This window comes from Variovorax sp. Varisp36, from assembly GCF_047304235.1.
In the GTDB taxonomy this organism is placed as follows: Bacteria; Pseudomonadota; Gammaproteobacteria; order Burkholderiales; family Burkholderiaceae_C; genus Variovorax.
In genome coordinates this window covers 54,528-100,866 of the sequence record NZ_JBGLYU010000016.1, presented here as the reverse complement: position 1 = coordinate 100,866, position 46,339 = coordinate 54,528, and the positions used below count along the sequence as shown (strand labels likewise).

The 46,339-nt window shown below is 67.6% G+C and carries 41 protein-coding genes (1 of these 41 running past the window's edge); 25 read left to right on the top strand and 16 right to left on the bottom strand.

Translation table 11 applies throughout. The annotated features are described in order from the left end of the window. The coding region (locus ACCD11_RS12430) for a murein transglycosylase A (RefSeq protein WP_413314076.1) at positions 1–1,054 on the top strand (1,054 nt) is incomplete at its 5' end. 124 nt (positions 1,055–1,178) lie between these two features. Next, on the top strand, positions 1,179–3,458 hold the full coding sequence (locus ACCD11_RS12425) for a PhoX family protein (RefSeq protein WP_413314075.1): 2,280 nt from the start codon (positions 1,179–1,181) through the stop codon (positions 3,456–3,458). A gap of 123 nt (positions 3,459–3,581) precedes the next feature. On the opposite strand, the gene ACCD11_RS12420 is transcribed toward ACCD11_RS12425, so the two are convergent. Continuing rightward, the gene (locus ACCD11_RS12420; protein ID WP_413314073.1) at positions 3,582–4,049 is read right to left on the bottom strand and encodes an Lrp/AsnC family transcriptional regulator; all 468 of its coding nucleotides are present in this window, start codon (positions 4,047–4,049) and stop codon (positions 3,582–3,584) included. 105 nt (positions 4,050–4,154) lie between these two features. Here ACCD11_RS12420 and mdeB point away from each other — a divergent pair, with 105 nt between their 5' ends. The 10 genes from mdeB to ACCD11_RS12370 all read left to right on the top strand — a co-directional run bounded on the left by mdeB (position 4,155) and on the right by ACCD11_RS12370 (position 15,514). Further along, complete coding sequence (gene mdeB, locus ACCD11_RS12415) at positions 4,155–6,812, top strand: alpha-ketoglutarate dehydrogenase (RefSeq protein ID WP_413314072.1); 2,658 nt, start codon at positions 4,155–4,157, stop codon at positions 6,810–6,812. A 58-nt stretch (positions 6,813–6,870) separates the two neighbouring features. Further along, complete coding sequence (locus ACCD11_RS12410; protein WP_007829150.1) at positions 6,871–7,647, top strand: FadR/GntR family transcriptional regulator; 777 nt, start codon at positions 6,871–6,873, stop codon at positions 7,645–7,647. A gap of 126 nt (positions 7,648–7,773) precedes the next feature. Continuing rightward, entirely contained in the window at positions 7,774–9,108 is a 1,335-nt protein-coding gene (locus tag ACCD11_RS12405; protein ID WP_413314071.1) for an MFS transporter, read from the top strand. 16 nt (positions 9,109–9,124) lie between these two features. Further along, positions 9,125–10,048 (top strand): L-threonate dehydrogenase, encoded by a 924-nt coding sequence (gene ltnD / locus ACCD11_RS12400; RefSeq protein ID WP_007829147.1) that lies wholly within the window; start codon positions 9,125–9,127, stop codon positions 10,046–10,048. Between the two features lie 23 nt (positions 10,049–10,071). Then, positions 10,072–11,085, top strand: coding sequence for a D-erythronate dehydrogenase (gene denD, locus ACCD11_RS12395; protein ID WP_413314069.1), 1,014 nt, complete (start codon positions 10,072–10,074; stop codon positions 11,083–11,085). A gap of 3 nt (positions 11,086–11,088) precedes the next feature. Next, positions 11,089–12,360, top strand: a complete 1,272-nt coding sequence (gene otnK / locus ACCD11_RS12390; RefSeq protein ID WP_413314068.1) for a 3-oxo-tetronate kinase — start codon at positions 11,089–11,091, stop codon at positions 12,358–12,360. Continuing rightward, the gene (locus tag ACCD11_RS12385; RefSeq protein WP_413314066.1) at positions 12,357–13,022 is read left to right on the top strand and encodes an aldolase; all 666 of its coding nucleotides are present in this window, start codon (positions 12,357–12,359) and stop codon (positions 13,020–13,022) included. The genes otnK and ACCD11_RS12385 overlap by 4 nt, the downstream gene beginning before the upstream one ends. Positions 13,023–13,035: 13 nt before the next feature. Further along, positions 13,036–13,854: a 2-oxo-tetronate isomerase gene (gene otnI, locus ACCD11_RS12380; protein WP_413314065.1), complete on the top strand. Its 819-nt coding sequence runs from the start codon at positions 13,036–13,038 to the stop codon at positions 13,852–13,854. Beyond that, positions 13,851–15,047 (top strand): amidohydrolase family protein, encoded by a 1,197-nt coding sequence (locus tag ACCD11_RS12375; protein ID WP_413314064.1) that lies wholly within the window; start codon positions 13,851–13,853, stop codon positions 15,045–15,047. The genes otnI and ACCD11_RS12375 overlap by 4 nt, the downstream gene beginning before the upstream one ends. Next, positions 15,044–15,514 carry a RidA family protein gene (locus ACCD11_RS12370; RefSeq protein WP_413314063.1) on the top strand — a complete coding sequence of 157 codons (471 nt, stop codon included), beginning with the start codon at positions 15,044–15,046 and terminating at the stop codon, positions 15,512–15,514. Before ACCD11_RS12375 ends, ACCD11_RS12370 begins: the two co-directional genes overlap by 4 nt. On the opposite strand, the gene ACCD11_RS12365 is transcribed toward ACCD11_RS12370, so the two are convergent. The 8 genes from ACCD11_RS12365 to ACCD11_RS12330 form a co-directional block, all read right to left on the bottom strand. Further along, a complete protein-coding gene (locus ACCD11_RS12365) occupies positions 15,507–16,172 on the bottom strand; it encodes a TetR family transcriptional regulator C-terminal domain-containing protein (protein WP_007829134.1) in 666 nt (221 codons plus the stop codon). The genes ACCD11_RS12370 and ACCD11_RS12365 overlap by 8 nt on opposite strands. Further along, complete coding sequence (locus ACCD11_RS12360; RefSeq protein WP_413314062.1) at positions 16,169–17,128, bottom strand: PDR/VanB family oxidoreductase; 960 nt, start codon at positions 17,126–17,128, stop codon at positions 16,169–16,171. Before ACCD11_RS12360 ends, ACCD11_RS12365 begins: the two co-directional genes overlap by 4 nt. A 30-nt stretch (positions 17,129–17,158) precedes the next feature. Beyond that, positions 17,159–17,749 (bottom strand): NAD(P)H-dependent oxidoreductase, encoded by a 591-nt coding sequence (locus ACCD11_RS12355; RefSeq protein ID WP_007829130.1) that lies wholly within the window; start codon positions 17,747–17,749, stop codon positions 17,159–17,161. A 155-nt stretch (positions 17,750–17,904) separates the two neighbouring features. Then, positions 17,905–18,930, bottom strand: a complete 1,026-nt coding sequence (locus ACCD11_RS12350; protein ID WP_007829128.1) for an ABC transporter substrate-binding protein — start codon at positions 18,928–18,930, stop codon at positions 17,905–17,907. 56 nt (positions 18,931–18,986) lie between these two features. Beyond that, on the bottom strand, positions 18,987–20,384 hold the full coding sequence (locus tag ACCD11_RS12345; RefSeq protein ID WP_413314061.1) for an FAD-binding oxidoreductase: 1,398 nt from the start codon (positions 20,382–20,384) through the stop codon (positions 18,987–18,989). Between the two features lie 120 nt (positions 20,385–20,504). Then, positions 20,505–21,392, bottom strand: a complete 888-nt coding sequence (locus ACCD11_RS12340) for an ABC transporter permease (protein WP_007829124.1) — start codon at positions 21,390–21,392, stop codon at positions 20,505–20,507. Beyond that, positions 21,370–22,167: an ABC transporter ATP-binding protein gene (locus ACCD11_RS12335; protein ID WP_413314060.1), complete on the bottom strand. Its 798-nt coding sequence runs from the start codon at positions 22,165–22,167 to the stop codon at positions 21,370–21,372. Before ACCD11_RS12335 ends, ACCD11_RS12340 begins: the two co-directional genes overlap by 23 nt. Then, positions 22,164–22,985, bottom strand: coding sequence for a creatininase family protein (locus tag ACCD11_RS12330; protein WP_413314059.1), 822 nt, complete (start codon positions 22,983–22,985; stop codon positions 22,164–22,166). The genes ACCD11_RS12335 and ACCD11_RS12330 overlap by 4 nt, the downstream gene beginning before the upstream one ends. Positions 22,986–23,179: 194 nt before the next feature. On the opposite strand from ACCD11_RS12330, the gene ACCD11_RS12325 reads away from it, so the two are divergent. Genes ACCD11_RS12325 through ACCD11_RS12300 form a run of 6 tightly spaced genes read left to right on the top strand, consistent with a single transcriptional unit; the run spans position 23,180 to position 28,408 of the window. Further along, complete coding sequence (locus ACCD11_RS12325) at positions 23,180–23,695, top strand: hypothetical protein (protein WP_007829115.1); 516 nt, start codon at positions 23,180–23,182, stop codon at positions 23,693–23,695. A 47-nt stretch (positions 23,696–23,742) separates the two neighbouring features. Further along, a complete protein-coding gene (locus ACCD11_RS12320; RefSeq protein ID WP_413314057.1) occupies positions 23,743–24,903 on the top strand; it encodes a c-type cytochrome in 1,161 nt (386 codons plus the stop codon). A 26-nt stretch (positions 24,904–24,929) separates the two neighbouring features. Further along, the gene (gene ctaD, locus ACCD11_RS12315; RefSeq protein ID WP_413314079.1) at positions 24,930–26,696 is read left to right on the top strand and encodes a cytochrome c oxidase subunit I; all 1,767 of its coding nucleotides are present in this window, start codon (positions 24,930–24,932) and stop codon (positions 26,694–26,696) included. A gap of 59 nt (positions 26,697–26,755) precedes the next feature. After that, on the top strand, positions 26,756–27,373 hold the full coding sequence (locus tag ACCD11_RS12310; protein ID WP_413314056.1) for a bb3-type cytochrome oxidase subunit III: 618 nt from the start codon (positions 26,756–26,758) through the stop codon (positions 27,371–27,373). Positions 27,374–27,383: 10 nt separating this feature from the next. Then, positions 27,384–28,085 (top strand): heme-copper oxidase subunit III family protein, encoded by a 702-nt coding sequence (locus ACCD11_RS12305; protein ID WP_413314055.1) that lies wholly within the window; start codon positions 27,384–27,386, stop codon positions 28,083–28,085. 8 nt (positions 28,086–28,093) lie between these two features. Then, positions 28,094–28,408 carry a cytochrome C oxidase subunit IV family protein gene (locus ACCD11_RS12300; protein WP_007829103.1) on the top strand — a complete coding sequence of 105 codons (315 nt, stop codon included), beginning with the start codon at positions 28,094–28,096 and terminating at the stop codon, positions 28,406–28,408. A gap of 24 nt (positions 28,409–28,432) precedes the next feature. Here the strand turns inward: ACCD11_RS12300 and ACCD11_RS12295 are convergent, their stop codons facing one another. The 4 genes from ACCD11_RS12295 to ACCD11_RS12280 all read right to left on the bottom strand — a co-directional run bounded on the left by ACCD11_RS12295 (position 28,433) and on the right by ACCD11_RS12280 (position 32,389). After that, positions 28,433–30,058 (bottom strand): MFS transporter, encoded by a 1,626-nt coding sequence (locus ACCD11_RS12295; RefSeq protein ID WP_007829101.1) that lies wholly within the window; start codon positions 30,056–30,058, stop codon positions 28,433–28,435. Between the two features lie 149 nt (positions 30,059–30,207). Then, on the bottom strand, positions 30,208–30,978 hold the full coding sequence (locus ACCD11_RS12290; RefSeq protein WP_413314054.1) for an amino acid ABC transporter permease: 771 nt from the start codon (positions 30,976–30,978) through the stop codon (positions 30,208–30,210). Between the two features lie 86 nt (positions 30,979–31,064). Then, on the bottom strand, positions 31,065–31,823 hold the full coding sequence (locus ACCD11_RS12285) for a basic amino acid ABC transporter substrate-binding protein (RefSeq protein WP_056592998.1): 759 nt from the start codon (positions 31,821–31,823) through the stop codon (positions 31,065–31,067). 89 nt (positions 31,824–31,912) lie between these two features. Continuing rightward, positions 31,913–32,389: an Lrp/AsnC family transcriptional regulator gene (locus ACCD11_RS12280; RefSeq protein WP_007829095.1), complete on the bottom strand. Its 477-nt coding sequence runs from the start codon at positions 32,387–32,389 to the stop codon at positions 31,913–31,915. 176 nt (positions 32,390–32,565) lie between these two features. Here ACCD11_RS12280 and ACCD11_RS12275 point away from each other — a divergent pair, with 176 nt between their 5' ends. The 5 genes from ACCD11_RS12275 (at position 32,566) to ACCD11_RS12255 (ending at position 42,278) form a co-directional block, all read left to right on the top strand. Continuing rightward, positions 32,566–36,177: an indolepyruvate ferredoxin oxidoreductase family protein gene (locus tag ACCD11_RS12275; protein WP_413314053.1), complete on the top strand. Its 3,612-nt coding sequence runs from the start codon at positions 32,566–32,568 to the stop codon at positions 36,175–36,177. Positions 36,178–36,471: 294 nt separating this feature from the next. After that, positions 36,472–36,807, top strand: coding sequence for a preprotein translocase subunit YajC (gene yajC, locus ACCD11_RS12270; RefSeq protein WP_007829092.1), 336 nt, complete (start codon positions 36,472–36,474; stop codon positions 36,805–36,807). A 79-nt stretch (positions 36,808–36,886) separates the two neighbouring features. Next, entirely contained in the window at positions 36,887–38,770 is a 1,884-nt protein-coding gene (secD, locus tag ACCD11_RS12265; protein ID WP_413314052.1) for a protein translocase subunit SecD, read from the top strand. Positions 38,771–38,788: 18 nt separating this feature from the next. Beyond that, complete coding sequence (gene secF, locus ACCD11_RS12260) at positions 38,789–39,742, top strand: protein translocase subunit SecF (RefSeq protein ID WP_007829090.1); 954 nt, start codon at positions 38,789–38,791, stop codon at positions 39,740–39,742. A gap of 157 nt (positions 39,743–39,899) precedes the next feature. After that, a complete protein-coding gene (locus ACCD11_RS12255; RefSeq protein WP_413314051.1) occupies positions 39,900–42,278 on the top strand; it encodes a DUF1631 family protein in 2,379 nt (792 codons plus the stop codon). A 19-nt stretch (positions 42,279–42,297) separates the two neighbouring features. Here ACCD11_RS12255 and ACCD11_RS12250 read toward each other — a convergent pair whose 3' ends face one another. From ACCD11_RS12250 to ACCD11_RS12240, 3 genes are all read right to left on the bottom strand, one after another. After that, positions 42,298–42,816 carry a DUF494 family protein gene (locus ACCD11_RS12250; protein WP_007829088.1) on the bottom strand — a complete coding sequence of 173 codons (519 nt, stop codon included), beginning with the start codon at positions 42,814–42,816 and terminating at the stop codon, positions 42,298–42,300. Between the two features lie 151 nt (positions 42,817–42,967). Then, on the bottom strand, positions 42,968–44,113 hold the full coding sequence (gene dprA / locus ACCD11_RS12245) for a DNA-processing protein DprA (RefSeq protein WP_413314050.1): 1,146 nt from the start codon (positions 44,111–44,113) through the stop codon (positions 42,968–42,970). Between the two features lie 36 nt (positions 44,114–44,149). After that, positions 44,150–45,367, bottom strand: coding sequence for a LysM peptidoglycan-binding domain-containing protein (locus ACCD11_RS12240; RefSeq protein WP_007829086.1), 1,218 nt, complete (start codon positions 45,365–45,367; stop codon positions 44,150–44,152). 159 nt (positions 45,368–45,526) lie between these two features. Here ACCD11_RS12240 and def point away from each other — a divergent pair, with 159 nt between their 5' ends. Both def and ACCD11_RS12230 read left to right on the top strand, forming a co-directional pair. After that, complete coding sequence (gene def, locus ACCD11_RS12235; RefSeq protein WP_056592978.1) at positions 45,527–46,045, top strand: peptide deformylase; 519 nt, start codon at positions 45,527–45,529, stop codon at positions 46,043–46,045. A gap of 4 nt (positions 46,046–46,049) precedes the next feature. Beyond that, a protein-coding gene (locus ACCD11_RS12230) for a hypothetical protein (RefSeq protein ID WP_413314049.1) crosses the window boundary here: on the top strand, positions 46,050–46,339 show its 5' portion. The gene runs 220 nt beyond the window's last position; only the first 290 of its 510 coding nucleotides appear in the window; its start codon is at positions 46,050–46,052; its stop codon lies off the right edge, out of view.

The following is a 46,339-nucleotide window of genomic DNA, read 5'->3' as shown; positions in this document are numbered from 1 at the left end:
CCCCTCCGCCACCCCGCCGCGCGACCTCGGTCCGCTCACCGGCTCGCTCGCGCATCCCAAGAGCCGCTGGGTGCCGGTCGGCTGGACGGAACTGCCGGGCTTCGGCGAAGACCCGCTGCACGAGGCGTGGATCGCGCTGCTGGCGAACTGCGTGCGACCCAACGCCGCCTTCGCGCCGCTGTGCCGCGACGTGCGCCAGCTGACCATCGCCACGCCCGAAGAGCAGCGCCAGTGGATGACCGAGCGGCTGCAGCCCTACCGCGTCGAGGCGTTGAACGGCCAGACCGAGGGCAAGCTCACCAGCTACTACGAGCCGGTGTACGAAGCCTCGCGCGTGCCCACCGCCACCTTCAACGTGCCGATCTACCAGGCCCCGGACGGCCTGGTGCCGCGCCGCCCGTGGTACACGCGCCAGGAGATCGAGACCCTGCCCGAGGCGCAGGCCGCGCTGCGCGGCCGCGAGATCGCGTGGATGGCCGACCCCATCGACGCGCTGATGCTGCACATCCAGGGCTCGGGGCGCTTGCGCATCACCGAGGCCAACGGCTGGCAGCACACCGTGCGAATGGCCTTCTCGGCCACCAACGAGCAGCCCTACCGCAGCGTGCAGCAATGGCTGATCAGCCAGGGCGTGACCAAGGTCGGCAAATGGCCCGACGACACCAAGGCCTGGGCCGCGCAGAACCCGCAGCGCGTGTCGCAACTGATGTGGAGCAACCCGCGCTACGTGTTCTTCCGTGAAGAGACGATGAGCGAGGTCGACGCCGCCTTCGGCCCGCGCGGCGCGCAAGGCGTGCCGCTCACGGCCGGCCGCTCCATCGCGGTCGACCGCGAGAGCATCCCGTACGGCACGCCGGTGTGGCTGGCGTCCAGCGGGCCGGCGGCGCAGCTGCAGAAACTGGTGGTGGCGCAGGACACCGGCAGCGCCATCCTCGGCGCGGTGCGCGCCGACTACTTCGCGGGCACCGGCGCCGACGCGGGCCGCCTCGCGGCGAGCATGAACCAGCCGCTGCGCCTGTGGGCGCTGTGGCCGAGGCAGTCGCCCGCTCCCTGAGCAGGGCGCGGCACTTGGTGGATCAATTCAACCTGACGGGAAGCTGAGTGTTTCATTGAGCCGTCATACGAAGTGCCTAACTTCACGGGCTGGTTTCCCCAATCCATGAAGAAAGACATTGCGCATGACCGCAAATACCCGCACCGACGATCCTTCGGTCGACCTCGACGACATCGGCACCAACCCCACGTCGAACTCCTCGTTCACCGACCTGATCGCCTCGCGCCTGAGCCGCCGCCGCCTGTTCGGCCTGGGCGTCGGCACCGCCGGCACGGCGCTGCTGCAGGCGTGCGGCGGTGGTGGAGGTGGCGGCACCGCGTTCCCGGTGCTGCCTCCGGCACCCGCTCCCGCCCCGGCGCCTTCGCCAGCGCCCGCACCCGCGCCCGCGCCCGCGCCCGCACCTGCCGCTGCGATGAAGCTCGGCTTCAATCCCGTGGCCAAGAGCCTCGCCGATGTCGTGACCGTGCCCGCAGGCTACACCGCCAGCGTGCTCTATCGCCTGGGTGATCCGATCGCTTCGGGCGTCGCCGCCTACAAGAACGACGGTTCCGACGACGCCACCACGTACGACCGTCGCGCGGGTGACCACCACGACGGCATGACCTACTTCGGCATGAACGCGTCGAACAAGTGGGACCCCGCCGGCGCATCGCGCGGCCTGCTCGTGATGAACCACGAGGCCATCACGCCGTTGTTCCTGCACCCCACCGGCCAGACCATCAGCGGCACCGGCAACGCGGCCGCGCGAACCGTCGCCGACGAAGTGCTGCGCGAGTTCTACCTGCACGGCGTGAGCCTGATCGAGGTCAACAAGAGCGGCAGTACCTGGAGCTACAAGCAGGACTCGACCCTCAATCGCCGCGTCCACACGCTCACCGAGATGAGCTTCTCGGGCCCGGCCGCCAAGACCGACTACCTGAAGACCAAGTACTCGACCGACGGCAGCAAGACCCGCGGCACGCTCAACAACTGCGCCAACGGCACCACGCCGTGGGGCACGTACCTCACCTGCGAGGAAAACTGGGCCGGCTACTTCCGCCGCATCGCCGCCAACGACAATGCCAACCGTACGGCCAAGGAACTGGCGTCCTTCAGCCGCTATGGCGTTTCGAGTACTGGCCGCGAACTGTGGGCCACCGTCACGCCCGATACGGCCGACAACCTCTACGGCCGCTGGAACACCGAAGTCGTGGTCGTGGGCGGCACCGCCGCCGACGACTACCGCAACGGCTCCAACACCTACGGCTGGGTCGTCGAGATCGACCCGTTCAACCCCACGAGCACGCCGAAGAAGCGCACTGCGCTCGGCCGCTTCGGCCATGAAGGCGCCTGCCTGGGCCCGGTCGTGGCCGGCAAGCCGCTGGTCTGGTACATGGGCGACGATTCGCGCAACGAGTACATCTACAAGTTCGTCTCCACGAAGAACTGGGATGCGGCCGACATCGGCGGCGGCATGGCCGCCGGCGACAAGTACATGGACGACGGCCGCCTCTACGTGGCCAAGTTCAAGGCCGACGGCACGGGTGACTGGCTCGAACTGAAGCTCGGCGTCAACAACATCACCGCGAGCTACTCCGCCTATGCCTTTGCCGACGCGGCCGACGTGGTGGTCAATGCGCGCCACGCCGCCGACGCCGCCGGCGCTACCAAGATGGACCGCCCCGAGTGGACGGCCGTCAATCCGAAGACCGGCGAGGTCTACGTCACGCTGACCAACACCAACGCCAGCTCGCGCCCCATCGGCAAGACCGACGCCGCCAACCCGCGCTACTACAACGACAAGACGACCACCGGCACGGACCAGAAGGGCAACCCGAATGGCCACATCGTGCGCTTTGCCGACGCCAACGGCGACCCGACCGCGGTGACCTTCAAGTGGGACGTGTACCTGTTCGGTGCTCGTTCGACTGCATCGGCCGACGTGAACCTGTCCGCGCTCGGCGCCGACAATGACTTCTCCAGCCCCGACGGCATGTGGTTCAGCCAGGCGGCGCCCGGCCTGCTGTGGCTGGAAACCGACGACGGCGCGTACACCGACGTGACCAACTGCATGCTGCTGGCCGCCCTGCCGGGCAAGGTCGGCGACGGCGGCGCGAAGACCATCACCAACGTCGACGGTTCCACCACCGCCACGCAGGCCACCTTCATCGGCAAGGCCCCCGGCACCGACGGCCTGCGCCGCTTCCTGGTCGGCCCGATCGACTGCGAGATCACCGGCATCGCCGAATCGGGTGACGGCCGCGCGCTGTTCGTGAACATCCAGCACCCGGGCGAGAGCACGGCCAAGGGGAACATCTCCGATCCGACGAAGTTCCTCAGCCACTGGCCCGATGGCGGCAACACCCGCCCACGCTCGGCAACCATCGTCATCACGAAAAACGACGGCGGCCTGATCGGCCTCTGATCGTCGCAGGAGCCAGCCCCCTTTCGGGAAACACCGAGGAACCGGCTCTGCCGGGCCTCTGGTGTTGCCCCCGGCGAGGGGGAAGGCGAAGCGACACGAAGTGCGCGAAGCCTGGGGGAGTACCTATCCTTTCGGCAACGGCAGCGCCGTCTTGTATCTGACCTGCTTCAGTGCAAAGCTGGAGCGGATCTTCTCGATCCCCGGAATCGGCGTGAGCTGTTCCAGGATGAATTTCTCCAGCGCCGCCATGTCAGCCACCGCGATGCGGATCAGGTAGTCGCTGTCGCCCGTCATCAGGTAGCACTCCATCACCTCGTCGTGCTCGGCGATGCGCTGCTCGAAATCGGCGAGCGACTGCTTGCTCTGCGTCGTGAGGCTGATCGAGATGAACACGTTGAGCCCCAAGCCCAGCGCCTTGGCGCTGAGGAGCGCCACATAGCGGCCGATCACGCCGTTCGCTTCGAGCACTTTCACCCGCGCGAGGCAGGGCGATGGCGACAGGTGCACGCGCCGCGCCAGCTCCACGTTCGACAGCGCGCCGTCGCGCTGCAGCTCGTCGAGAATGCGCAGGTCGATGGCGTCGAGTTGCATGAAATGCCGGAGAGTTGAAGATTGACGGAATTTTATGCTGCGACGCTTGCAGGGAATTGGCTTCGCCAGTAGCTAATTTTTCGCGTGGCGGCCTAAAGTGCCGATATGAACGCCCCGATTTCGCCCGACCAGATGCGTGCCCTGCTGCTCGACACGCCGCTCTCGCACGACCCCGACCCCGCCGAGACCGCCGAATGGCGCGACGCCTTCCTGGCGCTGGCGCAAACGCAGGGGCCGCAGCGCGCAAAGCAGATGCTGGTCGAGCTGGCCCGGCTCGCGCGGCAGCAGCGCATCGGCTGGCAGCCCGAACTCGCGACGCCGTACGTCAACACCATCGCGGTGGAAGACCAGCCGCCGTTCCCGGGTGACCTCGCCATCGAGGAAAAGCTCGCCTCGCTGATGCGCTGGAACGCGCTCGCGATGGTGGCCAAGGCCAACCAGGCGTATGGCGAACTCGGCGGCCACATCGCCAGCTACGCGAGCGCGGCCGATCTGTTCGAAACCGGCTTCAACCACTTCTTCCATGCGCGCAGCGAGCAGCACCGCGGCGACCTCGTGTTCTTCCAGCCGCACAGCGCGCCGGGCGTCTATGCGCGCGCCTACCTCGAAGGCCGTCTCGGCGAAGAAGACCTGAACCACTACCGCCAGGAACTCACCGCGCCCGCCTTCACCGACGGCAGCGGCGCGCGCGGCCTGTGCAGCTATCCGCATCCGTACCTGATGCCGGACTTCTGGCAGTTCCCCACCGGCTCGATGGGCATCGGCCCCATCAGCTCGATCTACCACGCGCGCTTCATGCGCTACCTCACGCACCGCAACCTGCTGAATTGCGAGGGCCGCAAGGTGTGGGGCGTGTTCGGCGACGGCGAGATGGACGAGCCCGAATCGATGAGCGCGCTGACGCTCGCCGCGCGCGAGAAGCTCGACAACCTCGTGTGGGTGGTCAACTGCAACCTGCAGCGCCTGGACGGCCCGGTGCGCGGCAACGGCCGCATCATCGACGAACTCGAAAAGCTCTTTGCCGGCGCGGGCTGGAACGTCGTCAAGCTCGTGTGGGGCAGCGACTGGGACGGCCTCTTCGCACAGGACGTGAGCGGTGCGCTCGCGCGCGTGTTCGCCAACACCGTCGACGGCCAGATGCAGACCTTTGCGGCCAAGGACGGCCGCTTCAACCGCGACAACTTCTTCGGCCAGAACCCCGAGCTCGCGCGCCTGGCCGAAGGCATGACCGACGAGCAGATCGACCGCCTCAAGCGCGGCGGCCACGACCTCGTGAAGATCCATGCGGCCTACGCGGCAGCGGCCAGGCACAAGGGCCAGCCGACCGTGATCCTCGCCCACACCAAGAAGGGCTACGGCATGGGCAGCGCCGCGCAAGGCAAGATGACCACGCACTCGCACAAGAAGATGGGCGACGTGGACCTCATTGAGTTCCGCGACCGCTTCAACCTGCCGCTCACCGATGCGCAGGCCATCGCGATGGATTTCTACCGCCCGGCCGAGGCCAGCGCCGAGATGCGCTACCTGCGCCAGCACCGCGAAGCGCTCGGCGGCGCCATGCCGCGCCGCGAGACCGCCTGCGACATCGTGCCCAAGCCCGATATCGCAAGCTACGCGCAGTTCGCGACCGCTGCGGCCGGCAAGGAGATGAGCACCACCATGGCCTTCGTGCGCATGCTGGGCAACCTCATGAAGGACGCTGCGCTCGGCCCGCGCATCGTGCCCATCGTGGCCGACGAGGCGCGCACCTTCGGCATGGCCAACCTGTTCAAGCAGGTGGGCATCTATTCGAGCGTGGGCCAGCGCTACGCGCCCGAAGACATCGGCTCGGTGCTGAGCTATCGCGAAGCGACCGACGGGCAGATCCTTGAAGAAGGCATCAGCGAAGCCGGCGCCATCGCGAGCTGGACGGCCGCGGCCACCAGCTACAGCGTGCATGGACTGGCCATGCTGCCCTTCTACATCTACTACTCGATGTTCGGCTTCCAGCGCGTGGGCGATGCGATCTGGGCCGCGGCCGACCAGCGCGCACGCGGCTTCCTTCTCGGTGCCACGTCGGGCCGCACCACGCTCGGCGGCGAAGGCCTGCAGCACCAGGACGGCAGCAGCCACCTCGTGGCCGCGACCATTCCCAACTGCAAGGCCTACGATCCGGCCTATGCGGGCGAGATGGCGGTGATCGTCGACGCGGGCATCCGCGAGATGATGGTCGAGCAGAAGGACGTGTTCTATTACGTCACGCTCATGAACGAGAACTACGCGCAGCCCGATGTGCCGGAAGGTGCGGAAGGCGACATCCTGCGCGGGTGCTACCGCTTCGGCGTGTATTCGCCGGCCTCCGGCAAGGCGAAGAAGAAGGTCACGCTGATGGGCTCGGGCGCGATCCTGACGGAAGTCGTCAAGGCCGCGCAGCTGCTGGCCGATGAAGGCATCGAGGCCGAGGTGTTCAGCGTCACGAGCTGGAGCGAGCTTGCGCGCGACGGCCAAGCCTGCGAGCAGCGCGCGCTGGCTGGCGAAGAAGCCGGCACGACCTTCATCGCGCAGCAGCTCGGCAAGGGCAGCGGCAAGGCACCGGTCGTTGCCGCCACCGACTACGTGCGCGCCGTGCCCGAGAGCGTGCGCGCCTTCCTGCCCGAAGGCCGCCGCTACCTCACGCTGGGCACCGACGGCTTCGGCCGCAGCGACACGCGTGCGGCGCTGCGCGGATTCTTCGGGGTGGATGCCGCGAGCATTGCAAACGCCGCGCGGCACGCGCTGAACTGAGAGCCGGCGGCCGCGCAGGGCCTGCGTTAGAGTCGCAGGCCCCACCTCCATCGCACCCATGACCGCCCGCTTCCAGTCCCTCGCTCCCGCCGTCCGCCTCGCCGACCAGGTGGCCGATGCGCTCGCGGCCGAGGTGCGCAGCGGGCGTCTTTCCGAAGGCGACCGCCTGCCGACCGAGGCCGCGCTGGCCGAGCAGTTCGGCGTCAGCCGCACTGTGGTGCGCGAGGCCGTGTCGCGGCTCAAGTCGCTGGGGTTGCTCGATTCGCGCCAGGGCAGCGGCGTGTACGTGCGTGCCGCCGGTGTCGAGCCGCTGCGCTTCGAGATGCCGCACGTCGCCTCGCGCGAAGCCGTCATCCAGATGGTCGAGGTGCGCCGTGCGCTCGAGGCCGAAGTGGCCGCGCTGGCCGCCGAGCGCCGCACGGCCGACGACGTGCAGCGCATCCGCGAGGCCATCGATGCGCTGCATGCGGCGGTCGAGGCGGGCGGCAACGGCGCCGACGAGGACGTGCGCTTCCACCGCGCCATCGCCGAGGCGGCGCGCAATCCGTTCCTGATCGGCACGCTGCAGTACCTGCGCCAGTTCCTGCATGGCGCCACCCGCGTCACGCGCGCCAACGAGGCGCGCCGCGCCGACTTCGCGCGCGAGGTGGCGCAGGAACACGCGCGCATCGTCGAGGCCATCGAGGCTGGCGACCCGCTGCGCGCGCGCGAGGCGGCCAAGAACCACATGGACAACGCGATCCGCCGCATCGAGCTGGCCGATCCCGCGTTCTGGCAGCAGGAAGGCGCGCAACTCGCGCGGCCCCTGGTCGAAGGCTGGCCTGTCGGCAGCTGAGTCCGCCGACACATAAAGACACCAGAAAGTCGCCGCAGGAGGCGTTGCCTTCGGGTTTCCCCGGGTCAATCAACAAAACTCAAATTTGTATGATGACCTGACAAATCAAGCGGGACAAACCTTTTCATGACTTCTTCCACCCTCCCGGCCGGCGCCACGCACGCCGCGCCGTCCGCCACAGCCGATGCCGCGCTCGAAAAGCGCACCTACGCCAAGGTGTTCTGGCGCCTCGTGCCCTTCCTCATGCTCTGCTACGTGGTCGCCTACCTCGACCGCGTCAACGTCGGCTTCGCCAAGCTGCAGATGGGGCAGGACCTGGGCTTCAGCGAGACCGTGTTCGGCCTGGGTGCGGGCATCTTCTTCCTCGGCTACTTCCTGTTCGAGGTGCCGAGCAACCTGCTGCTCAACCGCGTCGGAGCACGCATCTGGATCGCGCGGATCATGATCACCTGGGGCCTGCTGTCGGCCTGTTTCATGTTCGTGAAGACGCCGACCAGCTTCTACATCCTGCGCTTCCTGCTCGGCGTGGCCGAGGCGGGCTTCTACCCCGGCGTGATCCTGTACCTCACGCACTGGTACCCGGCCCACCGGCGCGCGCGGATCATCGCGGTGTTCATGTCGGCGATTCCGGTGGCGGGCATCTTCGGCAACCCCCTGTCGGGCTGGATCATGGACAGCTTCCACGGCGCGGCGTCGCTGAGCGGCTGGCAATGGATGTTCATCATCGAGGCCGTCCCGGCCGTGATCGTGGGCGTGATGGTGCTGATCTACCTCGACAACGGCATTGCGCAGGCACGCTGGCTCAACGCGGCGGAAAAGGCGCTGCTGCAGCGAGAGATAGCGCGCGATGCCGAGCACGGCGCCAAGGGGCCGCACTCGGTGGCTGGCGTGTTCCGCGATGTGCGCATATGGTGGATGGCGTTGATCTACTTCGCCTTCGTCATGGGCCAATACGCGCTGACTTTCTGGCTGCCCACGCTGGTCAAGGCCACGGGCGTGCAGGGCAACCTCCACATCGGGCTGCTCAGCGCGATCCCGTTCGTCTGCGCCATCGTCGCGATGAACCTCTTCGGTCGCAGCGCCGACCGTCGCCAGGAGCGCCGCTGGCACCTGATCGTGCCCGCGCTGATGGGCGCCATCGGCTTCACGGTCGCGGCTTCGTACACGCAGAACACCGCCGTGTCGCTCGCCTTCCTGTCGCTCGCCGCGGCCGGCGTGCTGACCTGCGCGCCGCTGTTCTGGTCGCTGCCTACCGCCTTTCTGTCGGGCACGGCGGCTGCGGCCGGCATCGCGGCCATCAACTCGGTGGGCAACCTCGCGGGCTTCGTGAGCCCGTACCTCATCGGCTATCTGAAAGACCTGACGGGCAGCACGCAGATCGGCATGTACGTGCTGGCCGCGGCGCTGGTGCTCGGCGCCATCGGCGTGTGGCTCACGCCGAAGCAACTCGTGAATCGCTGATCGAAAGAACATCCTGATGACCTCTTCCTCCAACTTTCCAGTCGTCGGCCTCGTGGGCCTCGGCGCCATGGGCGCCGGCATGGCGCAATCGCTGCGCCGCGCGGGTCATGCGCCGCACGTGTTCGACGTGCGCCGCGAGGTGGCCGAAGCCTTCGCGCGCGACGGCGGAACGGCCTGCGGCACGCTGGCCGCGCTCGGCGCGCAGTGCGACATCGTGGTCAGCGTGGTCGTGAATGCCGCGCAGACCGAGTCGGTGCTGTTCGGCGACGGCACCACGCCCGGATGCGCCGCGTCGATGAAGCCTGGCAGCCTGTTCGTGATGTGCTCCACGGTGGACCCGAACTGGTCGGTGGCGCTCGAGGCGCGCCTCGCGAAGCTGGGCATCCTGTACCTCGACGCGCCGATCTCCGGCGGCGCCGCCAAGGCCGCGAGTGGCCAGATGACGATGATGACCGCCGGCACGCCCGCCGCCTACGAGAAGGCCGGCGCCGTGCTCGACGCGATGGCCGCCAAGGTCTACCGCCTGGGCGACTCGGCAGGCGCTGGCAGCAAGGTGAAGGTCATCAACCAGCTGCTGGCCGGCGTGCACATCGCGGCCGCGGCCGAGGCGATGGCGCTGGGCCTGCGCGAAGGCGTGGACCCGGCCGCGCTCTACGAGGTCATCACGCACAGCGCGGGCAACAGCTGGATGTTCGAGAACCGCATGGCGCATGTGCTCGCGGGCGACTACACGCCGCTGTCGGCGGTCGACATCTTCGTGAAGGACCTGGGCCTGGTGCTCGACGTGGCGCGCGCCAGCAAGTTCCCGCTGCCGCTGTCGTCCACCGCGCACCAGATGTTCATGCAGGCCTCGACCGCGGGCTATGCGCGCGAGGACGACAGCGCGGTCATCAAGATCTTCCCGGGCATCGAAGTGCCGGCTCCGAAAAAACAAGCCTGAAGTAGAAAGCAGAGACACACAGCATGAACATCCTCATCACCGGCGGCTGCGGCTTCCTCGGCGCCCGCCTCGCCCGCACGCTGCTCGCGGGCGGCAACCTCGCACTGGCCGGCGGCGCCGCGCAGCCCGTGTCGCGCATCACGCTGGCCGACCGCGTGCCGCCGCCCGCCGACCTGGCCGGCGACGCGCGCATCCAGTTCGTGCAGGGCGACCTGCTCGAACAACTAGGCAGCGGCGCGCTGCCCATCGCCGAGACGCAGCTCGTGTTCCATCTCGCCGCCGCCGTCAGCGGTGAATGCGAGGCCGACTTCGACCTCGGCATGCGCAGCAATCTCGACGCCACGCGCGGCCTGCTCGAAGCCGCGCGCCGCGCGGGCCACTCGCCGGTGTTCGTGTTCTCCAGCTCGGTCGCGGTGTTCGGCGATTCGCCTGAACAGCGCCTGCCGGCCGTGATCGAGGACACCACGCTGCCGACGCCGCAGAACAGCTACGGCATCCAGAAATTCATCGGCGAGCAGCTGGTGGCCGACTTCACGCGCAAGGGCTTCGTGCAGGGCCGCAACGTGCGGCTCATGACGGTGTCGGTGCGCCCCGGCCGGCCCAACGGCGCGGCCTCCAGCTTCCTGAGCGGCATGCTGCGCGAGCCGCTGGCCGGCGAGCGCGCGCGCTGCCCGGTGTCGCCCGACACGCCGGTCGCGCTGGCCTCGCCCGGCAACACCGTCGCGGGCATCGTGCGCGCGGCCACGGCCAGCACTGCCGAATGGGGTGCGCGCACTGCCATCAACCTGCCCGCGCTGACGACCACCGTGCGCGAGATGGCGCAGGCGCTCGAACGCATCGCCGGCAAGGAGGCAACCGGCCTCATCGACTGGGAGCCCGATGCGGCCATCGCGAAGATCGTCACCAGCTGGCCCAGCCGCATCCACGCGGCACGCGCCGAGGCGCTGGGCCTGAAGGCCGACGCAAGCTTCGACGCCATCCTGCGCGACTACGTTCGCGAGAACGCGCAGGCCGTGAAGCTGCCTGTGAAGGGCTGAGCCATGGCCAAGCTCGTGCTCGGCTGCATTGCCGACGATTTCACCGGTGCCACCGATCTCGCCAACAACCTCGTGCGCGCGGGCATGCGCGTGGTGCAGGCCATCGGCGTGCCCGAAGGCCCGCTCGATGCCGACGTCGATGCCGTCGTCGTCGCCCTCAAGTCGCGCACCATCGCGCCGGCCGAGGCCATCGCGCAGTCGCTCGACGCATTGCCCTGGCTGCAGGCGCAGGGCGCGCGGCAGATCTACTTCAAGTACTGCTCCACCTTCGACAGCACGGCGCAGGGCAACATCGGCCCCGTGACCGAGGCGCTGATGGACGCGCTGAACTGCGACTTCACCATCGCCACGCCCGCCTTCCCCGACAACAAGCGCACCGTGTTCAAGGGCTACCTGTTCGCGGGCGACGTGCTGCTCAACGAGAGCGGCATGCAGAACCATCCGCTCACGCCGATGACCGACCCGAACCTTGTGCGCGTGCTGCAGGCGCAGTGCAAACGCAAGGTGGGACTGATCGACTATGCGGTGGTGGCGCGCGGCGCGGCCGCCATCGACGAGCGCATCGCCCAGCTGAAGGCCGAGGGCGTGGGCATCGCCATCGTCGACGCGGTGTCGAACGACGACCTGCTGCGCATGGGCCCGGCGCTTGCGAAGATGCCGCTGCTCACCGCAGGCTCGGGCGTGGCCATCGGCCTGCCGGCCAACTTCGGGCTCGCGCCGTCGTCGCAAGCCAGTGCGTTGCCGAAGGCCGGTGGCAAGACGGCGGTAGTCTCGGGCAGCTGCTCGCTCGCGACCAACCGGCAGGTGCTCGATTTCATCCAGCGCGGCGGCCAGGCGATGGCCATCGACCCGCTGCGCATTGCGGCGGGTGTGGACGTTGCCGCCGAAGTGCTGGCCTGGGCCACGCCCTTGATCAACAAGGGCCCCGTGCTCGTTTACTCGACCGCCGAAGCCGGCGCCGTGAAGTCGGTGCAAGGCAGGCTCGGTGTCGAGGAGGCCGGCGCGATGGTCGAACGCACCATTGCAGCCATCGCGCGCGGCCTGGTCGAACGCGGCGTGCATCAGCTGGTGGTGGCCGGCGGCGAAACCTCCGGCGCCTGTGTGCAGGCGCTCGGCATTGCGCAGATGCAGATCGGCCCGCAGATCGACCCCGGTGTGCCGTGGTGCCACGCGCGCTCCGACGTCGCGCCCGAGACGGGTGTGCACATCGCACTGAAGTCCGGCAACTTCGGCAGTGACGATTTCTTCACCAAGGCCTTTACAGTGCTCGCATGACCGAGAACGAAGCCCGCGCAGAAATCTGCCGCGTCGGCCGCAGCCTGTTCGAGCGCGGCTACGTGCATGCCACGGCCGGCAACATCAGCGTGCGGCTGGACGACGGCTTCCTGATCACACCGACCGACGCATGCCTCGGCTTTCTCGACCCGGCGCGATTGGCCAGGCTCGATGCGCAAGGCCAGCAGACCAGCGGCGACCGCGCGAGCAAGACCATCGCGCTGCACACGCGAATCTACGCAGCCGCTCGCAAGTTCGATCCGAACACGGCCTGTGTGATCCACACGCACAGCACGCACTGCGTGGCGCTCACGTTGAACAACCCGGGTGACGAGCTGCTGCCCGCCCTCACGCCGTACTTCGTGATGAAGGTCGGCCACGTGCCGGTCATTCCGTACCACCGGCCCGGCGCACCCGAAGCGGCCGAACAGGTGGCGCAGGCCGTCGAGCGCCTCGGCGCTGCCGGCACGCCGATCCGTGCCGTGATGCTCGCGCGCCTGGGCCCCAATGTCTGGCACGACACGCCGGCCGCCGCCATGGCCGTGCTCGAGGAACTAGAGGAAACCGCCCGGCTTCAAATGCTTGCGAGCGCCGCAAGGCCTGCACCGCTGAACGCCGAACAGATCGATGAACTGCGCCGCACCTTCGGGGCGCGCTGGTAGTAGAAACACCCCCATGCCCCAATTCGCCGCCAACCTCTCGATGCTCTATCCGGAGCTCGCCTTTCTCGACCGCTTCGACGCCGCCGCGAAAGACGGCTTCAAGGCCGTGGAGTACCTCTTCCCGTACGACTTTTCGAAAGACGAGATCCTCGCAAGGCTGAAGCACAACGGCTTGCAGCAGGTGCTGTTCAACGGCCCTCCCGGCGACTGGAACGGCGGCGAACGCGGCCTGGCCTGCCTGCCCGGACGCGAGGCCGAGTTCCGCGAAGGCATCGCCAGGGCCATCGACTACGCCGTGGCGCTCGACTGCCCCCGCATCCACGTCATGGCCGGCCTCGTGCCCGAAGGCCTGGAGCGCGATGCGCTGCGGCCCGTGTACCTGGACAACCTGCGCTGGGCCGCGGCCGAAGCTGCCAAGGCAAACCGCGACGTGCTGATCGAGCCGATCAACACGCGTGACATTCCGGGCTTCTTCCTCAACCGCCAGGACCAGGCGCACGAGATCGTCGAGGCCGTCGGCGCACCGAACCTCAAGGTGCAGATGGATCTGTACCACTGTCAGATCGTCGAAGGCGACGTGGCCATGAAGATCCGCAAGTACCTGCCCACCGGCCGCGTCGGCCACATCCAGATCGCCGGCGTGCCAGAGCGTCACGAGCCCGACATCGGCGAGCAGAACTACCCGTACCTGTTCGACGTGATCGACGAGGTGTCGGCGCGGTGCGGATGGCAGGGCTGGGTCGGCTGCGAATACCGGCCGCGCCGCGGTTCGGAGCCGGGCGGCACCTCGGCCGGGCTCGGCTGGTTGCGCGCCTTGCAGCAGCGCGCATGAAGCTCGAAGCGCTGCGCATTCCAGTGCCGCTGCGAGGTTTCGCGGCGGGCGATGCGCAGCTGTTCGACGTCACGCTGGCCGGCGACAGGGTCGGGTCCGTCGTGGCCAGCGCTCAACAGCAGCACGCGCGCGGCACGCTGCTGAGCGCACTGGTCGAGGCGCATGCGCACATCGACAAGAACTACACCGTGCAGGACGTGGGTGCGGCGCAGGGCAATCTGTTCGCCGCCATCGACCGCATGAACAAGCACCGCGACAGCTGGACCGGCGAGTCGCTGCGCCTGCGCATGGAGCGCGCGCTGCACGACGCATGGCAATCGGGCGCGCGCGCGCTGCGCACGCACCTCGACTGGGTGCAGCCCGAGCCGCCCGCCGCCCTGCCCGTGTTCGAGGCACTGCGCGAAGAATGGCGTGGCCGCGTCGAGCTGCAGTTCGTTTCGCTCACGCCGCTCGACCTGTTCGCCGACCTTGCCGCCGGCGAGCGCATCGCATGCGAGGTGAAGCGTGCGGGCGGCGTGCTCGGCGCGTTCGTCTACCGCAACGAAGGCATCGTCCACAAGCTCGGGCGCGTGTTCGACCTCGCGCAGCAGCACGGGCTGGGGCTCGACTTCCATGTCGACGAAGGCCTCGACGCCGAAGCCAGCGGTCTGCGCAGCATCGCGCAACTGGTGCGTGCGCGCAATTTCAGGAACGGCGTGGCCTGCGGCCATGCCTGCTCGCTGTCGGTGCAGGGCGATGGAGTTGCCAATGAAACACTGGCGCTGTGCGCCGGCGCGGGCATTCACCTCGTCGCGCTGCCCACCACCAACCTCTACCTGCAAGGCGCCTGGGACCGCACGCCCGTGCAGCGCGGCATCACGCGCATCCGCGAGGCGGCGGCATGGGGCTTGCGTGCAAGCCTGGCAACCGACAACGTGCAGGACGCCTTCTACCCCTACGGCAGCTACGACCTCCTGGAGACCTTCGGCCTTGGTGTGCAGATGGCGCACCTGGCCCCGGCCTCCGACTGGCTCGACGCCGTCACCGTGAGCCCCGCGAAAGCCCTGGGGCTCGCATGGGACGGGCGCATCGCGCCGGGCTGCCCGGCGGACCTGCTGGTGTTGGCGGCAACCGACGAACACGAACTCATCGGCCCGCGCGGACGGCAACGCACCGTCATCCGCGCCGGCCGGGTACTGGAGAAAACACAATGAGCATGGGCAAGCCAATGGCCAATTACGCCGCCGCCAGGCGCGTGGGCGATTTCGTCTTCATGAGCGGCGTGGTCGCGGTCGACCCCGCCACGCGCCGCGCAGTCGCAGGCTACGACGCGATTACCGAGGCCGCACGCACCGCGCTGCAGGGTGTCGGCTACGCCACGGGGCAGATGTCGGTCGACGTGTTCGAGGCGCCCATCGTCGCGCAGAGCTGGTTCGTGCTCGAGCGCATCCGCCAGATCGCGGCCGAGCATGGCGGCACGATGGAAGACGTGGTGAAGCTGGTGCAGTACTTCCGCCACCTGCCGCACTACGCGTTCTACAACCGCGTGCGCGGCCTGTTCTATCCGGGCGAGCCGCCGGTGAGCACGGTGGTGGAGGTGTCGCGCTTCTTGCCGGGGGACGAAGTGCTGGTGGAAGTCGAAGCCACCATGTACCTGCCCCAGCGCTCGCCTTCTACTTGACGCCCGCGCCCTTCAGCAGGAACTCCGTCACCTGCTCGATCAGGTAGCGCCGGTCCTTGTCGTCGCCCTGCTGGGCCACGTTGCGGAAGTACGCGGCCTGGGTGGCGTGGTCGGCATAGAACTGCGTCACGGCCCAGATGTGGAACAGCACCAGCATCGGGTCGGCCTTGTCCATCAGGCCCTGGTTCATCCAGTTCTGGATCACGGCGGCGGCCTGGTCGGTGCGCTGCTTGCTCGTGTCCATCATGTCGTCGATGACCGGCGCGCCGCGCAACATCTCGGCGGTGAAGATGCGCGAGCGCAGCGGGTGCTCGAACGAGAACATCATCTTGCGCTGGATCAGGTCGCCCAGCACCTTGCGCGGGCCGAAGGCCTCGTCGCTGAAGCCGAACACCACGATCCAGTCGGTGAGGATGTCCTGCAGCACCTGGCGATACAGCGCTTCCTTGCTCTCTATGTAGTAGTGCAACTGCGCCTTCGAGAGCCCGGCCTTGTCGGCAATGGCCTGCGTCGATGCGCCGGCCAGCCCCTCGCTGGCGAACACTTCGATGGCGGCCTGGTTGATGAGGCCGAGCACCTGCGTGTACTTGCGCGAGCGGCCGCGCGTGGCGGGCGCCTCGCCGTCGCCTTCTTCGTTGATGGGAGGACGCGCGCTCACAGCTGGAGTTCCAGTTCCTGCCCCTTGGCGCGCGAGCAGCACAGGGCGACCTTGTGGCGGCGCTCGCTGCCCGTGAGGCAGAAGTCGCGATGCTCGGCGCCTGCACCGTCGCCCTCGACCACGCAGGTGCCGCACAGGCCCTGCTGGCACGACACGGGGATGTCGATGCCGACTTCGTGCAGCGCGTCGACGGCAGTCTGGTCTGCGGCAACGGGCACGCTGATGCCGCGCCGTGCGAGCTTCAGCGTGAAGGGCAGGCCGGTTGGGGTACCGGCATCGGTGGGTGCGGCGAAATATTCAGCGTGCAGCGCGTCTTCGGGCCAGTGCGCGGCCGCGTCGCGCACCGCCTGCATGAAGCCGCCGGGGCCGCACACGTACAGGTGCGTGCCAGGTGCGGGTCGGGCCAGCAGCGCTCGCAGGTCGATACGCTGCGAGGCGTCGCCCTGGTCGAGATGCAGCCGCAGATGCGGCGCCAGCGCGGGGTCGCGCAGCGCGCCGGCAAAGGCCAGGTGCTCCTCGCTGCGCGCGAACACGCAGAGCGTGAACGATGCGCCGCGCGCCGCGAGCGCCTGCGCCATCGCCAGGAGCGGCGTCATGCCGATGCCGCCGGCCATCAGCAGATGGTGCGCGGCCTCCTCGCGCAGCGGAAAGGTGTTGCGCGGCGCGCTGATCGCGAGCAGGTCGCCTTCGCGCACGCGCTCATGCATCGAGGCCGAGCCGCCGCGGCTGTCGAGTTCGCGCTTCACGCCGATCACGTACGAGTTGGCGCCGTAAGGCGCGCGCGCCAGCGAATACTGCCGCGAGAACCCACCAGGCATGTGCACGTCGATGTGCGCGCCGGCCTCGTAGGAAGGCAGCGGCCGGCCCCACGGATGGGCCAGTTCGAAGGCCAGTATTTCAGGCGTCTGCCGCGAGATGCGTTCGACGCGTACGGTGAGCGTGCGTTCGAGGCTCATGGTGATGTGTCTCCCTGCTTTCTGCGTTCTCTAGATGCTGCCCAGCTTGCGCGACACGCGCTCGATGAAGTGGCTGCGGTCGCTTGCAGTCACGGCGTTCATGTCGTGCAGCTGCAGCCACGTCACCTTGCAGCGCCATGCGAACAGCGCGCGCAATGCGCGCGTGAACAGCCGCCGGCCCGGGTCGCCGATCATCATCACGAACCAGCGCGGCGAGCCGCCGGTGGTCACCACCGTGAGCCGCTGGATGTGCCGCAGCCCCGACTTCGCGATCTGCCCCTTGCGCTGCGCCGGCAGGAAGGCCACGCCCGGCAGCCACACCCGTTCGAGCCAGCCCTTGAGCATCGACGGCGGTCCGTGGAACCAGGTCGGAAACACGAACACCAGGTGCTCGGCCCACAGCAGCGCCTCGACGTGGGGTTTCACGCGTTCGCGGATCAGGTCGGGGTTGTCGAGGTAGGCGATGCGCTCTTCGCGGGTCAGCGTCGGGTCGAAGCCCTCGGCGTACAGGTCGATGGCCTTGACGGGGTGCCGCGGCTGGAGCGCTTCGAGCGCGGTGCGGTAGAGCGCGTGGTTGAAGCTGTCGGGGTTCGGATGGCAGTGGATGACTAACGTTTTCATGGTTGAGGGCCGGTTCGCTCAGCGTTTCTTTGTTGCTGGCGAGACGGGGTCAGAGCCCAGGGGATAAAAGGCCGCGCAGTACCTTATGGCAACCCAGGCGCCGGCATCTGACCCCGGCGCAAGCCCCGCGCGACCCACGGGAAAAACGAAGCCGCCTACTTGCCCGTCAGCTTCTTGCGGACGTCGACACCGACGCCCTTGTTCACGAACTGCGTGGTGACGACCTTCGACAGGTCGACCTCGCCCGGCTTGTACAGGCCGGCCTTGACCATCTTGTCGTAGAAGTCCTTCACGCGCGCCTCGTCCATCGCGCCGATGCCCTTGGCGAGCGATTCGCCGCTGTCGACGATGCCCATCTTCTTCATCAGCTCGATGGAGCCCTGCGATGCGGCCACGGGCGAATCGGGGTTGATCTTGGCGATCATCTCGTTGGCCGCCTTGTTGTCGCCGTAGAGGTAGTTGTTCCAGCCGATGATCGAGGCCTCGACGAACTTGCGCACCGTCTCGGGCTTGTTCTTGATGAGGTCGGCGCGCGTCTCGACGGTGGTCGAGTAGGTCGAGAAGCCGTTGTCGGCCAGCAGCTGCACCACCGGGTCGAAGCCGGCCTGGGCCTTGATCGACAGCGGTTCCGAAATCGCATAGCCCTGCTGGATCGATTTCTTGTCGGCCAGGAAGGGGCCGACGTTGAAGGTGTAGGGCTTGAGCTGCGAGTCCTTGAAGCCGTGCTCCGATTTCATCCACTGCCAGAAGCTGAACTGGCCGTCCTTGCCGATGAAGGCCACGGGCGCCTTGGCCATGTCCTTGAAGGTGTCGAAGCCCTGGCCCGGGTGCGCGAACATGGCCTGCGGGTCTTTCTGGAAGAAGGCCGCGACGACCACGGTGGGCACGCCGTTCTTCACGTTGTCGAAGGACTGCAGCAGGTTGCCGGTCATCAGGAAGTCGACCTTGCCGGCCGGCAGCATCGGCCGGTTGTTGACCATCGGGCCGCCCTGCTGGATGTCGACGTCGAGGCCGTATTTCTTGTAGGTGCCGTCCACCAGCGCCTGGTAGAAGCCGCCGTGGCCGGCCTGCGCCTTCCAGTTGGTGGCGAATACCACTTTTTCCTGCGCCTGCGCGGCGAAGGCTGCGGTCAGCGCCAGGCCGAAGGCCAACGGGCGGAGATGGAAGGCGGGGATGCGCATGGGGACGTGCTCCTGTGGAGGTTTGGGAAAGTACGGGATGCGAAGACTATTCTTTTTCAGCGGTCGCGGGCCATGTCGGACGACCAGCCACGCGTTTTTCCGGGGTTCATCAAACCCATCGGATCGCTGCGCTTCTTGAACTCGATCTGCTGCGTGTCGATGGTCTTCATGCCGCCGTCCTCGATGGTGACGACATGCGGATTGAAGATCTTGCAGCCGCCCTGCGACTCGATCTCGCGGATCAGCTCGTACTGGTGGTCCTCGCCCTTCCAGCGTACGAGCAGGATGCCGAAGGTGCCGCACTCGCCATTGGCGCGCGCGAAGTCCTGGTGCTGCAGCACGTCGTCGCCGAAGATTTGCAGATGCCGCTCGACCACCGACGGGTCGAAGGGCTGGGCGTAGGCAACCTGCAGGTAGGTCCAGCTGCGGTCGGCCTTCAGAGCCTGCAGCGTCGTGTGGTTGAACGCGCACTCGTAGGCCGGAGGCAAGCCGTCGGCGAGCAGTTCGGCCTCGGTGCCGGCGACCGAGATCGTGCCGCCCTGTGCATCGGCCAGCGCACGAAAGTCCGCCATCGACCCGGGCGAGACCATGGCGAACACCGCATGCCGGTCGGCAGGAAAACGGTCGCGCATGGCCGTGTAGTAGGGCGAGAAGCGCGCCTCGACCGTGGACAGCAGGAAGATGTCGAGCGCGGGCGCCTGCGCCGCGACGGCGAAGGCTAGCGCGCCGCGGTACGTTTCGAACAGCACCGTGCAGTGCACCCATTCGACGGCCGGGCTCAGCGCGACCTCGACGTCGAGGATCACGCCGTTGGTTCCGTAGGCGTGGTGCACTTGCTGGATCTCGTCGCCATGCAGCTCGATGACGCGCGGTTCGCGCTCCACCGTCATCACGCGCGCGCGCAGCAGGTTGCCGGGGTCGCGCAGGATGCCGTGGCGGAATGAGCCGATGCCGCCGAAGCCGCCCGCGATGAAGCCGCCGATGCTGGCCACGTGCCAGGTCGAGGGCCACATGCGCAGCGCCTGGCCGGTCTCGCGCGCCGCGAGGTCGATGTCGTGCATGCGCGCGCCGGCTTCGACGCGGATGCGTCCGGGCTGGATGTCGAGCACGCGGCACATCTGCGTCACGTCGAGCACGATGCCGCCTTCGAGCGGCACGCACTGGCCGTAGTTGCCGGTGCCGCCGGCACGCACGGTGAGCGGCAGCTTCCACTTGGCCGCAACCACAGCCGCCTGCCGCACGTCGTCCTCGGTGCTGACCTTGACGACGAGGTCGGCCACGCAGCCCGCGAGCTGCGCGGTGAGGATGGGGCTGTACCAGTAGAAGTCTTTCGACAGCTGCTTGCGTTGCGCCGGCGCGGTGATCACATTGAGGCCGCGCAGGTCATTGCGCATTGCGTCCCAGTCGGCGGCAGGCGCGCTGGTTCCGTCGCATCCGGCAGGCACGGAGTTCATGGGACTTCCTGTCGTCTCTGTTCGGGGAACACCGCGGAACCGGCTTTGCCGGGCCGCTGGTGTTGCCCCCGGTAGGGGGTTGGCGAAGCGACACGAAGTGCGCGAAGACTGGGGGCGAGCCTAGTTCTCACGGCGCATCTCGCTTTCGTGCCAGTGGCCGAGCACGAGGCGCGACAGGGCGGCGAACACGATGAAGATCACGATGCCCAACAACGACACCAGCAGCAGCGCCGCGAACATCATCGGAATCTCGGTGCGGAAGCTCGACTCGAGAATGCGCGAGGCCAGCCCCGTTTCCTTGCCCGCTGTGCCGGCCGTGAACTCGGCCACCACCGCGCCGATCAGGCTCAGCCCGCCCGCGATCTTCAGGCCCGCCATGAAGTACGGCAGCGCGCTGGGCGCGAGCAGGTAGCGGAAGGTCTGCCACGGCGAGGCCTTGTAGAGCTGGAACAGGTCGCGAAGATTGCTGTCGGCGCTTTTCAGGCCGATGACGGTGTTCGACAGGATCGGAAAGAAGGCCACGATCCACGCGCACAGCAGCAGCGCCGCGGTGGTGTTCGACACGTAGATCAGGATCAGCGGCGCGATCGCGATGATCGGCGTCACCTGCAGGATCACGGCGATGGGGAACAGGCCGATTTCCACCCACTTGAAGAGCGCGAACGCGATCGCCAGAAGCACGCCCCCGACGATGGCCGCACCGAGCGCGAGCAGCGTGAGCTTGATCGTGAACCACAGGGCGCTGGAGAGAGAATCCCAGTTGTCGAACAGCGTGCGAAGAATGAGCGAGGGTGCGGGGAGGATGTAGTGCGGGATGTTGTTGGCGCGCACGGTCCATTCCCAGAGCAGCAGGAGCGCCGCGATGATGACGACGGGCGCCACGATGCGCAGCATCGACTCGCGGCGGCGCAGCTTGTCTTCGTGGGCGCGCAGCGCGGCCTCGGAGGGCACCGCATCCGCATTGGCGTCCGCAAGGGCGACGGGCTCAGTGATCGATGTCGAGGCCATGCAGCGCTCCGTGCAGGGATTGGGACACCGCCGTGCAATGCGCGTTGTAGCGGCTCGATGTGCGGAACTCTTCGCCGCGCGGGTAGGGCTCGTCGATGCGGATCTCGTCGATCACGCGCCCCGGGCGCGCCGCCATCACGACGATGCGGTTCGACAGGTACACCGACTCGTACACGCTGTGCGTGACGAACACCACCGAGAAGCGGTGCTCGCGCCAGATGGCGAGCAGATCGTTGTTGAGCTTGATGCGCGTCATCTCGTCGAGCGCGGCAAAGGGCTCGTCCATCAGCAGCAGGCGCGGGTGCGTGACCAGCGCGCGCGCGATCGACACGCGCATCTTCATGCCGCCCGAGAGCTCGCGCGGATACACGTCGGCAAAGCGCGAGAGGCCGACCATCTCGAGCACCTGCTGCACCACCGGCGCCGCTGCGTCGCGGCTCATGCCGGCGAGCTTGAGCGGCAGCCACACGTTGTCGAACACCTTGGCCCAGGGCATGAGCGTGGGCTCCTGGAACACGAAGCCCAGGTCGCGGTCGCTTTGTGTCTTGCCGGTGTTGGCGCCCGACCAGTGCATGTCGCCCGAGCTGAGCCGCGTCAGCCCCGCGATGAGGCGCAGCGCGGTGCTCTTGCCGCAGCCCGAGGGGCCGAGGAAGCTGATGAAGTCGTGCTCGCCGATGTCGAGCGACATGCCCTGCAACGCGAGCGTGCCGTTGGCGAAACGCTTGCTGACGTTGCGCAGGGTGACCAGGGGCGGTGGGGTGGGGACGGACATCATTTCCAGGCCGGTTCGTTGGCGAGGCGCGAGAGCGGAAAGCGGTCGACTTCTTGCAGCAACTCGACGAAGCGGCGGCCCACGTGGTCGAGCACGGCGGCGCCCTTTTCGGCCGTGGCGCGCGTGGCGTCGCCGGCTGCGCCCGCGGGGTTGATGTCGTGCATCTGCCAGCCGAGCTTGCCGCTGGGGGTGATCGACAGGAACTTGTTCTCGGCGGCCAGTTGCTCCGTCATCGAGCTGAAGTTCTGGAACCGGTCCTTGCGCACGCAGTCGGGCGCGAGGTGCAGCATGACCGAGCTTTCGAGATCCCCGGCGTGAATGCCGTGCCGGCCCTCGTGCGCGGTGAACAGGCCCTCGGGCAGGCCCAGCGTGTACCAGTTGGCGGCCACGACCATCATGTCGTGTTCCTCGCGCAGGTCGCGCGCAACGATGTCCATCACGCTCATCTGGCCGCCGTGGCTGTTGTAGAGCACCAGCTTGCGCACACCGGCCTTCGCGACGCAGGCGCCGATGTCCTTCCACAGCGTGATCAGCGTGTTGGCGGACACCGTGAGCGTGCCCGGATAGCGCGAATGCTCGTTGCTCTTGCCGTAGGGCACGGTGGGCAGAAACAGCACCGGCAGGTCGTCGGGCAGGTGCGGCAGCGTGGCGTGCACCATGCCGTCGATGGTGGCGGTGTCGGTCGACATCGGCAGGTGCGGGCCGTGCTGCTCGGTCGCGCCCACGGGCAGCACGGCAATGAGCCGTTCACGGTCGAGGCGGGAGAACTCTTCGCTGGTCAGGTCGGACCAGAAACGGCTGCGCAAGGGGACCGGGTTCATCGTGGCGTACCTCGTGGTGACGGGCAGTAGGAGCGGGGATGATGATCTAAATCATCCATTCGGTCAAAAAAAGATGGATTGGCGGGTTACCCACGCCGCGGCCGCCGAATGCAGCACCCCTTGATGGCGGCTCTCCTTGGGCATATAAGTCGTTCATGTTTCCTCGGCTTGTCGCAAGGCGGAAAGGGGACGCTATGAAGAGACGCATCTACTGGCTGATGCCGGACCTGGCGAGCGCCAGGCGGGCGATGGACGATCTGGTGCGGGCGCGCGTCGACGTTGCGCGCATTCATTTCGCCGGACCGGAAGGCATGGACATGGCCGGGCTCCATGCGGCCAACGTGTGGCAGACCTCGGACGTGGTCCACGCAGCCAAGACCGGGTGGGCGGTCGGCAGCGCCTGCGGCATCGTCGTCGGCCTCATGGCTGCCCTGATGTTTCCGATCTTCGGCGACGACCCCGAATGGGAAGTGGCCGTGCTGGTGGCCGTCGTGGGTGGCGTGGTCGGCACTTGGTCGGCCAGCATGATCGGCATTTCCATCCCCAGTCCCAGGCTGCAGCGTTTCGAGGGCGCCATCGCGCAGGGACAGATCCTGCTGATGGTGGACTTGCCGCGTTCGCGCGTGCGGGACATCGAGGCGCTGCTGCAGTCTGCGCATCCCGAGGCCCGGTTCGAGGGCGAAGAGCCGCGAATCCCGGCGTTTCTCTGAAGCGCGAATGAGCCCTGAACCCATGATGCCGAGCCGAGGGACCGCACATGATCATGGCCGCCGCCCTGTTGCTCATCGTGCTCGGCTCGGTGCTGTTCCACGTCTTCAATCCATGGTGGACGACGCCCCTGGCTTCGAACTGGCAGCCGATGGACGACACCCTGACCATCACGCTGGTGATCACGGGGATCTTCTTCGTCGTCATCAACGTGTTCGTCGCCTACATGCTGGTGCGCTTTCGCCATCGCGAGGGGCACCGGGCGGCGCATGAGCCCGAGAACAGGAAGCTCGAGCGCTGGCTGATCGGCGGCACCACCGTCGGCATCATGGCGCTGCTGGCGCCCGGCCTCGTGGTGTACGCGAACTACGTCAGGGAGCCCCGCGACGCCCTCGTGCTGGAGGTGCTGGGCCAGCAGTGGCAATGGCGCTTCCGCTTCCCGGGGCCGGACGGCAAGCTGGGCGCGAGCGACGCACGCTTCGTCAGCGCCACCAATCCGTTCGGGATCGACCCGGGCGACCCCGCCGGGCAGGACGACCTCCTGATCCCAGGCGACGAGGTGCACCTGCCGCTCGGCAAGCCGGTGCTGGTGCTGATGCGCTCGAACGACGTGCTGCACGACTTCTTCGTACCGCCGTTCCGCGCCCGAATGAACATGGTGCCGGGGCAGGTCAGCCGCTTCTGGTTCACCCCGAGCGTCGCGGGCCGCTACGAGGCGCTCTGCGCGCAGCTGTGCGGTGTGGGCCATCCCAACATGCGCGGCTACGTGGTGGTGGAGGACCCGGCGAACTACAAGGCCTGGTACGCGGCGCTGCCGAGCTTCGCCAAGTCGCAGGCCAAGGCGCCCGAGGCGCCGGCCGGCGCCTCTGTGGCAGGCGGCGGCGCACGCGTCGAGCAGGGCCGCGCGCTGGCGGACGCCAAGGGCTGCGTGGCCTGCCACACGATCGACGGCAGCCCGCGCGTGGGGCCGACCTGGAAGGGCCTGCACGGCAAGACCGAGACGATGGCGGACGGCTCCACCGCGCTGGTCGACGAAGCCTATCTGCGCAGCTTCATCCGCGATCCGCAGGCCCGCCATGTGAAGGGCTTCCCGCCGGTCATGCCCAAGATCGAAATGACCGATGAAGAACTGGCCGCGCTGGTGGCCTACATCCAGAGTCTGGGCAGCCCGCCGGCGCAGGCTGCCGCCGAACAGAAGGCTGCGCGATGAACTCTTCTTCGCCCACGGGGCAGGCCATGCCCCACGCCGACGACGCCGGGCACCCCGCGCCGCGGAGTTTCCTGACCCGCTACGTCTGGAGCCAGGACCACAAGGTGATCGCCGTCCAGTACGCCTGCACCGCCATCGCGGTGGGCGTGGTGGGCGTGGTGCTGTCCAACCTGATGCGGCTGCAGCTGGGCTTTCCGGGCCAGTTCGAATTCATCAATGCCGAGCGCTACTACCAGTTCGTGACCATGCACGGGATGATCATGGTGATCTACCTGCTCACGGCGCTGTTCCTCGGCGGCTTCGGCAACTACCTGATCCCGCTGATGGTGGGGGCGCGGGACATGGTCTTTCCCTACCTCAACATGCTGAGCTTCTGGGTCTACCTGCTGTCGGTGGTGGTCCTGATGGCGAGCTTCTTCGTCCCGGGCGGACCGACCGGCGCGGGCTGGACGCTGTATCCGCCGCAGTCGATCCTGCCCGGCACGCCGGGCCATGCGGGCGGCATCGTGCTGATGCTGGTGTCGCTGCTCATCTTCATCGTGGCGACCACGATGGGCGGCCTCAACTACGTGACCACCGTGCTGCAGGCGCGCTGCGAAGGCATGACGCTGCTGCGCATGCCGCTCACGGTGTGGGGCATCTTCGTCGCCACCATCCTTGCGCTGCTCGGCTTTCCGGCACTGTTCGTCAGCGGCGTGATGCTGCTGCTCGACCGGACGCTGGGAACCAGCTTCTTCATGCCGGCGCTGGTGTCGATGGGCCAGGTGACGGGCTACAAGGGCGGCAGCCCGCTGCTGTTCCAGCACCTGTTCTGGTTCTTCGGTCATCCGGAGGTCTACATCGTGGCGCTGCCGGCCTTCGGCATCGTCTCCGACCTGATCAGCGTGCACGCGCGCAAGTGCATCTTCGGCTACCGCATGATGGTGTGGGCCATCGTCGCCATCGGCGCGCTCAGCGTGGTGGTCTGGGCGCACCACATGTTCGTGAGCGGCATGAACCCGTACTTCGGCTTCTTCTTCGCGACCACCACGCTGATCATCGCGGTGCCCACCGCGATCAAGGTCTACAACTGGATCCTGACGCTGTGGCGCGGCGACATCCACCTGACGGTGCCGATGCTGTTCGCGCTGGCCTTCCTCTGCACCTTCCTCATCGGCGGGCTGACCGGCCTGTTCCTCGGCAACGTGAGCGTGGACATCCCGCTCTCGGGCACCTATTTCGTGGTGGCGCACTTCCACATGGTGATGGGTGTGGCGCCGCTGCTGGTGGTGTTCGGTGGCATCTACCACTGGTTCCCCAAGGTCACGGGCCGCATGCTCGACGACCGGCTTGGCCGGGTGCATTTCTGGATCACCTTCCTCGGCACCTACGCGGTCTTCTTCCCGATGCACTACCTTGGCGTGCTGGGCATGCCGCGGCGCTACTACAACTTCGATGGCTACAAGTTCATTCCGCCGTCGGCGTTCAGCCTGAATGAAGTCATCACCGTGATCGCGATGATCATCGCCCTGGCCCAGCTGCTGTTCATCGCCAACCTGGCCTGGAGCGCCTGGCACGGCCGGCCCGCCGAGGCCAACCCATGGCGTGCCGCCTCGCTCGAATGGCAGACGCCCGCCACGCCGCCGGGCCACGGCAACTGGGGGCCGCGGCTGCCGGTGGTCTACCGGTGGGCCTATGCCTATGGAGAGCCGGGCGCGGCGGAAGATTTCATCGCGCAGAACGCGCCGCCGCAGGCCGGGGCCGGGGAGCCCGAGCCGGAAGGCCAGAGCGAGGTCCGGGGAGCGCCGGCATGAGCGCAGCGCCGGGCCGTTCCCAAGCAAGCTCGCACCGCAGTGCGCAGCACGGAGGTCTCTTGACGACCGCGGTTGCCGCCTGGAGCGTCCGCGGCGGCCGGCCCCGCGATGCGCGCGCGAGCGCGGCCAGCATCGGCCTGTGGGTCTTCATGGGCGTGGCCACCGCGCTGTTCTCGCTCTTCATCGTGGCCTACGTGATGCGCATGAGCGGCGACGACTCGATGACGATCGCGCTGCCGTGGCAGCTCTGGCTCAGCTCGGCGCTCCTGGTGGCGGGCAGCGTGGCGCTGCAAGGGGCCGGTGGCGCATCGCGCGGCGCCGACCCGATGCGGGCGCGCCGCCTGCTGCTGGCGGGAGGCCTCTGCGCGGTGGGCTTCCTGGGCGTGCAGCTGTGGGCCTGGCAGGCGCTGCTGAGCGCGCAGGTGATGCCGGCCGGCAATCCGGCGGGCAGCTTCTTCTATCTGTTGACCGCGATGCACGGGCTCCACCTGGCAGGTGGGCTGGTCGGGTGGGCCTGGACGGCGCACGCCGCATGGCCCGATCCCGCCAGGGCCGCATGGCGCATCGCGCTGTGCGCGCGCTACTGGCACTTCATGCTGGCGGTGTGGCTGGTGCTGTTCGCGCTGCTGGGGTGGGTGACGCCGGAGGTGGCGCGCTTCGTCTGCGGCACATCCTGAGGAGGCATCCATGAACAACACCGCAACCATCGCGGCAACGCCGTTGAATCCGACCCTTGCCGCAAGCGGCTGGCGCGGGCTGATTGCCGACTGGTCTTCCGATCGCCAGGCGTTCCACGTCTCGTGGGGCAAGGCGATGATGTGGATCTTCCTGCTCAGCGACACCTTCATCTTCAGCTGCTTCCTGACCGGCTACATGACGGTGCGCGCCTCGACCACCGTGCCGTGGCCCAACCCGAGCGAGGTGTTCGCGCTCCACGTGGCGGGCGCCGACGTCCCGTTGCTGCTGATCGCGATCATGACCTTCGTGCTCATCAGCAGCAGCGGCACGATGGCGATGGCCGTCAATTTCGCCTACCGCCGCGACCGCGTGAACGCCGCCACGCTGATGATCGTGACCGCGACCCTCGGCGAACTCTTCGTCGGCATGCAGGCCTTCGAGTGGTCCAAGCTGATCCTGCATGAAGGCGTGCGGCCCTGGGGCAACCCGATGGGCGCGGCGCAGTTCGGCTCGACCTTCTTCATGATCACGGGCTTTCACGGGCTGCACGTGTCGGCCGGCGTGGTCTTCCTGTTCACCGTGGCCTTCAAGCTGATCCGCGGCGACTACGACAAGAAGGGCAACTACCAGATCGTCGAGATCGCCGGGCTGTACTGGCACTTCGTGGACCTCGTGTGGGTCTTCATCTTCGCGCTGTTCTATCTCTGGTGAGGACGACCATGAACCCCGACACCGGCCAACAACATCCGATCGGCCTCTATCTCAAGATCTGGGGGCTGCTGTTCGTGCTCAGCACGATGTCGTACCTGGTCGACTACTTCCATTTCCATGGGTACCTGCGCTGGACCCTGATCATTGTCTTCATGCTGCTGAAGGCGGGGCTGATCGTCTCGGTCTTCATGCACATGGCCTGGGAGCGGCTGTCGCTGGTCTATGCCATCCTGGTGCCGCCCCTGTGCCTGCTGGTCCTGGTGTGGTTGATGGCGGCGGAGGCCGGCCACACCTTCCTGACACGGATGACGTTCTTCCACTGATGGCGGCGCGGGCGGCGGCCCGGCTCAGCGCCGCACCACGTAGCGCGTCACCACCGGCGGCGACTCGCCCAGGTGGAACGCCAGCCGGCGCTCGCGCAGCGCCATGTCGCTCGCGGTGGCGCGGTTGAAGCGGCGCAGGTGATCGGTCCACGATTCGTCGACGATCTGCTCCACATAGCGTTCCGGCTGCGCAATGTCGTGCAGCAGCTCCCAGCCGATGGCGCCCTGGCTCAGGCGCGCACGGCGGGTCTGCTGCATCACGAGGTGGAAGGCGGGGGCGCGGGCCGGGTCGATCATGAATTCCACTGTGATGACCACGCGGCCGTCTTCCTGCGGCGCCTCGGCGGGCGGGCCGGCGGCCCAACCGGCCTGGGCGGGGCTGGTGTCGTCCTCGCCGCTCACGTCGGTCACCCAGCGCAGCGCGGCGAGCATCAGCAGCGTGCCGCTGACGGCAGCCACGCACAGGCTGGCGACCAGCGTGGTGACCGTGGCCACCTGGCCCCAGAGCGCTGCGCCGATCGCGCTCGCGCCCATGATCGCCATCTGGTACATCGACATGCCGCGCGCGCGCACCCAGTCGGGCAGCGCGAGCTGGGCCGACACCGACAGCGAATTGGCCACCGTGATCCATGCCATGCCGCCGAAGAACATCGCCGGCACCGCGACCCATGCATTCGGCGCGAAGGCCATGACGGCGGTGGCGCCCGACTGCAGCAGCGTGCCGCGCAGCACCAGCTGGTCGCGCCCCATCGCCTGGCGCAGCCGCGGCAGGAACAGCACCGCGACGATCGCGCCCGAGCCCATGGCCGCCAGCAGCAGCGTGAAGGTGCCGGCGCCGCCGCCCTCGAGGTTGCGCGCCAGCAGCGGCAGCAGCGCCAGCAGCGCGGTCGAGTGGAAGAAGAAGATCGAGATGCGCGTGAGCACCGCGCGCATGCGCTGCGACTGCCGCACGAACTGCACGCCCACGCGCATCGCGCTGACGAGCTTCTCGCGGCCCAGCGGGTTGGGTGTGTGCTCGCGCCGCCAGCGCAGCACCACGAAGCCCGAGGCCACCGACAGCACCGCGTTCAGCGCGAACACCCACACGGTGCCTGCGCTCGCGATCAGCATGCCGGCCGTGAGCGGGCCGACGATGCGCGAGGCGTTCATCGCGATGCCGTTCAGGCCCAGCGCGGCCGGCAGCTGCGGGCGCGGCACCAGCTCGGGCACGATGGCCGCAAACACCGGCCAGCGCAGCGCCAGGCCGATGCCGTTGGCGAAGGTCAGCGCCAGCAGCAGCGGCGCGGTCATGAGGTCGAGCGCCAGCGCCGCGCACAGCACGATGGCCGTGCCGGCCAGCCAGAACTGCGTGGCCACCAGCCAGCGCCGGCGGTCCAGGATGTCGGCCAGCGCGCCGCTGGGCAGGCCCAGCAGGAACACCGGCAGCGTGGAGGCCGACTGCACCAGCGCCACCCAGATCGGCGAGGTGGTCAGCGAGGTCATCATCCACGCGGCGGCCACGTCGTTCATCCACATGCAGATGTTGGCGACGAGCCAGGTGCTCCACAGCATGCGGAACACGGGAAGCTGGAGCGGCACGAGGGCCGCGAGCTTCGCCGGCTGCGGCCGCACGGGCGGGATCGGTGTCTCTTCGGGGGATATGGGTGGCATGTGGCGCTATTTTGGCCCCGGCGCCTGCAGGCTTCGCGATCCCGCCATTCCGCGAACACCGAGGAACCGGCTTTGCCGGGCCTCAGGTGTTGCCCCCTGCAAGGGGGGTGGCGAAGCGACACGAAGTGCGCGAAGCCTGGGGGGTGTGCCTAGGTTCTATCGCTGCGCGCCAGGCGGTGCTCGAGCCTTCTCAGCATGGTGGTCAGCACCAGCGTCATCACCCAGTAGATGACCGAGATCGCGAGGTACGGCTCCCAGTAGCGCGCGTAGGCACCCGCCACGGTGCGCGCCGCGTACGCCAGCTCGGCCAGGCCGATGGCCGAGACCAGCGACGTGTCTTTCAGCAGCGCGATCGCGTTGTTGCCAAGCGGCGGCAGCATGCGGCGAAAGGCCTGCGGCAGCACCACGTAGCGCATCACCTGCGCGGGCGAGAAGCCGATCGAGCGGCCCGCATCGAACTGTCCGCGCGAGATCGACTGGATGCCGGCGCGGAACACCTCGGAGATGTAGGCCGCCGAATTGAGCGTGAGCGCCACCACGCCGGAGATGAGTGCGCCGTGCTCCTGCTTGAGCGTGCGCGCGAGCTCGCCGTCGATCAGGATGCCCGTCGTCGGGTGGATGAACACCGGCATCACCGCGAAGTGGATCAGCAGGATCTGCACGAACAGCGGCGTGCCGCGGAAGAAGCTCACGTACACAGTGGCCGGCCAGCGCAGGAAGAAGCGCGCGACCCAGGTCCACGGTGCGTGGCGCGGATGCGCGAGCCGAGCGAGCGCGAGGCACAGGCCCCAGCTCGAACCCAGCAGCACGCATACCACGGTCATGCGCAGCGTCATCCAGGCGCCTTGCCAGAACAGGTCCTTGTATTCGACCAGGATGTCCCATCGGAACCATCCGAAAAGAAGAACTGGTTGTTCCATCTATCGCCTCCGCTTCATCGCGTCAAACTCAAAAAACAAACGGCCGCATCGTGGCGGCCGTGATCGGATCACAGGTGGGGTGCGGCTCAGCGGACGTTCGGGTCCTTGTTGAACCACTTCTTGTAGATCGTCGCGTAGCTGCCGTCGGCGCGGATGGCCGCGAGGCCGGCCGTGAGCTTGTCGAGCAGGGCCTTGTCGCCCTTCTTCACGACGATGCCGAAGCCCTCTTCGGGGAAGGACTTGTCGTCCAGCGTCTTCAGGTCGGGGTTTTGCGCCACGCGATAGGCGATGACGCCGTTGTCGCCCATGGCGGCATCGACGCCGCCGCCGGCCAGCTCGGAAATGATGAGCGGCGTGCTCTCGAAGCGGCGGATGTCGGGGTTGGTCTTGCCGAACTCGCGCGAGGCGATGTCGTCGGCGGTGGAGGCGCTGACCACGGCGATCTTCTTGCCGGCCAGGTCCTTCAGCGAGGCGACCTTGCTGTTCTTCGGCAGCGCGATCAGCTGGCGGGCCGCGAAGTACGGCGGCGTGAAGTCGTAGCTCTGCTTGCGCTTCTCGTTGATGGTCACGCCCGAGATGACGAGGTCGACGTCGCCGTTGTTCAGCGCGCCGAAGATGCCGGTGAAAGGCGTGTTGACGATCTTGATCTTCAGGCCCTGCTGCTTCGCGATGGCGTTGATGATGTCGATGTCGAACCCGACGATCTGCTTGTCCTTGTTCTCGAAGGCGAAGGGCGCGTAGGTGGCGCTGGAGGCCACGGTGAGTTCGCGGTTCTGAGCCTGGGCACTGAATGCGAGCGTGGCGGCTGCGAGGCCAAGGGCCAGGGCGCGGCGGAGGAGATTCATTCGAGGTCCTTGTTTTTCGCCGTCCGGCGGGAGTTGGTGGGCGGGGATTTTAGGCTGTCGCTATCGGGCGGCCGCGTCGCCGCATGCACTCAGCGTGCCAGATGCCCCAGCGGCAGCGCGCTGCTCGCCTTCACCTCGCCCAGCGAGAAACTGGTGTGGAGGTCCTTCACGTTCGGCAGGTTCATCAATTGCTGGCGCGCAAAGGACGAGAAGCTGTCGAGATCCTGCGCCACCACCTGGAGTTCGAAGGTGCCGGTGCCGCTGATGTAGTGGCAGGCCACCACCTCGGGCATCCTGCGGATCGCGTCCTCCAGCTTGCGGGTGGCCTCGTGGGTGACGCGCTCGGTGTCCACGCGCACGAAGGCAAGCACGCCGAGCCCGATCTTGTGGCGGTCGATCTCGGCGTGGTAGCCCTTGATGACGCCCGCCTCCTCGAGTGCCCGCACCCGGCGCCAGCAGGGCGCGGCCGAGAGCCCCACGCGTTGCGCAAGCTCGGCGTTGGTGAGGCGACCGTCGGCCTGCAGTTCTTGCAGAATTGCGAGGTCGAACTTATCGATGCTTTCCATTGGTGAGGATTTTAAGCAAGATTCTTTCTGGAAGCCGCTTTTTAGAGGCAAAGAACGCAAACACCTGTCGCCGACCCCGGCATACACTTTGCGTGACCATGGGCTCGCGCCCTACCGGGCACAGACCCAAGCAATCAGCCAGGCCCACAAGGCCCTGCCATACGGAGACAGACACCATGAACGCCCCGCTGCCCGAGCACATCCGCAAGGCGCTAGAAACCGTCACGCTCGACGACAAGTACTCCCTCGACTACGGCCGTGCCTTCATGAGCGGCGTCCAGGCCCTCGTGAAGCTGCCCATGCTGCAGCAACTGCGCGACAAGCAGGCCGGCAAGAACACCGCCGGGTTCATCAGCGGCTACCGCGGCTCTCCGCTTGGCGGCTACGACCAGGCGCTGTGGAAGGCAAGCAAGTTCCTCAAGGAACGGAACATCGTCTTCCAGCCCGGCGTGAATGAAGAGCTGGCGGCCACCGCACTGTGGGGCACCCAGCAGCTGGGCTTCTCGCCCGCGGGCACCAACAAGTTCGACGGCGTGTTCGGCATCTGGTACGGCAAGGGCCCGGGCGTGGACCGCTGCTCCGACGTCTTCAAGCATGCCAACATGGCCGGCACCACCGAATTCGGCGGCGTGATCGCGGTGGCGGGCGACGACCACATCTCCAAGAGCAGCACGGCCGCGCACCAGAGCGACCATATCTTCAAGGCCTGCGGCACGCCGGTGTTCTTCCCCACGAGCGTGCAGGAAATCCTCGACCTGGGCATCCATGCCTTCGCCATGAGCCGCTTCTCGGGCGTGTGGTCGGGCATGAAGACGATCCAGGAGATCGTCGAGTCGAGCGCCACGGCGATGATCGACCCCGAGCGCGTCGAGATCGTCATCCCCACCGACTTCGAGATGCCGCCCGGCGGCCTGCACATCCGCTGGCCCGACCATGCGCTGGAGCAGGAAGCCCGGCTCATGCACTACAAGTGGTATGCCGCGCTGGCGTACATCCGCGCCAACCGGCTGAACCACAACGTGATCGAGGGCCCGAACGACCGCTTCGGCATCATGGCCAGCGGCAAGGCCTTCAACGACACGCGCCAGGCGCTGATCGACCTCGGCCTGGACGACGCGGCCTGCCGCCAGCTCGGCATCCGCCTGCACAAGGTGGGTGTGGTGTGGCCGCTCGAGGCGCAGCTCACGCGCGAATTCGCCACCGGCCTGCAGGAGATCCTGGTGGTCGAGGAGAAGCGCCAGGTCATCGAATATCAGCTCAAGGAAGAGCTCTACAACTGGCGCTCCGACGTGCGCCCCAACGTGGTCGGCAAGTTCGACGAGGGCGAAGTGCACGCGGCCGAGGGCTACTCGGGCGGCGAATGGTCGATGCCCAACCCGACCGCGCACACCCTGCTGCGCGCCAATGCCGACCTGAACCCCGCGCTGATCGCCAAGGCCATCGCCTCGCGCCTGAAGAAGACCGGCCTGCTGGCCGCCGCCGGCGCTGACATGGCCGCGCGCATCGATGCCCAACTCGCCATCCTCGAAGCCAAGGAACGCGCGATGGTGGTGCAGCAGGCCTCCACCAGCGTGGCCGACGCCACGCGCCAGCCCTGGTTCTGCTCGGGCTGCCCGCACAACACCAGCACCGTGGTGCCCGAAGGCTCGCGCGCCATGGGCGGCATCGGCTGCCACTTCATGGCGACCTGGATGGACCGCTCCACCATCGGCTTCACGCAGATGGGCGGCGAGGGCGTGCCATGGGTGGGCCAGCAGCCCTTCACCACTGACCAGCACATCTTCGCGAACCTGGGCGACGGCACGTACTTCCACAGCGGCCTGCTCGCCATCCGCCAGAGCATCGCGGCGGGTGTGAACATCACCTACAAGATCCTCTACAACGACGCGGTCGCCATGACCGGCGGCCAGCAGGTCGGCGAGCGGCCGGAAGGCCACTCGGTGCTGCAGATTGCCGAGAGCCTGCATGCCGAGGGCGCCGCGAAGGTCGTGATCGTGACCGACGAGCCCGAGAAGTACGAGGGCGTGAGCATCCCCGGCGACCATGTCCAGGTGAAGCACCGCGACCTGCTCGACGAGGTGCAGCGCGAGTTCCGCAAGATCCCCGGCACCACGGCCATCATCTACGACCAGACCTGCGCGACCGAGAAGCGCCGCCGCCGCAAGCGGGGCACGGCCGTCGATCCGGCCAAGCGCGTGGTCATCAACGAGCTGGTCTGCGAAGGCTGCGGCGACTGCAGCGTGCAGAGCAACTGCCTGTCGGTCGAACCGCTGGAGACCGAGTTCGGCCGCAAGCGCACCATCAACCAGAGCAGCTGCAACAAGGACATGAGCTGCCTGAAGGGCTTCTGCCCGAGCTTCGTCACCGTCGAAGGCGGTCAGCTCAAGAAGAAGGGCAAGAACAAGGGCGCCACGCCGGCCGAGTTCGGCCTGCTGCCCGAGCCCGCGATTCCGTCGCTGGTCGGCGGCAAGGTCTGGGGCGTGGTGGTGGCGGGCGTCGGCGGCACCGGCGTGATCACCATCGGCCAGCTGCTCGGCATGGCGGCGCACATCGAGGCCAAGGGCATCGTCACGCAGGATGCGGCCGGCCTCGCGCAGAAGGGCGGCGCCACCTGGAGCCACGTGCTCATCGGCGACACGCAGGACGACATCCGCACCACGCGCGTCGGCACCGCGGCGGCCGACCTGATCCTGGCCTGCGATCCGCTGGTCACGGTCAACGGCGAAACCATGGCGCGCATGCGCGAAGGGCGCACGCACGTGGCGCTCAACAGCCACAGCTCGCCGACGGCGGCTTTCGTGCGCAACGCCAACTGGCAGAACCCCGAAGACGCTTGCGCCGCCGAGATCGCGCGCGCCGTGGGCGTCGACGGCGTGGGCACCTTCGACGCCGATGCCGCCGCCACCACGCTGATGGGCGACAGCATCTACGTCAACCCGATGATCCTGGGCTACGCCTGGCAAAAGGGCTGGATCCCGCTGGCGCACGAGTCGCTGATGCGCGCCATTGAACTCAACGCCGTGGCCGTCGAGAACAACAAGACGGCGTTCGAATGGGGCCGCCAGGCGGCGGTGCGTCCTGAGGAGCTGCAAAAGCGCGTGCGTCCCGGCCAGGTCATCGAGTTCAAGAAGCGCGAATCGGTCGAAAGCCTGGTCGCGCGCCGCGTCGAGTTCCTGACCGGCTACCAGAACGCCGCCTACGCCGACGAATACAGGCAGTTCGTCGGCAAGGTGCAGCAGGCCGAATCGGCCGCCGGCAAGAGCACCGCGCTGACCGAAGCGGTTGCGCGCTATCTGTTCAAGCTGATGGCCTACAAGGACGAGTACGAAGTCGCCCGCCTGCACACCGATCGCAGCTTCCTCGACCGCGTCGAAGGCATGTTCGAGGGCGACTACAAGCTCAACTACCACCTGGCGCCGCCGCTCATCGCGAAGAAGGACGCCAAGGGGCAGCTCCAGAAGCAGAAGTTCGGCCCCTGGATGCTCACGGGCTTCCGCTTCCTCGCGAAGCTGAAGGGCCTGCGCGGCACGGCGCTCGACATCTTCGGCCGCACCGAGGAGCGCAAGACCGAGCGCGCGCTGATCGGCGAGTACCGCGCCAGCATCGAGGAAGTGATCGGAGGCCTGCGCGCGGACAACTACGCGCTGGCGCTGGAAATCGCGGCCCTGCCCGAGCAGATCCGCGGTTACGGCCACGTGAAGGATCGCAACCTGGCGGCGGCCCGCACCCGCTGGAGCGAGCTGATGGCCAAGTGGCGCAATCCGCAGGGGCAGCGCGCGGCGGCCTGATCTTCAGGGCTCTTCAGGGCTGGTTGACCATGCAACGGGCGCCCGATGAGCGCCCGTTGCTATTCAAAACATAGCGAAACGGCGCGCAATCCTCTGCCCGGAAAGCCCTCCCGGCCGCGCCGGATAAGCGCGCGGAGCGGTCATCTGCGCCGAATACAATGGCCGGTGCTGTGCGCGGCCAAGCCCCGCCGCGCTTTGACTTGCGGTCCGCCTCCTTCGCGGCCGCGAAGCCCAAGGAACCGCGGGCACGTCCTGCGCTCCCATCGTTTTCTCTTCCCTCTGCTGGAGACTCTCTTGTTCATTTCCTCTGCTTTCGCCCAGACCGCGCCCGCTGCAGCCGGCGGCGGTGACATGTTGTCCTCCCTCGGCAGCATGCTGCCGCTGGTGCTGATGTTCGTGGTGCTGTACTTCGTCATGATCCGGCCCCAGATGAAGCGCCAGAAGGAAGCCCGCGCCATGATCGAGGCCCTGGCCAAGGGCGACGAAGTCGCCACCGCCGGCGGGGTGCTCGGCAAGATCACCTCGATCGGCGACCAGTACCTCGGCCTCGAAATCGCCAACGGCATCGAGATCAAGATCCAGCGCAGCGCCGTTGTGCAGGTCTTGCCCAAGGGCGCCGTCAAGCAATAAAAGCGTGAGCTGAACCTTGCGCCTTGCGGCGCAGGGCCCCAATTCACGCCGTGTTCCGTTTCAGAAAAAGCGCTTTCTCATGAACCGTTACCCGGTCTGGAAGTACGCGATCATCGTGGTCGTGTTGCTCGTGGGGCTCATCTACGCCCTGCCCAATTTCTTTGGCGAGGCGCCTGCGGTGCAGGTGTCGGCTGCGAAGTCGACCGTCAAGATCGACGCGTCGACCCGGGCCAGGGTGCAGGAGCTGCTCAAGACGGCCGGCCTCACGCCCGAACTGCTGAGCCTCGAACCCACCGCGGTGCGGGCGCGGTTCGCCACCACCGACGACCAGATCAAGGCGCGCGATACGCTGCAGCAGGCCCTGGTGCCGAACGCGGACGAACCCTCCTACGTGGTGGCGCTGAACCTCGTGTCGCGCTCGCCCTCGTGGCTGACCGCGCTGCACGCCTTCCCGATGTACCTGGGCCTCGACCTGCGCGGCGGCGTCGACTTCCTGCTGCAGGTCGACATGCGCGGCGTGCTCGACAAGAAGGCCGAATCCTTCGCCGGCGACATCCGCATGGGGCTGCGCGAGAAGAAGGTGCGCGGCAGCGCCGTGAACCGCAACGGCCAGACCGTCGAAATCACGCTGCGCGACGCCGACAGCCTGGAAACCACCCGGCGCCTGATCCAGGACACGATGCCGGACCTCAGCACCGTCGAGAGCCAGCAGGGCGCCGAATGGCGCATCGTGGCCAGCATCAAGCCCGAGGCCGCGCGCCGCATCCAGGACGCGGCGCTCAAGCAGAACGTCACGACGCTGCACAACCGGATCAATGAACTCGGCGTGGCCGAACCCGTGATCCAGCAGCAGGGCATCGACCGCATCGTCGTGCAACTGCCCGGCATGCAGGACCCGGCCCAGGCCAAGACCATCATCGGACGCACCGCCACGCTCGAAATGCGCATGGTGGACGAAAGCGCCGAAGGCCGTTCGGCCGAACTGAGCGGCGGGCCGGTGCCTTTCGGTTCCGAGAAATTCCTCGACCGCCAGGGCCGCCCGGTGATCGTGAAGAAGCAGGTGCTCGTCACCGGCGAGAACCTCACCGACGCGCAACCCGGCTTCGACCAGCAGAGCAACCAGCCCAAGGTCGACCTGACCATGGACTCGAAGGGCGGCACCATCATGCGTGACGTGAGCCGCGAGAACTACAAGAAGCGCATGGCCATGCTGATCTTCGAGAAGGGCAAGGGCGAAGTGCTCACGGCCCCGTCGATCAACGGCGAACTGGGCAACCGTTTCCAGGTGTCAGGTTCGATGACCGTGTCCGAAGCCAACGACCTCGCGCTGCTGCTGCGCGCCGGCTCGCTGGCCGCGCCGATGGAAATCATCCAGGAACGCACCATCGGCCCGACGCAGGGTGCGGAGAACATCAAGAAGGGCTTCGACAGCGTGATGTACGGCTTCGCCGCGATCATGGTGTTCATGTGCATCTACTACGCGCTGTTCGGCCTGTTCTCGTCGATCGCGCTGGCCGTCAACCTGATGCTGCTGGTGGCCATTCTCTCGATCCTGCAGGCCACGCTCACGCTGCCGGGCATCGCGGCCATGGCGCTGGCCATCGGCGTGGCAATCGACTCCAACGTGCTGATCAACGAGCGCGTGCGCGAGGAACTGCGCAACGGAGCGTCGCCGCAGGCGGCGATCCATGCGGGCTACGAACGCGCCTGGGGCACCATCCTCGACTCCAACGTGACCACGCTGATCGCGGGTATCGCGCTGCTGGCCTTCGGCTCGGGTCCGGTGCGCGGCTTTGCGGTGGTGCACTGCATCGGCATCGTCACCTCGATGTTCTCGGCCGTGTTCTTCTCGCGCGGCCTCGTGAACTTCTGGTACGGCCAGAAGAAGAAGCTCAAGACGGTGTCCATCGGCACGGTGTGGCGGCCGAAGACCGACGGCGCGGCCGTGGCCGAAACCAAGTAAGAGGCAGAAGAGGCAGCCATGGAATTCTTCCGCATCCACAAGACCATCCCGTTCATGCGCCACGCGCTGGTGCTGAACATCATCTCCTTCGTCACCTTCGCGCTGGCGGTGTTCTTCCTGTTCCACCGCGGGCTGCACCTGTCGGTGGAGTTCACCGGCGGCACGGTGATGGAAGTGGCATACACACAGTCGGCCGACGTCGGCAAGGTGCGCGACATCGTCGGCAGGCTGGGCTACACCGAAGTGCAGGTGCAGAGCTTCGGCAAGTCGGTGCAGATCCGCCTGCCCGTGAAGAAGGGCGTGACCTCCGCCCAGCAGAGCGCACAGGTGATGGACGCGCTGAAGGTGGCCGAGCCGACGGTGGAGCTGCGCAGCAACGAATTCGTCGGCCCGCAGGTCGGCGACGAACTCACCACCAACGGCCTGAAGGCCCTGGGCATGGTGGTCGTCGGCATCATGATCTACCTGGCGTTTCGCTTCGAGTGGAAGTTCGCGCTGGCCACCGTACTGGCAAACCTGCACGACGTGGTGATCATCCTGGGCTTCTTCGCCTTCTTCCAGTGGGAGTTCTCGCTGGCGGTGCTGGCGGCGGTGCTGGCGGTGCTGGGCTATTCGGTGAACGAATCGGTCGTGATCTTCGACCGGATCCGCGAGAACTTCCGCCGCTACCGGAAGATGTCGACCACCGAGATCATCGACAACGCGATCACCTCGACCATCAGCCGGACCATCATCACCCACGGCTCCACCCAGCTGGTGGTGCTGTCGATGTTCTTCTTCGGCGGCCCGACCCTGCACTACTTCGCGCTGGCGCTGACCATCGGCATCTGCTTCGGCATCTACTCGTCGGCCTTCGTGGCGGCGGCGATCGCCATGTGGCTCGGCGTGAAGCGCGAAGACCTCATCAAGGGCGGCCCGGCCAAGCGCGACGGCGAATCCGAGGACGACCCGAACGCCGGCGCCGTGGTCTGACGGATACTTCGGGGTTCAACACAGCGGCGGTGGCCCGGCTGCCACCGCGGTTCGCATGCAACGCCGGGCGCTCTCCGCACTTGTGCGGTGGCGCTTCCCGATGCAAGCTCGCAGTTGTTGCCGACGAATCGACCATCCTGGCCTTCCCGACTTTTCAATGAGCATTGCGCGGTCCGCCTCTTCCCTGCAGCTCGCACGCGAGACGCGTGAGCGTTTCGTATCGGCCACCGAGGGCGCCATTGCGCCGCTGGCCGGCGCGATCCGGGACCGGTTGACGGCCCTGGCCTCCGAGGTCGGCAACGCCCGTTCCATGCAGGAAAACCGCGACGACTTCGTCGCGTTCCAGGGCCACGCCACGCAATGGGTGACGCTCGCGCAGGCCGGCTGGCGCAAGGCGCTGGGCACCACATCCGGCGCCATGACCGCGCCTGCGGCGCTGCGGCTCGAACTGATCGGCAATGAAGTAGTGGAGAGCAACATCCTCTCCTCGCGCCTCGCGCAGATGATCCACGACAAGGCCAGCTTCGAGCTCAGCGACCTGCGCCTGCGCATCCAGCACCTCGAAGGCACGACCGAGCTCGACGCCAAGGACGTGCTCAAGCCCGAGACGCTGGCCAAGCTGCTGGTCGACCAGTGGCTGGCGGCAGGCCTGAGCCGCGGGTTGTGGGCCCGTGTGCAGGACACGGTGCAGCAGGGGCTGGTCGAGGTGATCGTCAAGGCCTACGAGAGCGCCAATGCCTATCTGATCGCCAATGGCGTGATGCAGGAGATCGATCTCAAGAGCTTTGTCCGGCGCACGGGCAATGCAGGCGGCGGCGGATCGGGCGTCGCGCCGGTCGACAGCGGCATGACCGGCGGTTCTACCATTGCGCAGCGCCCCGGGTACGGATTCGAAGGACATCAGCAGGCGTCCATGCCCTCGACCATGGCGCCCACGTCGACCACCGGCGGCTCGCCGCTGATGATCGCGCGGCAACGTGCGCAGACCGCACTGCTGAGCCTCAAGCGCTTCGTGACTGCGCGCATCGGCGGTGACGCGGGCGGTGCCGCCGCACAGTTCCAGGCCGGGGGTGCGGAAGGGCGCGCCACGGGCGGCGGCGGCCAACCGGGCCAGGGCGGCGGCGCGGCGCCCCGCGTGTTCTCCAGGACCTTCGCCGGCGCCATCGCCGACGCCGAGGTCGCCTACCGGATGGCCGCCACGCAGTACATGGATGGCGCGGGCGAACAGGCCACGCTGATTCAGCAGACCGCCGTCGACCTGCGCCGGCGCTCCACCGAACTCAAGAAGCGCGCGCCCACCACGGCCGACAAGGCCACGGTCGAGATCGTGGCGCTGATGTTCCAGGCCATCCTGGCCGAAGAGCGCATTCCGTTCTCGGCGCGCGTGTGGTTCGCGCGCCTGCAGATGCCGGTGCTGCGCGTGGCCATCGCCGAGCCCGAGTTCTTCGGCACGCTGCAGCACCCCGCGCGCATGCTGATCGACCGCATGGGCTCCTGCGTGATGGGCTTCGATGCGGCCGCCATCACCGGCAGCGCGCTCGAAGGCGAGATCCGCCGCGTCGTGCAGGTGATCGAGCAGTATCCCGAAACCGGCCAGCGCGTGTTCAAGCTGGTGTTCGACGAATTCGTCGCCTTCCTCAACCGCTACCTGACCCAGAGCGACACCACGCAGCGCGTGATGAGCGTGGCGCAGCAGGTCGAGCAGAAGGAGACGATGGCGATCCAGTACACCATCGAGTTGCGCAAGATGCTCAACGACATGCCGGTGCGCGACGAGATCCGGGAGTTTCTCTTCAAGGTCTGGGCCGAGGTTCTCGCCATTGCCGCGCTGCGCTACGGCGCGCAGGGCGAACAGACCGTGATGCTCAAGCGCGTGGCTTCGGAGCTGGTATGGGCCGCGAGCGCCAAGCCCAACCGAACCGACCGCGCCCGCGTGATCCAGGATCTGCCGCAGCTGCTGCAGCGACTGCGCCAGGGGATGGCCCTGCTCGGCATCGTGGACGAGCCGCAGGAGGCGCACATCAAGACCATCGGCGCCACGCTGTCCGACGCCTTCCTGTCGAAGACCGAGGCGATCCCGCAGGCCAAGATCGAGGCGATGGCCGAGCGGCTGGCACACCTGGAAGATTTCGTGTCCGACGTGGGCGGCACCGCCGACCTGCCGCTCGATGCCCACAGCATCGAGCTGCTGCTGGGCGTGGATGCGGCCTCGATCGAGGTCATTCCCGACGCCGCCGGCACCAAGGTGCCCGAGGACATGCTCGCCTGGGCGCATGAGCTGCAGGTGGGCAACTGGTTCATGCTGGACCACAACGACCGCGTGAGCCAGGTGCAGTTCGTCTGGCGCAGCGATCGCAAGCAGCTGCACCTGTTCGCGTCGTCGGATGGACGCAGCTTCCTGATCCAGGCGGGGCGGCTGGCGACCTACCTGCAGGCCGGGTTGCTGGTGCCGGCGGAAGAAGAAACGCTCACGGTGCGTGCCACGCGCGAAGCGCTGGCGAAGCTGGATGCGAATCCCGAGCGGCTGCTGAACTAGCAGCCAGCTCCTGCGGCGCCTAGTGTGCCGTGCGGCCCTCGCGCGACTCGCAGAGCTCGTCGAGCACCAGCGCATCGGGTTCGATGCCCGTGCTCCAGTGCACCATCAATACGATGATTTTCAACTCGTCGAGTGCGACCGGGTCGCCGGGCGCCGCCATGGCACGCTCGACGACGATCTCGCGCAGGCCGCAGGGCAGCACGTTCGACGATTCGAGAAAGCGGATGAAGCCGAGGCACTCGGCGCCGAGGTGCTCCTGCTCGGCCTGCGAGTAGATGCGCATCGCATCGGCGGACTGCGGCATGGCCGCTTCGGGGGTGCCCCGGAGAACGACCGTGGCGCTTCCCTCGTCGTTGGCGCTGCGCTCGATCTGCATGCCTTGCGTGGCAAGGCTCAGGCCGTCGAGCCAGTGAAGGGCCTCGCGGATTTCCTCTGCCTCGAAGCCGTGTGCGCTGAGCTTGCGGCCCAGCTGATCGGGTTCGGGACAGGCATCGCCGCGCCAATAGTTTTCGTACACAAAAACAAGCACTTCGAACATGAGCCCAATATAGCCCAGTAAGGTGGCTCACCCCCAGGCTTCGTGCACTTCGTGTCACTTCTCCTTCCCCCTGCCGGGGGCGGGCCGGCCGCTTCGGGCGGCCGTGCGCGGCGGCCCCCGCAAAAAAAGGGCGCGGCCTGGGGCCCGGGAATCAGCCGATGGCCGTTCTCTGGAAGAGGCCGCCGGGCAGGCGTGCGATATGGCCGTCCAGCTCGAGCTCGAGCATCTTCGCCTGGAGTGCCGCGGCGCTCCAGCCGGTGCGCGCGCTGAGGGCATCGAGGCTCACGGGCTCGTGGCCGAGGGCTTCCAGAAGCGGGTCTTCGTCGGTGGCGACGGCAGCCGTGCTTCCATTTCCGGACGCGGGCGTCGCCGCCGCTCGCGGCTGCAGGGGCGGCAGCTCTTCGAGAATGTCGTTGACCGATTCCACGAGCTTCGCGCCCTGGCGGATCAGCGCATGGCAGCCGCGCGATTGCGGCGAATGGATCGAGCCCGGGATCGCAAACACTTCCTTGCCCTGCTCCGACGTGAGCCGCGCCGTGATCAGCGAGCCCGACTGCAGCGCCGCTTCGACCACCAGCGTGCCGCGTGCCAGCCCGGCGATGAGCCGGTTGCGCTTCGGAAAATTCTGCGTGAGCGGCGGCGTGCCCAGGGGCAGCTCGCTCACGATCAGCCCCTGCAGCGTGATGCGGTGCGCCAGGTCGCGGTGCCGCGCGGGGTAGACCCGGTCGAGCCCCGTGCCCACCACGGCCACGGTTGCGAGCCGGGGCGCATCGCCGGCCGCATCGAGCGCGCCCTGGTGCGCCGCGCCGTCGACGCCCAGCGCGAGGCCCGACACCACGGGCAGCCCCGCCTCGCCCAGCGCCCGCGCGAAGCTGCGCGCGTTGGTGGCGCCCTGCGGCGTCGGATTGCGGCTGCCCACGACGGCGATGCTGTGGCCGAGTTGCGTGAGGTCGAAGTCCGTGGCACCGAGCACGTAGAGCATCAGCGGCGGGTCGGCCATTTCAAGCAGCGAGGCCGGATAGCCGCTGTCGCCCAGCGTCACGATGCGGCGCGAGACGCCGCCATCGGCCGCCTGCAGCCATTGCCAGGTCTGGTCGATCTGCGTCTGCAGGCCGGGAGGCGGCTGCAGCAGCGCTTCGGCCTGGGCCACGGAGACGACCTCGCGCAGCGCGGCAGGGGGCTGCGCAAAGATGCCGTCGGGCAGCCCGAAGGCCGCGAGCAAACGGCGTGCGGCACCGTCACCGATGCCGGGCGTCAATGAAAGCCGCAGCCAGCCTGCGAGTTCTGCGCGTTCCAAACGAATGTGCGAGGAATGAAGCCGGGGGGTCGCTGGTCAGGGGTTGACGAGGAAGTCGCCGGCGCGCGGAGTGTCGTTGATTTCGAGCACCAGCGCGTAGGACACCTTCTCGAAGGTGCGGAACACCATCAGCAGGCCGATGCGTTCGTTCGGCAGCTTGATGGTTTCCTTGCGGGCGCCGGTGCGGTCGAGGATGGTTTCGCCGTTCTTCAGGATGGCCAGCACATGGCCGTTGTCGATGCCGTCGCGCGTGCCCTTGTTGATGGCCACCACCTGGTTCTGTGCCGCGAACTGCACCGCGTTGCCATAGACCGACACGATGCGGCCGTCCACCTGGGTGGAGGGCGCGCGCGGCGCGTAGCTCAGCAGCTGGCGCGGCGGCTCGGGCAGCAGGCGATCGCCGGCGCGCATTTCCTCGCGCGACGCGACGATGTCGATGCTGGCGGGCACCACCGTGATGACGTCCTTGTCTTCCACCGTCTCGACCGTGGTCGACTCGCCGCGCTGCAGCCGGGCCTTGCCCAGGTACTGCGCCTCGTAGCCGAGGATTTCGCCCGTGCCCGGGTCCTTCAGCGGCGTGGCGTTGCGGAAGATCCGGAAGTTCTGCACCGGTCCCGGCACCTCGACCAGCGGCGCTTCGGCGCTGCCGCGGGCATAGGCCCGGTCGCCGCGCGACAACAGGACGCGGCTGTCGTTGCCCGCGACGATGCGCGGCGCGCTTTCCAGCGTGCCGGCGTCCACCACGATGGGTTCGCTGAGGAAGGGCTCGATGATGCTCGGGTTGAGCGTGGGCAGTGCCATGCCGGCCAGCGAGTCGAAACGGGTGCGAGGTGACAGCTTGATGGTTCCGCCGTCGCCGCTGAAGCCGCCGCGGCGGGTGGTCAGGCGGGCGCGGCCGCCGCTCTTGTCCAGGTAGAGCACCTGGCCCGGATAGATCCGGTGCGGGTTGGCGATTTCATTGATGTTCATGCCCCACAGCTCCGGCCAGCGCCAGGGGCGCAGCAGGTAGAGGCGGGAGATGGCCCAGAGCGTGTCGCCGGGCTTGACGGTGTATTCGTCCGGCGCCTTGGGCGACAGTTCGCTCAGCGGCACGCCGGCCTGGGCGGTCTGCTGCGCCGTGGCGCGCTGCTGCGGGGTGACGGGGTAGTTCTGGGCCCAGGCTGTCGTGGCGCCGCAACTGCCGATGACCGCCAGGGCTGTCAGCGTGGCGAGGAGGGAGGGGCGCTGGCGTTCGGTGAGTCTGAGCTTTTTCATGTCTGGATGGGTGAGCGCCCACGGTAGCGCGGCGCATACGAATCTCACAATTTGCTACGAATTCTGCGCTGAAGCCCTTTGGAGGGCAACGATTTCGGGCTCCTGCGGCGCCTTGAGTCGCGGAATTGGCGAAAATAGCCACAACTTTCCCCCGATTTCATGGCCAAACGAATCATTCTGAGTTACCCGGACAAACGCCTGCACACGGTGGCCAAGCCGGTGCAGGGCGTCGACGCGCGCGTCAAGGCGCTGGTCGCCGACATGCTGGAAACCATGTACGACGCCAGCGGCATCGGCCTGGCGGCGACCCAGGTCGACGTGCACGAGCGCGTCGTCGTCATCGACATTTCCGAGGAGCGCAACCAGCCGATCGTGTTGATCAACCCCGAGATCACCTGGGCCAGCGACGAGAAGGTGCTGAACGAAGAGGGCTGCCTCTCGGTGCCAGGCATCTACGACGGCGTGATGCGATCCACCTCGGTCAAGGTGCAGGCGCTCGACGAGAACGGCGAATCGCGCACCATCGAGGCCGACGGCCTGCTCGCCGTGTGCATCCAGCACGAGCTCGACCACCTGCTGGGCAAGGTGTTCGTCGAGTACCTTTCCCCCCTGAAACGCAACCGCATCAAGAGCAAGCTGCTCAAGCAGCAGCGCGAAGACCTGCGCGAACGGGCCTGATCCCATGCGCGCACGCGGTTTCGGTTCCCTTGCCGCACAGGCGGTCGTCGCCGTCGCCACCCTGGGTCTTGCCGGCTGCGCCAACGAGCCCACGCGCGTCCAGCCGGGCGCCACGGCCGCCGACACCCTGCAGCGCCTGGGCGCGCCCACGGGCCGCTACCCGCTGACGGGCGGCGGCGAGCGGCTGCAGTACTCGCGCATGCCGGCCGGCTTCGAGGTGACCGACATCGATGTCGACGCCTCGGGCAAGGTGGTCTCGGTGACGCAGGTGCTCAGCGAGGCGCGCTTCGGCCA

Bases quoted from the DNA above. Each gene is read 5' to 3' on its own strand.
- ACCD11_RS12425 (WP_413314075.1), top strand. From the start codon at position 1,179: ATGACCGCAAATACCCGCACCGACGATCCTTCGGTCGACCTCGACGAC.
- ACCD11_RS12420 (WP_413314073.1), bottom strand. From the start codon at position 4,049: ATGCAACTCGACGCCATCGACCTGCGCATTCTCGACGAGCTGCAGCGC.
- mdeB (WP_413314072.1), top strand. From the start codon at position 4,155: ATGAACGCCCCGATTTCGCCCGACCAGATGCGTGCCCTGCTGCTCGAC.
- ACCD11_RS12410 (WP_007829150.1), top strand. From the start codon at position 6,871: ATGACCGCCCGCTTCCAGTCCCTCGCTCCCGCCGTCCGCCTCGCCGAC.
- ACCD11_RS12405 (WP_413314071.1), top strand. From the start codon at position 7,774: ATGACTTCTTCCACCCTCCCGGCCGGCGCCACGCACGCCGCGCCGTCC.
- ltnD (WP_007829147.1), top strand. From the start codon at position 9,125: ATGACCTCTTCCTCCAACTTTCCAGTCGTCGGCCTCGTGGGCCTCGGC.
- denD (WP_413314069.1), top strand. From the start codon at position 10,072: ATGAACATCCTCATCACCGGCGGCTGCGGCTTCCTCGGCGCCCGCCTC.
- otnK (WP_413314068.1), top strand. From the start codon at position 11,089: ATGGCCAAGCTCGTGCTCGGCTGCATTGCCGACGATTTCACCGGTGCC.
- ACCD11_RS12385 (WP_413314066.1), top strand. From the start codon at position 12,357: ATGACCGAGAACGAAGCCCGCGCAGAAATCTGCCGCGTCGGCCGCAGC.
- otnI (WP_413314065.1), top strand. From the start codon at position 13,036: ATGCCCCAATTCGCCGCCAACCTCTCGATGCTCTATCCGGAGCTCGCC.
- ACCD11_RS12375 (WP_413314064.1), top strand. From the start codon at position 13,851: ATGAAGCTCGAAGCGCTGCGCATTCCAGTGCCGCTGCGAGGTTTCGCG.
- ACCD11_RS12370 (WP_413314063.1), top strand. From the start codon at position 15,044: ATGAGCATGGGCAAGCCAATGGCCAATTACGCCGCCGCCAGGCGCGTG.
- ACCD11_RS12360 (WP_413314062.1), bottom strand. From the start codon at position 17,128: ATGAGCCTCGAACGCACGCTCACCGTACGCGTCGAACGCATCTCGCGG.
- ACCD11_RS12355 (WP_007829130.1), bottom strand. From the start codon at position 17,749: ATGAAAACGTTAGTCATCCACTGCCATCCGAACCCCGACAGCTTCAAC.
- ACCD11_RS12350 (WP_007829128.1), bottom strand. From the start codon at position 18,930: ATGCGCATCCCCGCCTTCCATCTCCGCCCGTTGGCCTTCGGCCTGGCG.
- ACCD11_RS12345 (WP_413314061.1), bottom strand. From the start codon at position 20,384: ATGAACTCCGTGCCTGCCGGATGCGACGGAACCAGCGCGCCTGCCGCC.
- ACCD11_RS12340 (WP_007829124.1), bottom strand. From the start codon at position 21,392: ATGGCCTCGACATCGATCACTGAGCCCGTCGCCCTTGCGGACGCCAAT.
- ACCD11_RS12335 (WP_413314060.1), bottom strand. From the start codon at position 22,167: ATGATGTCCGTCCCCACCCCACCGCCCCTGGTCACCCTGCGCAACGTC.
- ACCD11_RS12330 (WP_413314059.1), bottom strand. From the start codon at position 22,985: ATGAACCCGGTCCCCTTGCGCAGCCGTTTCTGGTCCGACCTGACCAGC.
- ACCD11_RS12325 (WP_007829115.1), top strand. From the start codon at position 23,180: ATGAAGAGACGCATCTACTGGCTGATGCCGGACCTGGCGAGCGCCAGG.
- ACCD11_RS12320 (WP_413314057.1), top strand. From the start codon at position 23,743: ATGATCATGGCCGCCGCCCTGTTGCTCATCGTGCTCGGCTCGGTGCTG.
- ctaD (WP_413314079.1), top strand. From the start codon at position 24,930: ATGCCCCACGCCGACGACGCCGGGCACCCCGCGCCGCGGAGTTTCCTG.
- ACCD11_RS12305 (WP_413314055.1), top strand. From the start codon at position 27,384: ATGAACAACACCGCAACCATCGCGGCAACGCCGTTGAATCCGACCCTT.
- ACCD11_RS12300 (WP_007829103.1), top strand. From the start codon at position 28,094: ATGAACCCCGACACCGGCCAACAACATCCGATCGGCCTCTATCTCAAG.
- ACCD11_RS12295 (WP_007829101.1), bottom strand. From the start codon at position 30,058: ATGCCACCCATATCCCCCGAAGAGACACCGATCCCGCCCGTGCGGCCG.
- ACCD11_RS12290 (WP_413314054.1), bottom strand. From the start codon at position 30,978: ATGGAACAACCAGTTCTTCTTTTCGGATGGTTCCGATGGGACATCCTG.
- ACCD11_RS12285 (WP_056592998.1), bottom strand. From the start codon at position 31,823: ATGAATCTCCTCCGCCGCGCCCTGGCCCTTGGCCTCGCAGCCGCCACG.
- ACCD11_RS12280 (WP_007829095.1), bottom strand. From the start codon at position 32,389: ATGGAAAGCATCGATAAGTTCGACCTCGCAATTCTGCAAGAACTGCAG.
- ACCD11_RS12275 (WP_413314053.1), top strand. From the start codon at position 32,566: ATGAACGCCCCGCTGCCCGAGCACATCCGCAAGGCGCTAGAAACCGTC.
- secD (WP_413314052.1), top strand. From the start codon at position 36,887: ATGAACCGTTACCCGGTCTGGAAGTACGCGATCATCGTGGTCGTGTTG.
- secF (WP_007829090.1), top strand. From the start codon at position 38,789: ATGGAATTCTTCCGCATCCACAAGACCATCCCGTTCATGCGCCACGCG.
- ACCD11_RS12255 (WP_413314051.1), top strand. From the start codon at position 39,900: ATGAGCATTGCGCGGTCCGCCTCTTCCCTGCAGCTCGCACGCGAGACG.
- ACCD11_RS12250 (WP_007829088.1), bottom strand. From the start codon at position 42,816: ATGTTCGAAGTGCTTGTTTTTGTGTACGAAAACTATTGGCGCGGCGAT.
- ACCD11_RS12240 (WP_007829086.1), bottom strand. From the start codon at position 45,367: ATGAAAAAGCTCAGACTCACCGAACGCCAGCGCCCCTCCCTCCTCGCC.
- def (WP_056592978.1), top strand. From the start codon at position 45,527: ATGGCCAAACGAATCATTCTGAGTTACCCGGACAAACGCCTGCACACG.